Origin of the sequence: Stenotrophomonas maltophilia group sp. RY12688, assembly GCF_052149045.1 — a bacterium.
Classification (GTDB): Bacteria; Pseudomonadota; Gammaproteobacteria; order Xanthomonadales; family Xanthomonadaceae; genus Stenotrophomonas; species Stenotrophomonas sepilia.
Genome location: NZ_CP197389.1, coordinates 1,840,878 through 1,895,501 on the forward strand (window position 1 = coordinate 1,840,878; position 54,624 = coordinate 1,895,501).

Annotated in this window: 53 protein-coding genes, 1 tRNA gene and 2 pseudogenes (2 of these 56 running past the window's edge); 38 read left to right on the top strand and 18 right to left on the bottom strand. The window is 66.9% G+C overall.

Annotation, left to right across the window (positions count from 1 at the left end; genetic code table 11):
• A protein-coding gene (locus ACS0OT_RS08720; protein WP_315973889.1) for an amino acid ABC transporter permease/ATP-binding protein crosses the window boundary here: on the top strand, nt 1-1,157 show its 3' portion. The gene continues 589 nt to the left of window position 1, outside the view; 1,157 of the gene's 1,746 nt are visible here — the last part of the coding sequence; its start codon lies beyond the left edge, outside the window; the stop codon is at nt 1,155-1,157.
• 16 nt (nt 1,158-1,173) lie between these two features.
• Entirely contained in the window at nt 1,174-2,151 is a 978-nt protein-coding gene (locus tag ACS0OT_RS08725; RefSeq protein ID WP_442256258.1) for an ABC transporter substrate-binding protein, read from the top strand.
• Between the two features lie 174 nt (nt 2,152-2,325).
• Here the strand turns inward: ACS0OT_RS08725 and ACS0OT_RS08730 are convergent, their stop codons facing one another.
• Nucleotides 2,326-5,445 (bottom strand): discoidin domain-containing protein, encoded by a 3,120-nt coding sequence (locus tag ACS0OT_RS08730; protein WP_065177495.1) that lies wholly within the window; start codon nt 5,443-5,445, stop codon nt 2,326-2,328.
• 512 nt (nt 5,446-5,957) lie between these two features.
• Here ACS0OT_RS08730 and ACS0OT_RS08735 point away from each other — a divergent pair.
• Nucleotides 5,958-6,455, top strand: a complete 498-nt coding sequence (locus tag ACS0OT_RS08735) for a helix-turn-helix transcriptional regulator (RefSeq protein ID WP_005416285.1) — start codon at nt 5,958-5,960, stop codon at nt 6,453-6,455.
• A gap of 27 nt (nt 6,456-6,482) precedes the next feature.
• On the opposite strand, the pseudogene ACS0OT_RS08740 reads toward ACS0OT_RS08735, so the two are convergent.
• A pseudogene (locus tag ACS0OT_RS08740) lies at nt 6,483-7,558 on the bottom strand (MBL fold metallo-hydrolase).
• A 105-nt stretch (nt 7,559-7,663) separates the two neighbouring features.
• Here ACS0OT_RS08740 and ACS0OT_RS08745 point away from each other — a divergent pair.
• On the top strand, nt 7,664-8,275 hold the full coding sequence (locus tag ACS0OT_RS08745) for a TetR/AcrR family transcriptional regulator (RefSeq protein WP_005416287.1): 612 nt from the start codon (nt 7,664-7,666) through the stop codon (nt 8,273-8,275).
• Here ACS0OT_RS08745 and ACS0OT_RS08750 read toward each other — a convergent pair.
• Nucleotides 8,272-10,218, bottom strand: coding sequence for an EAL domain-containing protein (locus tag ACS0OT_RS08750; protein WP_442256261.1), 1,947 nt, complete (start codon nt 10,216-10,218; stop codon nt 8,272-8,274). The two genes, ACS0OT_RS08745 and ACS0OT_RS08750, sit on opposite strands and share 4 nt — an antisense overlap.
• A 96-nt stretch (nt 10,219-10,314) precedes the next feature.
• Complete coding sequence (locus ACS0OT_RS08755) at nt 10,315-11,031, bottom strand: SDR family NAD(P)-dependent oxidoreductase (protein ID WP_065185125.1); 717 nt, start codon at nt 11,029-11,031, stop codon at nt 10,315-10,317.
• A 276-nt stretch (nt 11,032-11,307) separates the two neighbouring features.
• Here ACS0OT_RS08755 and ACS0OT_RS08760 point away from each other — a divergent pair, with 276 nt between their 5' ends.
• The gene (locus tag ACS0OT_RS08760) at nt 11,308-12,111 is read left to right on the top strand and encodes an APH(3')-II family aminoglycoside O-phosphotransferase (protein WP_329844085.1); all 804 of its coding nucleotides are present in this window, start codon (nt 11,308-11,310) and stop codon (nt 12,109-12,111) included.
• Here the strand turns inward: ACS0OT_RS08760 and ACS0OT_RS08765 are convergent.
• Complete coding sequence (locus ACS0OT_RS08765; protein WP_005416291.1) at nt 12,084-12,509, bottom strand: DoxX family protein; 426 nt, start codon at nt 12,507-12,509, stop codon at nt 12,084-12,086. The genes ACS0OT_RS08760 and ACS0OT_RS08765 overlap by 28 nt on opposite strands.
• A 145-nt stretch (nt 12,510-12,654) precedes the next feature.
• Between ACS0OT_RS08765 and ACS0OT_RS08770 the strand changes: the two genes are divergently transcribed.
• From ACS0OT_RS08770 to ACS0OT_RS08780, 3 genes are all read left to right on the top strand, one after another.
• The gene (locus ACS0OT_RS08770) at nt 12,655-13,245 is read left to right on the top strand and encodes a TetR/AcrR family transcriptional regulator (RefSeq protein WP_442256263.1); all 591 of its coding nucleotides are present in this window, start codon (nt 12,655-12,657) and stop codon (nt 13,243-13,245) included.
• Entirely contained in the window at nt 13,242-14,276 is a 1,035-nt protein-coding gene (locus ACS0OT_RS08775; RefSeq protein WP_053500027.1) for a heparan-alpha-glucosaminide N-acetyltransferase domain-containing protein, read from the top strand. The genes ACS0OT_RS08770 and ACS0OT_RS08775 overlap by 4 nt, the downstream gene beginning before the upstream one ends.
• Before the next feature lie 99 nt (nt 14,277-14,375).
• Nucleotides 14,376-15,380, top strand: coding sequence for an aminoglycoside phosphotransferase family protein (locus ACS0OT_RS08780; RefSeq protein WP_005416294.1), 1,005 nt, complete (start codon nt 14,376-14,378; stop codon nt 15,378-15,380).
• A 118-nt stretch (nt 15,381-15,498) separates the two neighbouring features.
• Here the strand turns inward: ACS0OT_RS08780 and ACS0OT_RS08785 are convergent, their stop codons facing one another.
• The 7 genes from ACS0OT_RS08785 to amaB form a co-directional block, all read right to left on the bottom strand.
• Nucleotides 15,499-16,386, bottom strand: coding sequence for a DMT family transporter (locus ACS0OT_RS08785; protein WP_005416295.1), 888 nt, complete (start codon nt 16,384-16,386; stop codon nt 15,499-15,501).
• Between the two features lie 32 nt (nt 16,387-16,418).
• The gene (murB, locus tag ACS0OT_RS08790; protein WP_164229548.1) at nt 16,419-17,480 is read right to left on the bottom strand and encodes a UDP-N-acetylmuramate dehydrogenase; all 1,062 of its coding nucleotides are present in this window, start codon (nt 17,478-17,480) and stop codon (nt 16,419-16,421) included.
• 8 nt (nt 17,481-17,488) lie between these two features.
• Nucleotides 17,489-18,544 carry a quinone-dependent dihydroorotate dehydrogenase gene (locus ACS0OT_RS08795; RefSeq protein WP_053500023.1) on the bottom strand — a complete coding sequence of 352 codons (1,056 nt, stop codon included), beginning with the start codon at nt 18,542-18,544 and terminating at the stop codon, nt 17,489-17,491.
• An 8-nt stretch (nt 18,545-18,552) separates the two neighbouring features.
• A complete protein-coding gene (locus ACS0OT_RS08800) occupies nt 18,553-19,323 on the bottom strand; it encodes a class I SAM-dependent methyltransferase (RefSeq protein WP_164229550.1) in 771 nt (256 codons plus the stop codon).
• A gap of 4 nt (nt 19,324-19,327) precedes the next feature.
• On the bottom strand, nt 19,328-19,612 hold the full coding sequence (locus tag ACS0OT_RS08805) for a DUF4190 domain-containing protein (RefSeq protein ID WP_005416299.1): 285 nt from the start codon (nt 19,610-19,612) through the stop codon (nt 19,328-19,330).
• A 160-nt stretch (nt 19,613-19,772) separates the two neighbouring features.
• Nucleotides 19,773-20,612 carry an SDR family NAD(P)-dependent oxidoreductase gene (locus ACS0OT_RS08810; RefSeq protein WP_442256267.1) on the bottom strand — a complete coding sequence of 280 codons (840 nt, stop codon included), beginning with the start codon at nt 20,610-20,612 and terminating at the stop codon, nt 19,773-19,775.
• Complete coding sequence (gene amaB / locus ACS0OT_RS08815; RefSeq protein ID WP_005416301.1) at nt 20,612-22,144, bottom strand: L-piperidine-6-carboxylate dehydrogenase; 1,533 nt, start codon at nt 22,142-22,144, stop codon at nt 20,612-20,614. The genes ACS0OT_RS08810 and amaB overlap by 1 nt, the downstream gene beginning before the upstream one ends.
• Before the next feature lie 183 nt (nt 22,145-22,327).
• Here amaB and ACS0OT_RS08820 point away from each other — a divergent pair.
• The 3 genes from ACS0OT_RS08820 to ACS0OT_RS08830 all read left to right on the top strand — a co-directional run bounded on the left by ACS0OT_RS08820 (nt 22,328) and on the right by ACS0OT_RS08830 (nt 24,243).
• Nucleotides 22,328-22,404, top strand: a tRNA-Arg gene (locus tag ACS0OT_RS08820).
• A gap of 133 nt (nt 22,405-22,537) precedes the next feature.
• The gene (locus ACS0OT_RS08825; RefSeq protein ID WP_262219611.1) at nt 22,538-23,473 is read left to right on the top strand and encodes a hypothetical protein; all 936 of its coding nucleotides are present in this window, start codon (nt 22,538-22,540) and stop codon (nt 23,471-23,473) included.
• Nucleotides 23,470-24,243 (top strand): HIRAN domain-containing protein, encoded by a 774-nt coding sequence (locus tag ACS0OT_RS08830; protein WP_262219610.1) that lies wholly within the window; start codon nt 23,470-23,472, stop codon nt 24,241-24,243. The genes ACS0OT_RS08825 and ACS0OT_RS08830 overlap by 4 nt, the downstream gene beginning before the upstream one ends.
• Nucleotides 24,244-24,245: 2 nt before the next feature.
• On the opposite strand, the gene ACS0OT_RS08835 is transcribed toward ACS0OT_RS08830, so the two are convergent.
• Nucleotides 24,246-24,380: a hypothetical protein gene (locus ACS0OT_RS08835; RefSeq protein ID WP_329889060.1), complete on the bottom strand. Its 135-nt coding sequence runs from the start codon at nt 24,378-24,380 to the stop codon at nt 24,246-24,248.
• Between the two features lie 1,155 nt (nt 24,381-25,535).
• Here ACS0OT_RS08835 and ACS0OT_RS08840 point away from each other — a divergent pair.
• The 4 genes from ACS0OT_RS08840 to ACS0OT_RS08855 all read left to right on the top strand — a co-directional run bounded on the left by ACS0OT_RS08840 (nt 25,536) and on the right by ACS0OT_RS08855 (nt 27,538).
• On the top strand, nt 25,536-25,826 hold the full coding sequence (locus ACS0OT_RS08840; RefSeq protein ID WP_069139924.1) for a hypothetical protein: 291 nt from the start codon (nt 25,536-25,538) through the stop codon (nt 25,824-25,826).
• 72 nt (nt 25,827-25,898) lie between these two features.
• A complete protein-coding gene (locus tag ACS0OT_RS08845) occupies nt 25,899-26,249 on the top strand; it encodes a hypothetical protein (protein ID WP_262219608.1) in 351 nt (116 codons plus the stop codon).
• 70 nt (nt 26,250-26,319) lie between these two features.
• Entirely contained in the window at nt 26,320-26,763 is a 444-nt protein-coding gene (locus tag ACS0OT_RS08850) for a RidA family protein (RefSeq protein ID WP_262219607.1), read from the top strand.
• A 310-nt stretch (nt 26,764-27,073) separates the two neighbouring features.
• Complete coding sequence (locus ACS0OT_RS08855) at nt 27,074-27,538, top strand: GNAT family N-acetyltransferase (RefSeq protein WP_139727024.1); 465 nt, start codon at nt 27,074-27,076, stop codon at nt 27,536-27,538.
• Nucleotides 27,539-27,564: 26 nt separating this feature from the next.
• On the opposite strand, the gene ACS0OT_RS08860 is transcribed toward ACS0OT_RS08855, so the two are convergent.
• Together ACS0OT_RS08860 and ACS0OT_RS08865 are read right to left on the bottom strand one after the other, a co-directional pair.
• Nucleotides 27,565-27,924: a response regulator gene (locus tag ACS0OT_RS08860; RefSeq protein ID WP_049413819.1), complete on the bottom strand. Its 360-nt coding sequence runs from the start codon at nt 27,922-27,924 to the stop codon at nt 27,565-27,567.
• The gene (locus ACS0OT_RS08865; RefSeq protein ID WP_414604548.1) at nt 27,914-29,077 is read right to left on the bottom strand and encodes a two-component system sensor histidine kinase NtrB; all 1,164 of its coding nucleotides are present in this window, start codon (nt 29,075-29,077) and stop codon (nt 27,914-27,916) included. The genes ACS0OT_RS08860 and ACS0OT_RS08865 overlap by 11 nt, the downstream gene beginning before the upstream one ends.
• A gap of 151 nt (nt 29,078-29,228) precedes the next feature.
• Here ACS0OT_RS08865 and ACS0OT_RS08870 point away from each other — a divergent pair, with 151 nt between their 5' ends.
• The 5 genes from ACS0OT_RS08870 to ACS0OT_RS08890 all read left to right on the top strand — a co-directional run bounded on the left by ACS0OT_RS08870 (nt 29,229) and on the right by ACS0OT_RS08890 (nt 35,374).
• The gene (locus tag ACS0OT_RS08870) at nt 29,229-32,336 is read left to right on the top strand and encodes a response regulator (protein ID WP_065185011.1); all 3,108 of its coding nucleotides are present in this window, start codon (nt 29,229-29,231) and stop codon (nt 32,334-32,336) included.
• On the top strand, nt 32,333-33,157 hold the full coding sequence (locus tag ACS0OT_RS08875; protein ID WP_005416310.1) for a CheR family methyltransferase: 825 nt from the start codon (nt 32,333-32,335) through the stop codon (nt 33,155-33,157). Before ACS0OT_RS08870 ends, ACS0OT_RS08875 begins: the two co-directional genes overlap by 4 nt.
• Nucleotides 33,157-33,732, top strand: coding sequence for a chemotaxis protein CheB (locus ACS0OT_RS08880; RefSeq protein ID WP_049413816.1), 576 nt, complete (start codon nt 33,157-33,159; stop codon nt 33,730-33,732). The genes ACS0OT_RS08875 and ACS0OT_RS08880 overlap by 1 nt, the downstream gene beginning before the upstream one ends.
• Nucleotides 33,729-34,862 (top strand): hybrid sensor histidine kinase/response regulator, encoded by a 1,134-nt coding sequence (locus ACS0OT_RS08885; protein WP_005416312.1) that lies wholly within the window; start codon nt 33,729-33,731, stop codon nt 34,860-34,862. Before ACS0OT_RS08880 ends, ACS0OT_RS08885 begins: the two co-directional genes overlap by 4 nt.
• An 83-nt stretch (nt 34,863-34,945) precedes the next feature.
• Complete coding sequence (locus ACS0OT_RS08890) at nt 34,946-35,374, top strand: BLUF domain-containing protein (protein ID WP_005416313.1); 429 nt, start codon at nt 34,946-34,948, stop codon at nt 35,372-35,374.
• 15 nt (nt 35,375-35,389) lie between these two features.
• Here the strand turns inward: ACS0OT_RS08890 and ACS0OT_RS08895 are convergent, their stop codons facing one another.
• Nucleotides 35,390-35,710, bottom strand: coding sequence for an ArsR/SmtB family transcription factor (locus ACS0OT_RS08895; protein ID WP_005416314.1), 321 nt, complete (start codon nt 35,708-35,710; stop codon nt 35,390-35,392).
• Between the two features lie 83 nt (nt 35,711-35,793).
• Here ACS0OT_RS08895 and ACS0OT_RS08900 point away from each other — a divergent pair.
• From ACS0OT_RS08900 to ACS0OT_RS08910, 3 genes and pseudogenes are all read left to right on the top strand, one after another.
• A pseudogene (locus ACS0OT_RS08900) lies at nt 35,794-36,234 on the top strand (YeeE/YedE family protein); the annotation flags it as partial.
• The gene (locus tag ACS0OT_RS08905) at nt 36,231-36,668 is read left to right on the top strand and encodes a DUF6691 family protein (protein WP_005416316.1); all 438 of its coding nucleotides are present in this window, start codon (nt 36,231-36,233) and stop codon (nt 36,666-36,668) included. The pseudogene ACS0OT_RS08900 and the gene ACS0OT_RS08905, both read left to right, overlap by 4 nt.
• Before the next feature lie 43 nt (nt 36,669-36,711).
• Entirely contained in the window at nt 36,712-37,764 is a 1,053-nt protein-coding gene (locus tag ACS0OT_RS08910; RefSeq protein WP_053499905.1) for a linear amide C-N hydrolase, read from the top strand.
• On the opposite strand, the gene ACS0OT_RS08915 is transcribed toward ACS0OT_RS08910, so the two are convergent.
• Nucleotides 37,761-38,540, bottom strand: coding sequence for a DUF6491 family protein (locus ACS0OT_RS08915; protein WP_005416318.1), 780 nt, complete (start codon nt 38,538-38,540; stop codon nt 37,761-37,763). The two genes, ACS0OT_RS08910 and ACS0OT_RS08915, sit on opposite strands and share 4 nt — an antisense overlap.
• Nucleotides 38,541-38,621: 81 nt before the next feature.
• Here ACS0OT_RS08915 and ACS0OT_RS08920 point away from each other — a divergent pair, with 81 nt between their 5' ends.
• The 6 genes from ACS0OT_RS08920 to thrC all read left to right on the top strand — a co-directional run bounded on the left by ACS0OT_RS08920 (nt 38,622) and on the right by thrC (nt 45,527).
• A complete protein-coding gene (locus ACS0OT_RS08920; RefSeq protein WP_262219606.1) occupies nt 38,622-39,317 on the top strand; it encodes a helix-turn-helix transcriptional regulator in 696 nt (231 codons plus the stop codon).
• Nucleotides 39,318-39,484: 167 nt separating this feature from the next.
• A complete protein-coding gene (locus tag ACS0OT_RS08925; protein WP_005416320.1) occupies nt 39,485-40,435 on the top strand; it encodes a DMT family transporter in 951 nt (316 codons plus the stop codon).
• A 138-nt stretch (nt 40,436-40,573) separates the two neighbouring features.
• Entirely contained in the window at nt 40,574-40,711 is a 138-nt protein-coding gene (locus ACS0OT_RS08930) for a hypothetical protein (protein WP_162911581.1), read from the top strand.
• 84 nt (nt 40,712-40,795) lie between these two features.
• Nucleotides 40,796-43,300, top strand: a complete 2,505-nt coding sequence (gene thrA / locus ACS0OT_RS08935; protein WP_262089651.1) for a bifunctional aspartate kinase/homoserine dehydrogenase I — start codon at nt 40,796-40,798, stop codon at nt 43,298-43,300.
• Nucleotides 43,297-44,211, top strand: coding sequence for a homoserine kinase (locus tag ACS0OT_RS08940; protein WP_065184999.1), 915 nt, complete (start codon nt 43,297-43,299; stop codon nt 44,209-44,211). The genes thrA and ACS0OT_RS08940 overlap by 4 nt, the downstream gene beginning before the upstream one ends.
• 29 nt (nt 44,212-44,240) lie before the next feature.
• On the top strand, nt 44,241-45,527 hold the full coding sequence (gene thrC / locus ACS0OT_RS08945) for a threonine synthase (RefSeq protein ID WP_171956011.1): 1,287 nt from the start codon (nt 44,241-44,243) through the stop codon (nt 45,525-45,527).
• Between the two features lie 57 nt (nt 45,528-45,584).
• On the opposite strand, the gene ACS0OT_RS08950 is transcribed toward thrC, so the two are convergent.
• On the bottom strand, nt 45,585-46,337 hold the full coding sequence (locus ACS0OT_RS08950; RefSeq protein WP_005416324.1) for a Crp/Fnr family transcriptional regulator: 753 nt from the start codon (nt 46,335-46,337) through the stop codon (nt 45,585-45,587).
• A 127-nt stretch (nt 46,338-46,464) separates the two neighbouring features.
• Between ACS0OT_RS08950 and hisS the strand changes: the two genes are divergently transcribed.
• The 9 genes from hisS to hisF form a co-directional block, all read left to right on the top strand.
• Nucleotides 46,465-47,859 carry a histidine--tRNA ligase gene (hisS, locus tag ACS0OT_RS08955; protein WP_065177574.1) on the top strand — a complete coding sequence of 465 codons (1,395 nt, stop codon included), beginning with the start codon at nt 46,465-46,467 and terminating at the stop codon, nt 47,857-47,859.
• A gap of 407 nt (nt 47,860-48,266) precedes the next feature.
• Entirely contained in the window at nt 48,267-48,575 is a 309-nt protein-coding gene (locus ACS0OT_RS08960; RefSeq protein WP_111173367.1) for a YerC/YecD family TrpR-related protein, read from the top strand.
• A 34-nt stretch (nt 48,576-48,609) separates the two neighbouring features.
• A complete protein-coding gene (hisG, locus tag ACS0OT_RS08965) occupies nt 48,610-49,521 on the top strand; it encodes an ATP phosphoribosyltransferase (RefSeq protein ID WP_053499888.1) in 912 nt (303 codons plus the stop codon).
• On the top strand, nt 49,518-50,813 hold the full coding sequence (gene hisD, locus ACS0OT_RS08970) for a histidinol dehydrogenase (RefSeq protein WP_235649546.1): 1,296 nt from the start codon (nt 49,518-49,520) through the stop codon (nt 50,811-50,813). Before hisG ends, hisD begins: the two co-directional genes overlap by 4 nt.
• Nucleotides 50,810-51,904, top strand: a complete 1,095-nt coding sequence (gene hisC / locus ACS0OT_RS08975) for a histidinol-phosphate transaminase (RefSeq protein ID WP_442256278.1) — start codon at nt 50,810-50,812, stop codon at nt 51,902-51,904. Before hisD ends, hisC begins: the two co-directional genes overlap by 4 nt.
• Nucleotides 51,901-52,974 carry a bifunctional histidinol-phosphatase/imidazoleglycerol-phosphate dehydratase HisB gene (gene hisB, locus ACS0OT_RS08980; RefSeq protein ID WP_442256280.1) on the top strand — a complete coding sequence of 358 codons (1,074 nt, stop codon included), beginning with the start codon at nt 51,901-51,903 and terminating at the stop codon, nt 52,972-52,974. The genes hisC and hisB overlap by 4 nt, the downstream gene beginning before the upstream one ends.
• Entirely contained in the window at nt 52,971-53,573 is a 603-nt protein-coding gene (gene hisH, locus ACS0OT_RS08985; RefSeq protein WP_139727031.1) for an imidazole glycerol phosphate synthase subunit HisH, read from the top strand. The genes hisB and hisH overlap by 4 nt, the downstream gene beginning before the upstream one ends.
• Nucleotides 53,570-54,304 (top strand): 1-(5-phosphoribosyl)-5-[(5-phosphoribosylamino)methylideneamino]imidazole-4-carboxamide isomerase, encoded by a 735-nt coding sequence (hisA, locus tag ACS0OT_RS08990; protein WP_065177580.1) that lies wholly within the window; start codon nt 53,570-53,572, stop codon nt 54,302-54,304. Before hisH ends, hisA begins: the two co-directional genes overlap by 4 nt.
• Nucleotides 54,298-54,624: the 5' end (the start) of an imidazole glycerol phosphate synthase subunit HisF gene (gene hisF, locus ACS0OT_RS08995; RefSeq protein ID WP_065184991.1), read on the top strand. Its footprint extends 450 nt past the window's final position; 327 of the gene's 777 nt are visible here — the first part of the coding sequence; the start codon lies at nt 54,298-54,300; its stop codon lies beyond the right edge, outside the window. The genes hisA and hisF overlap by 7 nt, the downstream gene beginning before the upstream one ends.

Here is a 54,624-nt window from a genome sequence, read left to right on the forward strand (position 1 = left end):
CGCTCGGCCTGCCGCGTGGCCGCCAGGTGCGCCGCATCATCCTGCCGCAGGCGATGCGTTCGATCCTGCCGGCGGCGTTCAACGATGTGATCGGCCTGGCCAAGAGCACCTCGGTGGTCTACGTGCTGGCGCTGCCGGAGCTGTTCTACACCGTGCAGGTGATCTATCGGCGCAACCTGGAAGTGGTGCCGCTGCTGATGGTGGCCACGGTCTGGTACCTGGTGATCCTGACCGTGTTGTCGCTGCTGCAGCGGCGCGTGGAACAACGCTTCGCGCGCGGCCAGCTGCAGCGCGAGCGCTCGGTGTCGCAGGTGTCGTCACCGGTGCGGACACCCAGTGATGCTGCGCCGCGCGTGGCCAACCGCCCGCGCATCGCCGCGCAGGTGGATGCCGGCGAGGGCGCGGCGGTGTCGCTGCACGGCGTAGGCAAGGTGTTTGGCGACCAGCCGGTGCTGGAGGATGTGAACCTGGACCTGCGCGCCGGCAGCGTGACGGTGCTGATCGGCCCATCGGGCGCCGGCAAGTCCACGCTGCTGCGGCTGATCAACCACCTGGAGCGTGCCGACAGCGGCTACGTGACCGTCGGCGGCCAGTTGATCGGCTACCGCCGTGACGGTGACACCCTGTACGAACTGCCCGAGCGTGAGATCCGCCGTCGGCGTGCCGAGGTGGCCATGGTGTTCCAGGGCTTCAATCTGTTCCCGCACCTGACCGCGCTGGAGAACATCATCGAGGCACCGATCGCGGTACGTGGCGTGCCACGTGCGAAGGCCGAACAACAGGCGCGCACGCTGCTGGAGCGGGTCGGCCTGGCCGACAGGGCCGATGCCTTCCCGCGCCAGCTGTCCGGTGGCCAGCAGCAGCGCATCGCGATTGCCCGCGCGCTGGCGCTGCAGCCGAAGGTGCTGCTGTTCGACGAACCCACGTCGGCGCTGGATCCGGAACTGGTGGCCGAGGTGCTGAGCGTGATCGAAGAACTGGCCCGTTCCGGTACCACGCTGGTGATCGTCACCCATGAGCTGAGCTTCGCCCGCCGCGTGGCCGACCACGTGGTGATGATGGACCAGGGCCGGGTGATCGAGCAGGGCACGCCCGACGCAGTGTTCGAGCAGCCGCGCCAGCAACGCACGGCCGATTTCCTGGCCAAGACCCTGTAACCCCGGAAGGAGCACCATGAGTCGTGCAGCATCGCGTCGTCCCTCGCGCAGCACCCTGTTGATCGTGGCGGTGCTGGTCATCGGCATTGCCGGTATCGTCTACTCGCGCGTGCGCCAGGCCCCGGAGGCTGCCACTGTGGCCGCGACCAGCCTGGCCGGTACCAACACCGCCGTGCTGAAGGGCACGCTCGACCCGAAGGCGCAGGCCCTGATTCCTGCGGGCTACCGCTTCGTCACGCCGGGCGCATTCACCGTGGCGACCCATCCGGGGCAGCTACCGCTGGCCGACTACGGCGCGGACAGCAAGGACGTGGTCGGCATCGAGCCCGACATCGCGCGGCTGATTGCCGATGCGTTGGGCCTGAAGCTGGTGATCGTGCCGGTCGCGTGGGCGGACTGGCCGCTGGGGCTGGAATCGGGCAAGTACGATGCGGTGCTGTCGAACGTGACGGTGACCGAAGAGCGCAAGAAGAAGTTCGACTTCTCCAGCTACCGCTACGATCTTCTGGGCATCTACACGCGCAGCGATGGGCCCATCCAGAAGATCGAGAAACCCGCTGATGTGGCCGGGCTGAAGGTCGTGGTGGGCGCCAGCACCAACCAGGACCAGATCCTGCGGCAGTGGGACCGGCAGAACATTGCGGCCGGCCTGAAACCGGTGGAGTACCAGTACTTCGATGACGCCGTGGTCGGCCGCTTGGCGGTGATCACTGGCCGCGCCGATGTCTCGTTCGAGCCCAATGCCACCGGCGCCTACTCGGCACGCGATGGCAAGGTGCGGCGCGTGGGCCTGTTCCCCGGTGGCTGGCCGAACGCTGCGGCGATCTCGGTGGCCACGCGCAAGGGCAGCGGCCTGGCCGATGCGGTGACGCAGGCGTTGAACACCCAGATCGGCAGCGGCACCTATGCGCAGGCATTGAAGCGCTGGAACGTGGCCGAGGAGGCGGTGCCGCAATCGCAGACCAATCCGCCGGGGTTGCCGACGCTGCAATGACACCGGGCGTGGCCCGGCGCTACCGCTGCTTCTGTAAAGCCGAGCCATGCTCGGCTGCAGTTCGCGCGGTGCGCGATGAGTCGAGCATGGCTCGACTCTGCAGGAGCATCCACCCATCGCGTGGATCTACTGGTGGAGTCTGCTTTCCGTAGAGCCGAGCCATGCTCGGCTGCTCTACCAACGCGCCTCCAGCGTTCTGAATGGTCTTGCCAGGCGCACGCCCTCCGCATCGAACGCGGTAACGTCGCGCCCATCCACACGCACGGTCTTCGGCATCGTCCGCGCCGGCCACCAGACCTTCACCGCCGTCCCACTGCGCAGGCCCTTGCCCAGCGTGATCGATAGCGTGCCGTCGCGTTGCCGTGCCTGCATCTGCAACGTGCCATACGCGGTGGGCAGGCGTTCCACCGCCAATCCATCGCCCGCCACCCACGAGGGGGGCGTGCCCGGCAGCAGTGAGAGCGCATCATCGTCTTCGCGCATCAGCATGCCGAACAGCGTGCGGCCGTATTCGGCACCGATCCAGGTGTGCGGCATGTCGCCCAGGTAGCGAGGAAAGCGCAGGCGTGAGTGCACGACCTCGGCCAGCACCTGCCACTGAAGCGGGCGCCGGTCATGCAGCAGCCCCTGCAGCAGCTCATCGGCGACCTGCGGCTGGCCCAGGTGTACGTAACTCAGCACGTTGCGGATCTCGTACGGTGTGTACGCGTACAGCGCACCGGGCTGGCTGCGCTTGCGCACGTCCTCCAGATAGCGCGCAAAGGTTGTCCGCAGCGCGTCGGCGGGCAACACGCTCTGTGCGCCGGTCGGGTCCAGTGCGATCGAAACGCCGGTGGGATCGCCATCGCCCAGGTCGGCCGAGGAGGGAATGAAGTCGATGCCCTTCCACGCCATCGTCGCCCGGATCGAGGCATGCAGTGCGTCGTAGAGCAGCTTGTATTGTTCGCGCGCCCAGGCTGCGGTCTCGTGGTCGCCCAGCGATTCGGCCAGCCAGGCACCGTCGTGCCAGCCCTTCAGGCCCCAATAGTCGTCCCAATAGCTGTGGGTGGGCGACGGGTAGCCCTCATGGCTGATCGACGGCGCAAGAATGCCTGCGAACCGTTCCGGCGAAGGCTGGTCAGCCTTGTAACCGGGCACCAGCGTGCGCTCGCGCAGCTCCTGCAGGAAGCGCAGCGCCGCTTTCACCTTCGGCAGATAGCCACGCACAGACTCGGGGCCGCCGTCCAAGCGCGCGACATCTGCCACCAGCGCGACGTACTGGCCCTGACTGTCGTACTCGATGTCTGATCCAAAGCCGGTGTTGACGCTACCATCGTCGTTGAGGATCGGTGAGACTAGGCCGTTGGGATGCACGCCGTGCTCGCTGTACCAGGCCAGGTAGTCGCGCGCCACGCGGGCTTCCCCCATGCGCAGCAGCACCGCCGAGGTGGCCATGCCGTCGCGGATGAAGGAACGGTTGTAGTTGCGCGGGCCGGGCTGCATGGCTGGACCGGTCTGGTTGATCAGCATGTAGGCGGCCTGCGCGCGCAGCATGTCCACCAGCGACGGATCGGGCAGGCGCAGGCCGACCTGGCCCAGCCGTGCCTGCCAGTCCGCAGACGCCTGCGTGGCCAGTGAATCAAACGCCGCACTGGCATCGTGGGGCAGCGTGGCCAGATCCAGCGCAGGCGCTTCGGGCAGCACGCCATTGGCATCGGCGGCGGCGGTGCCCAACGGGAACGCGACCACGACGGCATCACTGGTTCCCGGCGCCAACGAGACGCGGTAGTTCAATGCAGCCGAGGCAAGCCCCTGATCATCACGCACCTGTTGCGTGGAAGGCAGCTGGCCGGCAGCGAGGGTCGCGGTGATCTCCGTTGCGCCATCCTTGCCGAATGGCGCCGCACCCGACGCAGCCACCGGCGTGAGCGACTGCAGCAGCGTGCGGCCATTGATACGCAGGGCTTGCCCGTCGATGGTGACCTCGCGGATCGGGGACAGCCCGCCGTTCTGCCACGGTGGATTCATCTGCATCGGGCGCACCACCAGGCTGAGCGTGCCTTCGATCTTGGTGCTTCCCGTGTTCTGCAGCCGATGCCGCAGGAAGGTCACCGGCTGGCCATCGCGCTCGATGGCAAATACTTCACTGCGCAGCTGCAGGCCGGGTTGCGGTGACCAGGTGGCAGAGGGCATCGGCTTCCAGCCGTCGCGCAGGGCATGCTGCATTGCCTGCCCGGCGGCACCTGCGGCGCGCCCGTCAGCGCTACGCCAGATCGGCTGCACCAGTGGCGCGCCCTTGAAGGCTTCCAGGTTGCCGTACTCGTCGAAGATCGATTTCTGTCGTCCTGCATGCACACCCACGGCCGTCCAGTAGGTCTGCTGCATCTGCAGCGAGGCCGGGAACAACGCGCGCTGGGCGCCGCTGGCAACGATCTGATACTGCTTCATCGGCGTCATCACGGCTTTAGGACCGAGCAGGCGCAGGCGTGCGATCCGTGGCGCAGCGCCGTCCACGCTCAGGCGGAAAGCACGCAATGGCTGTGCTGCAGTGGCGGCCAGCCAGCTTTGCCGGTGACTGGCCGCCTGTGCATCGTGTGCGAGGTCCTGCCAACGGCCCTGTGCATCCTGCGCCTGTAGTCGGGCGGCGCCTCGTGCGCCATCGGCCCAGTCGACCACCAGGCCAGCCGTTGATTGGGCCTGCGGCAGCGTGATCTCGAACGTATGGGATCCATTTGCCCCGGCCGGCATCGCGACGGTGCCGCCGCCTTGCCAGAGCGCCGCTGCCTGCGTTGCATCGATACCGCTGATGCGTGCGCTGAGCGTGCTGTCCAGCGGCTCCATCTCGAAGATCGACACGCCCCAATCGGAAGTGCGCTGCGGGCTGGCCAGCCGCAGGTAGCGCGCCTGGCGCGGCGCGAAGTACAGCGTTTCCACATCGCCCAGCGAATCGGCCATCGTGTACGCGGTCTGCCACTGCCTGCCATCCATTGAGGTCTGCAGTGAATAGCCTTCCGGGTTCGATACGTCCCAGGTGAGGCGTGCGCCGGCCAGCAGGGTGGGCGCGCCCAGGTCGATCTGGAACCAGTGGCCCGGACTGAACGCGCCGCCGGTAACGGTCTTCGGGTTGCCGTCGATCAGGTGGCTGATCGCCATCGCCGGCACTTGCTGCGAGGAACTGCTGGCCTGCCATTGGCTGCGCGGGGGAAGGGTCTGTGCCTGTGCGCTGGAGGCCAGGGCGGCCAACAGCAGGGCAGCGGCAGGGCGCAATGGGAAGAACGGTGTGGAAACCTTGTAGCGTTCGGCGCGCAATGTCATTACGGACAGCCTCGCAGGTTCGACCGGAATCGGGCGAGCGCTACGCTAGCAAGGGATGTAAACGGTTACATGACGCACTGCAGCGCCGCTGGACGCTGGCGCTGCCATCACGGGAGGGCTGACGGATGTGGCTCTGGACGTGTAGCGCGGATTGGCTAGGGCACGTCGAAAGTCCGTCCGCGTGGTTGTCATTTGACAACCAATGTGAGCCGTGTGCAGACTATGGAGAACAAGGAATGTCTCGAGCGCGTCATCCAGACAAGGACATCGAAGCGGCGTTGCAGTTCGCGGAGGATCGTGGGTGGAGGCTCCGTATGGCGGGCGGCCATGCGTGGGGCCGGATGTATTGCCCTTACAACGACACCGATTGCCGATGCGGGGAGTTCTGCATCGTCAGCATCTGGAGCACACCGCGTAGCGGCAGCCATCATGCAAGGGCCTTGCGGCGTGTGGTCGAGAACTGCAGTCGTGAGCAATGAGATCTCGCTTCGTCAGAAGCGAAGGGGTCAATCATGGAATTCAACTTCACCCTGAAGTACCGCTTGCCGGACACAGGTATTGAAATCGGTGTCCTCGAGCAGCGCCTGGCCGAAGGCGGCTGTGACGACGCGCTTGTGGGCCTTGGGCTGCCGGGACGGCTGGCCTTGGCGTTCTGCCGCGAAGCAGATAGCGCAGGGGCTGCCCTGCGTTCGGCGCTGGACGATGTGCAGCGGGCCGTGCCCGGTGCCGAACTGGTTGAAGTGAGCCCCGATCTGGTTGGGCTCACTGACGTCGCAGACCTGCTCGGAATGTCGCGCCAGAACATGCGGAAGCTCATGCTGGCCAACCCGCAGTCGTTTCCATCCCCCGTGCATGACGGCTCGACCTCGATCTGGCATCTCGTCGACATTCTCGGTTGGCTGCGAGCGCGCGGCAGCGGGAAAGTCACGACGGAAATGACCGAGCTCGCCGCCGCTGCGCTACAGATCAATCTGGCCCGGGAAGGGCGCAGGCTTCACCCGAAGACGTAGCGGCGGCCAGAATTGTAGCCCACCGCATTACAGCTCCACCGTCTCCCACCAGCGCGTACCTGCCTGCGGCGCCTGCATGTCCAGTGCTTCGCCCATCATCGGCGTAGCCACTGCAACATTGTTTGCAGCGGCCAGCGCGGTGATGCGTTCGAATGGCTGCTGCCATGCGTGCAGGGCCAGGTCGAAGGTGCCGTTGTGGATCGGCAGCAGCCACTTGCCGCGCAGGTCCAGGTGCGCCTGCAGGGTCTGTTCCGGCTGCATGTGCACGAATGCCCAGCGTCGATCATAGGCGCCGGTCTCGATCATGGTCAGGTCGAACGGACCGTATTTCTCGCCGATGGCCTTGAAGCCGTCGAAGTAGCCGGTGTCGCCGCTGAAGAAAATGCGGAAGTCACCGTCCTGGATCACCCATGAAGCCCACAGGCTGCGGTCGCTGTCACCCAGCCCGCGGCCGGAGAAGTGCTGGCCCGGGGTCGCGGTCAGGCGCAGGCCGTTGGCTTCGGTGGATTGCCACCAGTCCAGCTGCTCGACCTTGCGCGCATCCACCCCCACGCGATCAGCTGGTCGCCAACGCCAAGCGGTGCGATGAAGCGCGCGGTCTTGCCGGCCAGCTGCATGACCGCGGCATGGTCCAGGTGGTCATAGTGGTTGTGCGAGAGGATCACACCGGCGATCGGCGGCAGCGCGTCGATGCTGATCGGCGGTGCATGGAAGCGTGCCGGCCCCATCCACTGCACCGGCGAGGCGCGCTCGGAGAACACCGGATCGGTCAGCCAGTACTGGCCACGCAGCTTCAGCAGGATCGTGGAGTGCCCCAGCCGGAACAGGCTGCGATCCGGTGCGGCGTCCAGCGTGGCGCGGTCCAGCGGCTTCACCGGAATCGGGTGCGCGGGCACGGTGCCCTTGGGCTTGTTGAACAGGAACGTCCACCAGATCTCCGCGCCGTCGCGCAGGCCCATCGCCGGACGGGGCAGGGCATTGCGGAACTTGCCATCACGGTACTGCGGCGAATCGGGGAAGTCGGGAAGGGACCAGGACTTGCAGAAGGTGTAGGTGGTCACGGCGAGGATTCCGAGCAGGAGGACAAGGAGCAGGCGCTTCATGGGTGACGTCCGCTGGGTACACTGCACAGTGTAGTTTCGTGTTTTTTAAAAAGTACACTGTCGAGTGTAAAATGGAGGCATCCGTTCAGTTATCCGGTTCCCGCCATGTCCCGTCCCCCGCAACGCCTGACCGACCGCAAACGTGACGCCATCGTGCGCGCGGCGGTGGAGGAGTTCCGTGCATCGGGCTACGAGGCGACCAGCATGGACCGCATCGCCGAGGCGGCGGGGGTCTCCAAGCGCACCGTCTACAACCATTTCCCGAGCAAGGAAGCACTGTTCTCGATGATCCTGGAGGAGCTGTGGGAGCGCAGCGTGGCCAGCGACGCACTGCCGTACCGCGCCGACCAGCCGCTGCAGACGCAGCTGCTGCAGTTGCTGGGCCAGAAGCTGGACCTGCTCAGCGATGGGAATTTCATCGATCTGGCGCGGGTCGCGATGGCCGAGATCATCCATTCACCGGAGCGCGCGCAGGCCATCGTCTGCCGCATGGGCGAGAAGGAAAGTGGCGAGAGTGCCTGGATCCGCGCAGCAATTGCCGATGGCCGCCTGCGCGAGGTGGATCCGGACTTTGCCGGCCACCAGTTGCATGGGCTGGTGAAGAGCTTCGCGTTCTGGCCGCAGGTCACGATGGGGCAGCCACCGTTGACCGCGCAGGAACGTGCGCGCGTGGCCGAATCGGCGGTGGCGATGTTCCTGGGGTTCTACGCGGTCTAGCTGGCTGCGAAGCGACGGAACTCGTCGGCCGGCAGCGCCGCCGAGTACAGGTAGCCCTGGCCGACATCCACCCCGAGTGCGCGCAGCTTCTGTTCCTGGGCCAGGGTCTCGGTACCCTCGGCCACCACGATCGCGCCGCAGCGGTGCGCGACCTCGACGATGAAGCGCACGATCGACTGCGACTTGGCGTCGGACAGCGTGGCGATCAGCGCCTGCTCGATCTTGACCTCGGCGATGGCCAGCTGCGAAAGCAGGATCAGGGTTGAATAGCCGGCGCCGAAATCATCCAGCGACAGGGTGACCCCGGCTGCCAGCAGCTGTGCGATGTTGGCATCGACCACGTCGCGCTCGACGATTTCGGTCCATTCGACGATCTCCAGGCGCAGCATCGCACCGGGGATGTCATGCAGCTGAAGCAGCTCCTGCAGGCGCAGGCCGAAGTCGGGCAGGCGCAGCGATTCGGCTGAAACATTGACTGCAATTGTCAGCGCCGCGCCGTCCCGCCGGCAGTGCTGCAGGAAGTGCACCGCCGACCGCAGCGTGGCCCATTCCAGGTCTGCCAGCCGCCCCTGCCGGCGCAGCAGCGAGATCACCCGCATCGGGGCAATCGGCCGGCCTTCGCCGTCGCGCATGCGCAGCAGTGCTTCGGCGCCGACCAGTTGGCGGTCCTGCAGACGATGCTTGGGCTGGTAGCACAGCGGCGCATTGCCCTGCTGCAGCCAGTGCTCGAGCGCAGCCTCGATCAGGGCGTCGATCTCGCTGTCGCGCTGGATCGGGTCATCGAAGAACACCACGCCCGACTCGATCGCGCTCAGTGCCACGGTTATGGCGCGGAACGGAAGATGTCCTTCGTCGGCATCAGCGGGGGGCTTCAATTCAACCACTGCACAGCGGAACAGTGGCCGGAAGCCCGGCCAATCGCGGCCGACCCGATCGGCCAGATTGCTGGCCAGCTCGGTGATCTGCGGTTGCGTCCGCAGTGTGGACAAGGTCAGGCCGCGCACCAGGATCGCCAGCGCGGCATCACCGAACTGGTAGATCTCCAGCTGCGCAGCCGACAGCGAGGGCAGCAACCGATGCACCTCCTCGGTGCTGTCGCGCTGCCACAGGCCGTTGTCCTGCAACGGCCCGTAGCGCAGGCGCAGATCGCGCAGGTTGCCCATCTCGGCCACGATCAGGCAGGCCTTGCCCGTGCCGTCGTTATCCCGCCAGTACTGTTGTAGGCGTTCACCGAGCGCACGCATGTTGGGCAGCCCGCTGATCGGATCGATGCGGAGCCAGGCCTGTTCGCGCTGGCGTTGCGCATCGATCTGGGCATCGTTGTAGACCAGCGCGAACACAGCGCCGAGCACGAGCAGCGAGACCGGCAGTGCCAGCACGCGCTGGATCGCCAGCTCGGCCACCGGCAGTTGATCGGCGCCAATGATCGCCACACCCAGCGCCAAACCCAGAGCGGTTACCCCGATACGCACGCCCCAGGCCTGCAGGATCATGCGCGGCGAGAGCTCGTTGAGCATGCGCGGGTACAGGTGCCTGCGCAGCCAGACGCCGGCCACCATCTGCAACACGGCCTCAAGGCTGGCAGGCAGGAAGAACGGGATACCGACGAACTGGTAGCGGGCCAGCAGGGCGGCGGTCAGGCAGGCCAAGCCCCCGCGCCAGCCGCCCAGCAGGCCACTGACCAGCAGGATGTCGAAGCCGAGGTGCAGCTTGACCACACCCTGGGGATAACGGGCCACGAACCAGGAATTGAACAGGTAGATCAGGCCCAGCGCTACGCCGACATACAGGCGGCGGCCTTCAATGGCATGCCCGGCGCGACGGGTGGCGATCAGCAGCACGCCGATCATGCCGATCACTGCCGTGGCCTGCAGCAGATACAGCGGCAGGCTGGGCAGGGCGCTGTCCAGGACCTGGGTCGAGACCCGTGAAAGCGCATCCATAGCAGGTTCCCGCCTGTGACCGACGGCCAGTGACGAGCAGGGTAAACCACGACCGCGCGCGCGGCCACTGAGCGTGCTCTGCGGCGGCCGGCAAGGTCAGTAGCGCGGGTCGGCGATGGCGGGCAGCACCAGTTCGCGCACGAAGCCGGAGGATGACAGCTGCAACAGGGCGCTTACCATGGCCACGACATCGTGGACCGGCACCTGCTCACCGTCGCCGCGCGCTGCGGCCTCGGCCACCGGCACCGACAAGGCGTCGTCGGTGTTGAGGTAGCCCAACTGCAGGCTGGTCACCGCCAGCCGGCGATCGCGGAAGCCTTCGCGCAGCGCATCGGCGATGCCGTTGAGGGCGAACTTCGAGGCGCCGAACGCCACTTCCGGGCGGCCACTGCGAGGCAGGGCCGAGGTCGAACCGGTCAGCACCAGCTGCGGGCGCGCTGCGCCCAGTACGCGGGGCAGCAGGCGTTGCAGCAGTAAAAGGGTCGCGGTGATGTTGACGTCGACCAGCTTCGTGAGTGCAGCATCGCTTTCATCGAGGAAGGCGTACTCGTCGCTGAAGGCCTTGTCTTCCCAGATGCCCAGGTTGTGGATCAGCACATCGATATCGGTCGGTGCCTGCGCTGCGATGTGGTCGGCAGCCACGGTCGGCCGGGACAGGTCTGCTTCGATCCATTGCAGGGTGACGCCGTCAGCGCAGGCGATGCCGCACGGGCGGTTGCGCGAGACACCAATCACAGTGTCACCCATGGCACAGAGGCCTTCCACGAACGCGCGCCCCAGGCCCTTGCTGGCGCCGATGACCATCAATCTCATGTTGCTTCCTCGTTGTACTGCGGCAGCCACGATCGGCTGCCAGAACGGTGCTCCACTTGGCGAACGCGCGCAGGCCGCCGCGTTCGGCGGTAAGGGTCGAGGCCGTGTCGTCGAACTGGCACCGGTACCGTGGCAGCAGCCGTCGCTGCTGCAGGCGCTGGGACGCAGTGGCCGCCGACCGCCCGGTCAGCTCGCACATCGCCTCCCGCACCGGGGGCGATGTGCGCCAGGATGAGCGAGAATGCGTAGGGTCACCGGCAACAGGAATCTCCTGGCATGGACGAGCACAACGCCACCACTGATGGCATGCCGCTGCCGTTGGCGTGGCAGAAAGCGTTGGCCGACGCGCGCATCGAGCGGCAGTCGATGGGTGTTTCGCGGGCCGACGTTGCCCGCGTGCTGCGGCCAGGTAGACCCGACGCCTTCCTCAAGTCGGAACTGATCGATGCCTTCAGTGAGCTGGGCGATGAGATCGCGCGCCTGCGCTGGCTCCAGGCACAGGGACAACCGGCGCCAACGGTGATTGCCACGGCCGAAGAAGCGGGCCGGCACTGGTTGCTGATGAGCGCGCTGCCTGGCCGCGATCTGGCTTCGTCGCCGGAACTCGCGCCGCAGCAACGGGTGGAGATACTGGCCGACGCGCTGCGCGGGCTGCATGCGTTGCCGGTAGCAGCCTGTCCGTTCGATCAGCGGCTGGCCTCGCGCCTGCCGGCCGCGCAGGCACGGGTCGAGGCGGGGCGCGTGGACGCCGATGACTTCGATGACGAACGCCTGGGACAGAGTCCACAGCAGGTCTTCGCCCAACTGTGCAGCAATCGTCCCGATCATGAAGATCTGGTGGTCAGTCATGGCGATGCCTGCCTTCCGAATCTGATGGTGGCCGAGGGGCGTTTCAGCGGTTTCATCGACTGTGGGCGGCTGGGCGTGGCCGACCGTTACCAGGACCTGGCGCTGGCCGCGCGCAGCCTGGTCCACAACTTCGGTGATACGCGTTGGGTCACGCCGTTGTTCCAACGCTACGGCGCTGTAGCGGACGAGCGCCGGTTGGCGTTCTACCGGCTGCTCGACGAGTTCTTCTGAGCCCGCGCGCGGCTGGCGATGGCCGCGCAGATCAGCCCACCGATCACGCTCAGGTGTTCCAGTGCGAAGAACAGGGCCAGCTGCTGTTCCGCGCCGTGCTTGGTCCAGAAGGCATGCACGATGGCGATGGTCAGCAGCATGAACACCGCCAGCGCGCCGCTGCCCAGCCAGAGCAGGCGATCAAGTAGCAGGCACAGTGAGCCACCCAGCAGCACCACGGCGCTGGCGAGGTTGAACAGCACAGGCGGTTGCAGCCCGGCCGCCTGCATTTCGGCCACGCTGTTGTCCCACGCCAGCAGCTTGGCCAGACCCGATGACAGGAACACCACGGCCAGCAGCAGTCGGGCCAGGAACCACAGCACGCGGCTGTCGAGCAGGGCGGTGATCATCCGCGGCATGAAGTCTCTCCGGGTTGGGCTTGGAACGGGCCGCGCAGCATCGGGCCTCAACCGCAGTTGAGGTCAAGGGCCGGCTGAACGGAACTCGCTGGTTGGCCGGGTTGCCATCTTCCATGTGGACGAACGTTCGTTCATTATTGGCGCCATGAACCGAGCCGACCGCAACGCGCAACGCAACGCGCAGATCCTGCAGGCCGCCCTGCAGTGCTTCCTCGCCAAGGGATTCCACCAGACCAGCATGCGTGACATCGCGCAGGCGGCCGACGTCAGCCTGGGCAATCTCTACAACCACTTCCCTGGCAAGGAAGCGATCATCCTTGCAGTGGCCGTGGCCGAGAGCGAGGAATTGGCGCCGTTGCTGCAGCGGCTGTCCGTGGCCGACGGTGATCGCACGCAGGTGCTGGCGTTCCTGCAGGACTTCCACACGCTGTGCAGCCATCCGGAATGGGCGACGCTCGCCGTCGAAGTGCTGGCCGAGAGCGCACGCAATCGGGCCGTGGCCGAGGCATTTGCGGCCAATCGCAGGCAGTTGCAGGCTGTGCTGGCCGAAGCGCTGCAGCAGGTGGCACAGCGTGAACGTCGGCGTCCCGTGCTGGCCCCGGCACTGCAGGCGCAGGTGCTGCTGGATGCCATCGAAAGCGATGCGCTGCGTCGCGGGCTGGGCGAAGCCGGTGGCACCGATGAGGCTCCGCTGGACCCTGGCCTGCTCGCGCTGCTGCTCGGTGCACGCGCATGAGCGCGGTTGAGCGGCGATTGCACGGCCTCGATCTGGCACGGTATCTGGCGCTGGCAGGCATGGTGCTGGTCAATTTCCGCCTGGCGATGGCCGTGCCGGCAGAGGGTCAGGGTTGGCTGGCCGGCTTCTTCCATCTGCTGGAAGGCAAGGCCTCTGCGACCTTCGTCACCCTGGCCGGACTTGGCCTGGTACTGGCCACACAGCGCCTTGGCTGGATGCCGGCCGGCGCGCAGACCTGGCGGCGCGCGCTGTTCCTGCTGGTACTGGGCCTGCTCAACCTGACCCTGTTCCCGGCCGACATCCTGCACTACTACGCGGTGTATTTCGCGCTGGCGGTGCTGTGGCTGCGTGCGTCGTCACGGGTGCTGCTGGCCAGCATCGCCGGCCTGGCGGCCGGGTCGTTCTGGGCACTGCTGCACTGGAATTACAGCCAGGGCTGGAACTGGCAGACGCTGGAGTATGCCGGTCTCTGGCAGTGGCCGGGTGCCGCGCGCAACCTGCTGTTCAACGGCTTCCATCCCTTGCTGCCCTGGATGTGCTTCTTCCTGCTGGGCATGCTGCTGGCGCGCCTGCCGTTGTCACAACCGCGGGTGCAGCGTGCGTTGCTGCTGGTGGGCCTGCTGCTGATCGGCGCAGGCCAGGCCGTGCAGCACCTTGCGCAGGGAACGCCCTGGCAGCCGTGGCTGGGAACGCAGCCGATGCCGCCGGGACCGGCCTACGTGTTGACCGGTGCGGGCGCAGCCTGCAGTGCGATTGCCGCGTGCCTCTGGATCAGCCGCCGTTATCCGGGGGATTGGCTGGAACCGCTGACTGCAGCAGGGCGAATGACCCTGACCCTCTACGTCGGCCACATCCTGCTGGGCATGGGTACGCTGGAATGGTTGGGGCTGCTCGATGGCAGCGCGTCGCTACCGACCGTGCTGCTGTGGGCGCTGTTGTTCCTGATGCTGGCCACGGGCGCAGCGTGGCTGTGGTCATGGCGGTTCACGCGGGGGCCATTGGAAGCGGTGATGCGTCGCGTCGCCGGCTAGCACGTTGGTCGCGCAGGCACGATGTTGTGACGGACATGTCTGTGTCGTGGCGGGCACATCTGCGATAGTTGTCGCAGATAACACTTTCCGCTTGCATCCATGTCATCCGCTTCGGCGCAGCATCTCGGCGAAGTCCTCCAGCAATCCTATGGCATCACCGCGACCGCCGTGGTGCCACGCCCGGTTGGCGCCGATGCCAACGCCAGCGTGTATCGCATCGATGCACGGCGCGGGCAGTGGTGGTTGAAATGCCGCAGTTATCAGGTGGCCCCTGCCGTCTGGGACACCCTGCATTGGCTGCGCGGCACGCTGGGTATCGAGGAGATCGTTGCGCCCTGGCCGGCGTTGACCGGCGGGGCATCGGTGCAGCGCTGGGGCCTGCAGTTCACCCTGTTCCCGTATGTGGAAGGCCAGTCCGGTTTCGAGGCGGCATTGAGCCGCACGCAATGGCAACGGTTGGGCGAGGTGCTGCGGCGCCTGCACGAGGCGTGCCCGCCACCGGCGCTGCAGGAAGCGCTGCCAAGCATCCGGATGGAAACCGCGGCGCTTGATACCGTCGGGCAGTGGCTGGCCGGCGAAGGCCTGGCGGCTGCCAAGGATGGGCTGGGCCGTGCCTTCGTTTCCGTCTGGGACCAGCAGCACGCGCGCATCGCGGCGCTGCACGCGCAGGCACTGCAGCTGCACGCGGCGTTGCAGGATGTGCCGGTGCGGCTGCACCTGTGCCACACCGACCTTCATGCCGGCAATCTGCTGATGGGCAATGACGGCGGCCTGCACCTGATCGACTGGGATGGCCTGTCGCTGGCACCGCGCGAGCGCGACCTGATGTTCATCGGTGGCGCTGTCGGCGGGCGCTGGGGCCGCGAGAACCCGTTGGGATTCGAGGAAGGCTATGGCAGTGACCGCGGCGACCCTCGCTGGATCGCCTGGTACCGTCACTGGCGCATCCTGCAGGACCTGATCGAGTTCCAGCAGGTCCTGCTGGGCAGCGATGGAGAGGACCGGTCGCCGCAGCTGCGCCGGCAGTCGCTGCATTTCCTCAGCGAACAGTTCGCACCGGGCAATGTGTTCGACGCGGCCGAGCGGGTGTATCGCGCGCTGTAGATCCACGCCATGCGTGGATGAACCCTGCGCGCTCAGTCAACGGTGGAGGCGCGAAGAGCAGCCGAGCGTAGGCTCGGCTCTACAGAGGAGTGCAGCGTCATCCACGCGTGGCGCGGATTTACTCGGCGGGCTTCGCCGCTGATGAGGCGGCTGCGCTGGCGGCGCGGCGCGACAGCACGGCCTCGCGGTGGGCAATGTAGGCGTTGGCGGCGAGGATGATGCCGGCGCCGATGATCGTCCAGCGGTCCACGCTTTCGTTGAACAGCAGCCAGCCGAACAGCGTCACCAGCGGCAGCTGCAGGAAGCTGATCGGGGTCAGCGCCGAGACTTCACCCAGGCGCAGCGCCCGCGTCCACAACAGCTGGCCGATGGTGCCGAGCACGCCGGTGGCCAGCAGCCACAGCCAGGCCATGCCGCTCGGCCAGACCCAGACGAACAGCGCCGGAACCAGCGACAGCGGCACCCAGAACACGTAGGTGTAGAGCACCACGGTATCGGCGCTGTCGACGCGGGTGAGCTGCTTGATCTGGATCGCCACCAGCGAACTGAGCACTGCGGCGGCCACGGCGACCAGGCTGCCCGCGGTGAAGCCGGCGGTACCGGGTCGCACGATCACCAGCACACCGATGAAGCCGACCACGACCGCGGCCCAGCGGCGCACGCGCACGGTTTCACCCAGCCACAGCACGGCGGCGATGGTGACGAACAGCGGCGTGGAGTATGAGAGCGACACCGCCTGCGCCAACGGCAGGTGGCCCAGTGCCCAGAACGCGCACAGCATCGAGCCCAGGCCAATCGCACTGCGCACGAAATAGCGCGGCAGCTGTTGCGTCTTCAGCGGAGCACGGCCCGGCCGCAGCAGCATCGGCAGCAACGCCAGCAAGCCGAAGGCATTGCGGAAGAACGCGACTTCCTGGGTTGGCACGTACCGGGTGGCGTAGCGGATCGCGACCGCCATCAGGCCGAACGCCATCGTACTGCCGAGCATCAACAGCGCCGCCCGCATCGGGGCGGCGCTGGGGGAGAGGGCGGGAGTGTTCACCACTGTGCGCCGAGCAGGCGGGGCTCCGGTTCGATCGGCACGCCGAACTTCTCCAGCACCGAGGCCGAAATGCGGCGCGCCAGCGCCAGCAGCTCAGCACCGCTGGCATTGCCGTGGTTGACCAGTACCAGCGCGTGGCTGGGGGCCACGCCGGCATCGCCTTCGCGGAAGCCCTTCCAGCCGCAGGACTCGATCATCCATGCCGCCGAGACCTTGCGCTTGCCGTCCTGCTCGGCCGGGAACACCGGCAGGTCGGGGAAGTGCTGCAGCAGCACGTCGACCTGTTCCAGCGGCAGCACCGGGTTCTTGAAGAAGCTGCCGGCGTTGCCCAGTACATCCGGGTCGGGCAGCTTGCGGCGGCGGATCGCGATCACGGCATTGGCAACGTCCACTGCGCTCGGCAGCTCCACGCCCTGTGCCTGCAGTTCCTCGCGGATGCCGGCGTAGTCCATGCGCAGATCGTGCAGCAGTGGCAGCTTCAGTTCGATGGCGGTGATCAGGTAGCGATCCGGTTGCTGCTTGAACACGCTGTCGCGGTAGGCGAAGCCACACTGTTCGTTGTCCAGCCGTACCCAGGCCTGTTGCTGGCAGTCCCAGGCCTCGACGGCCTGGATGAACTCGCCGACCTGCGCGCCATAGGCGCCGATGTTCTGGATCGGCGCGGCACCGGCGGTGCCGGGAATCAGCGCCAGGTTCTCCAGCCCGGACAGGCCTTCCTGCAGCGACCACATCACCAGGCCATGCCACGGCACGCCGGCGCCGGCACGGATCACGGCATGGTCGGCGCGGTGTTCAAGGAAACTGATGTCACGGTTGCCGAACACCAGCACGGTGCCGGGCAGGTCCTCGGCGATCAGAACGTTGCTGCCGCTGCCCAGCACCAGCAGCGGGCCGCTGGCCACCTCGGGCAATGCCAGCACCTCCGGCAGCAGCGCGGCATCGTGCAGTTCCAGCAGCTGCGCGGCGCTGGCCTGCACATGGAAGGTATTCAGCGCCTGCAGCGGCGCATTGCGGGTGAGCGTCCAGCGCAGCGGGGCGTTGCCGTCGATGGTATCCATGGGCGCGCTCACAGCGGGGCCACCGCGCCGCGGCTTGGCGCTTCACGGCGGCGACGGATCGCCTCCACGCATTCGGAAACCAGCGCCGGTCCACGGAAGATCAGGCCGCTGTAACACTGCACCAGTGCCGCGCCTGCGGCCATCTTGGCCACGGCATCGGCGCCGGACAGGATGCCGCCGACGCCGATCAGCGGCACCGATTCGGGCAGGCGCGAACGCAGGCGGCGCAGCACCAGCGTGGACTGCTCCAGCACCGGTGCACCGGACAGGCCGCCAGCCTCATTGGCCAGCGGATCGCCGGCCACCCTGCTGTGGTCGATGGTGGTGTTGGTGGCGATCACGCCGTCCACCTGCAGTTCGCCCAGCACGCGGGCGGCGGCGTCGATATCGCGTTCGCTGAGGTCCGGCGCCACCTTCACCAGCATCGGCACGCGTCGGCCGTGGCGGGCAGCAAGGTCTTCCTGGCGGTCGCGCAGCTGGCTGACCAGCTGGCGCAGCGCGGTCTCTTCCTGCAGCTCACGCAGGCCTGCGGTGTTGGGCGAGGAGATGTTGACGGTGATGTAATCGGCCAGCGGGTACACCTTGTCCAGGCAGGCAATGTAATCGTCCACGGCCTGTTCGTTGGGGGTGTCCTTGTTCTTGCCGATGTTGATGCCGAGCAGGCCGCGGCGGTTGCGCGCGCGCTCGACGTTGCGCACCAGCGCGTCCACGCCCGCATTGTTGAAGCCCATGCGGTTGATGATCGCGTTGTGTTCCGGCAGGCGGAACAGGCGCGGTTGCGGATTGCCGGCCTGCGGGCGCGGGGTGATGGTGCCGATTTCGACGAAGCCGAAGCCGAGCGCGAACAGTGCATCGATGTGCTCGCCGTTCTTGTCCAGGCCGGCGGCCAGGCCGACCGGATTGGGGAAGGTCAGCCCGAACACCGTGCTGGGCATCGGCGCGATGCGTGCGGCCAGCAGCGGCGTGGTGCCGGTGCGATAGGCCAGGTCCAGTGCGGACAGGCCGAGGCCGTGGGCGCGTTCGGCGTCGAGCGAGAACAGGAAGGGGCGGGCAAGCGAATACATGCGTCGGTTCAGTCCAGCGTGCCGAGGAAGGCTCGGGTTCGATATTCAAAAGCGACCTGGCCGTCCACCGCATGGGCGGCGAACAGGTCCTGCAAAGCGTCGATCATCGGCGCGTGGCGGGGATGACCGGATTGGGGTGCGTAGGAGGAGGACAGCAGGCGCCCGCGCAGGGCGTCGAAGTCCAGATGCTGCACGTTCGGCAGCTCTACCCTGCCGCGCAGGCCGGGGCCGAACCAGGCCTGCATGGTGGCATCGTCCTGGTAGCGCTCGGCCACAGCGGTGTAGTCGGTGCCGTAGTCCAGCAGCAACTGTTCGTAGCCGATCAGGAACGGGCTGGCATCGAGCAGGCGCGAATTCCAGTAGATCAGTGCCTGGCCACCGGGGCGCAGGATGCGCTGCCACTCGGCGCGCACCGCCACGGTGTCGAACCAGTGAAAGGCCTGCGCGACGCTGACCAGATCGATGCTGGCATCGTCCAGTGTGGTGGCCTCGGCGCGGCCGTCCACCGCACGGAACTGCGGGTACTGCGGTGCCAGCCACTGTTCGGCGGCGGCGCGCATCGCAGCGTTGGGCTCGACCGCCACCAGCGGATGACCGCTGGCGAGAAACGGACGGCTGGAGATGCCGGTGCCGGCGCCGATGTCGGCGACACGGGCCTGGTGGCTGACGCCCATCGGGCCGTGCAGCCAGTCCAGCAGTGCGGGCGGGTAGTCGGGCCGGTAGCGGACGTAGTCGGCGACGCGGCTGCTGAAGCGTTCAGTGCTGTCGGAGGCGGTCATGGCGTCAGTTCGACACCGCCGCCAGCCATGCCAGGCCGCCGAAGAACAGGATGAAGACCAGGACGGCGGCAAGCACGGCGCCGACCATGACCCAGCCCAGCACCAGGCCGGTAACGGCCAGGCCGTCGCCTTCCAGTTCATGCGGGCGGCGGCGGATCTCGGCGCGGGCCATGTGGCCGGTGATGATGGCGACGATGCTGGCCACGAAGGGCAGGACGGTCCAGCTGGCGATGCCCATGACCAGGCTGACCACGGCCAGGGCGCTTGTCTGTCGGGGTGCCACGCTCATCGGGTCCTCCTTGGCAGTGTGCACATGATAGTGCCTCTGCCCGGGCAATCCCATGGGCAGTGCCCTGTAGAGCCGAGCCCATGCTCGGCTGCCCCCTTGGGCTGATGCGGGATCGACCGCGTCTTGCGTGCAAGCCGAGCATGGGCTCGGCTTTACAAATTCAGCCCATCAACACCTGGCCGCCATCCACGTTGAGCACGCTGCCGGTAACCCAGCGCGCCAGTGGCGAGCACAGGAACAGGGCGGCGTCGGCAATCTCGCGCGGATGGCCGAAGCGGCCGAACGGGATCTTCGCCAGGGTGCCGTGGTACAGCGCTGGATCCTCGATCCGGCGACGGTCCCAGAGCCCGTCATCGAACTCGATCGAGCCCGGTGCGATGGCGTTGACCCGGATCCGGTCCTTGGCCAGCGCCAGCGCCTGCGAGGTGGTGTAGTGCGAAAGCGCGGCCTTGGCAGCGGCGTAGGGCGCGCCGCCGGGACGCGGCTGCTGCGCGGCAATCGACGACAGATTAAGGATGCAGGCATCGCCGGACGCGCGCAGCCAGGGCAGGGCCAGGCGCGAGGCACGCACGGCCGCCATCAGGTCGATCTGCAGGCTGGCGGCCCAGCCCTCCTCATTGTCGGCCATGCCGTAGCCGGTGGCATTGTTGACGAGCACATCGATGCCGCCGAGGGCATCGGCGGCGGCCTGCAGCCAGGCCTGGATCTGGCCGGGATCGGCCAGATCGGTGGAAAACGCATGCAATGGCGTGCCCTGCGCCTGTGCATCGGTGCGCAGGGCCTCCAGGCCGGCCTGGCCGCGCGCGCAGACCGAGACCTGCGCACCGGCACCAGCAAAGGCCAGTGCCATTTCACGACCAATGCCCTTGCTGCCGCCGGCAATGAGCACGCGGCGGCCGCTGAAATCGAGGATCGGAGCCCCTGCGGGGATCCGACCCTGGGCATGGCTCAGATCCCCGGAGGGGCTCTGACCCACAGACGTGTCTGCGTCGCTTGCCATCACAGGTCGAACTTGATGCCCTGCGCCAGCGGCAGCGAATCCGAATAGTTGATGGTGTTGGTCTGGCGGCGCATGTAGACCTTCCAGGCATCCGAACCGGACTCGCGGCCACCGCCGGTGTCCTTCTCGCCACCGAAGGCGCCGCCGATCTCCGCACCGGACGTGCCGATGTTGATGTTGGCGATGCCGCAGTCGCTGCCGGCGGCCGACAGAAACTTCTCGGCGGTCTTCAGGTTCTGGGTGAAGATCGAGGACGACAGGCCCTGCGGCACGCCGTTCTGCATGTCGATGGCTTCGTCGAGGGTGTCGTACGGCATCACGTACAGGATCGGTGCGAAGGTCTCGTGCTGGACCACGGCGTCGCTGTTCTTCAGGCCCGTGACGATTGCAGGCAGCACGAAGTTGCCGGCGCGGTCGATGCGGGTGCCGCCGGTCTCGATGGTGCCGCCGGCCGCCTTGGCCTGGGCAATGGCATCGAGGAACTGCTGCACGGCGCCTTCGCTGTTCAGCGGGCCCATCAGGTTGGCGGCATCGGTCGGATCGCCGATCTTGCCTTCCACCTGCTTGTAGGCCTTGACCAGGGTGGCCAGCACGTCGGCGTAGATCGAGCGGTGCACGATCAGGCGGCGGGTGGTGGTGCAACGCTGGCCGGCAGTGCCGACCGCACCGAACACGATGCCCGGCACGGCCAGCTTCAGGTCGGCGGTTTCGTCCAGGATGATCGCGTTGTTGCCGCCCAGTTCCAGCAGGCAGCGGCCGAGGCGGCGTGCGACCTTCTCGTTGACGGTGCGGCCGACCTGGGTCGAGCCGGTGAAGCTGATCAGCGGCACGCGGCGGTCATCGACCATCTTTTCCGACAGCGCGGTGCCGGCATCGTTGATCAGGAAGAAGATGTCCGGGAAGCCCGCTTCGCGCAGGGCATCGTTGCAGATCTTCAGCGAGGCGATGGCGGTCAGCGGCGTCTTGTTGGACGGCTTCCAGATGCACACGTCGCCACAGATCGCCGCCAGGAACGAGTTCCAGCTCCACACCGCGACCGGGAAGTTGAAGGCCGAGATGATGCCGACCAGGCCCAGCGGGTGGTACTGCTCGTACATGCGGTGGCCGGGGCGCTCGGAATGCATGGTGTAGCCGTACAGCATGCGGCTCTGGCCCACGGCGAAATCGGCGATGTCGATCATCTCCTGCACCTCGCCATCGCCTTCCGGCTTGCTCTTGCCCATTTCCAGGGCAACCAGCGAACCCAGGGCGTCCTTGTGCCTGCGCAGCGCTTCGCCGCACAGGCGCACGGCTTCACCGCGGCGCGGCGCCGGCGTGGTACGCCAGACCTTGAAGGCTTCCTGGGCGCGGGCGACGACGGTCTCGTACTCGGCCTCAGTGGTGGCGCGGACCTGCGCGATCGGCTCGCCGGTGGTCGGGTTGACCGGGGTGATCAGCTCACCGCTGGTCGCGCTCGACCACTCCCCGTTGCCCAGGTACGTGCCAGCGTTGATCGCGTCCAGGCCAAGGGACTTGAGCAGCTCGGAAGACATGCAGACTCCTGTGTTTCGTTACGTTGTTTGGCGCCATCGCGGGCAGGTGGGGGACGCGATGAACTGAATCGCCGATGGTAGCAGAGCGCCCCGTCCGGCCATGATGCAACGCGCCAGGGGAACCGGGTGGAACATGAATGCTTGGAGGGCAGGGCACGTTGGCTGTAAACTTCCCGGCTGCATGGCCCCGTAGCTCAGCTGGATAGAGCGTCCCCCTCCTAAGGGGAAGGTCGCCCGTTCGAATCGGGCCGGGGTCACCATAAATCAACAACTTATGGGAGCTCGCTTGCGTCCGGCTCGCCACAAACTGCCGTCGAATGATCGGGGTTTGGCACAGCTGGCACATCGATCCGGTGCCAGTAGTCGCAGCTGATGCGACCAAAGGAGTGCATTGTGCTGGACGTGGTATCGGTTGATGCGCGTGATCTTGAGACGTTTGAGCAGCTGGGCAGCAAAGACAAGTTCTGGTACGACGACAGGAAGTACCTGTTCAAGGCGCGTCGGCCTGAAACCGGCGAGGACTGGGCTGAAGTTGTGGCTGCACAGATCGCTGACCGGATCGGACTGCCGCACGCTCGCTACGATCTGGCTGAGGCGATAAATCTTCCTGCTGCCGGCCCAGAGGAGGGAGCCCGAGAGTCGCGCGGGGTCAGGAGTTTGAACTTCACCCCCTGGGATGGTCGGCTCGTGGTAGGCAATGAGCTTATCGGGCCTTCCCCTAGCGAGTCAGCCGCGCGAGCCGTCAAGGCAGCGCAGAGACGCTCATTTCACACGCCATCACGCATCTATGGTCTATTGGTGCGCATGAGCTTTTTGGAGCTGCCAATCGACTGGCAGTCACCCGACGAGCTTATGACTCCGATTGGCGTGATGGCGGGCTATTTGATGTTTGATGTTTTGATCGCGAACCAAGATCGGCATGAGGAGAACTGGGGTTTTGTCACCTGTAACAATCATGTTTATCTAGCTCCAACCTTCGATCATGCATCGAGTCTTGGTCGTGAATTAAGGGATGAAAAGCGTGCCGGAAAGTTGCGAAGTGTGGCTGAAGAGCACGGTGTTGCGGGCTATGCTTCAAAGGCGCGGAGTCAGATGCACGATAAGAAGACTGGTGAGCGACTTTCGACCGTTGCGGCCTTTCTGGAGTTTGGGGCGTTCTGCCAGGAGGCATCCCGATATTGGTTGAGTCAGCTGGGTGGATTGGATGAAGAATATTTTCGCCGGTTATTTTCCGAAATTCCCGATACACATATAACTGATGTGGGTCGAGAATTTGCAATTAGACTTTTAATGGAAAATAAGAAAAGGTTGCTGGCACTAAAGCTATGAAGACTCTCTATTTGGCTTTGCAGGATTTGTCTTCACGTGCATGGTTCCCGGTCGCGCGTGTGGATCAGCTCAGTAGTGATGAGGCGGGTGACGATATCTTCCTCTTGCGCTACACGCATGGCGTCAATCGCTTCAGCAATTTTAATGGCTTTGGTCGGATGCTCAATACCAAAGCTCACTATTTCTCTCACGGTCTATTTCCTCTGTTGAAGAACCGGGTGATTTCGAGAAATCGGGCGGATTTTTCGGCGTTCGCTCGCTGGGTAGGGAAGGCAGAGTCGGAGCTCTCTTACTTCGATGAGATTGCGTTAACGGGGGGGCTGCGGGGAACAGATTCTATGGAAATCATCCCGGTTCCTGAACGTTCCGCCGACGGCAAATATCGCGTTTCGTTTTTCGTGCACGGGGTTCGCTATTTGTCCGAACGAGAGCAAGCGGAGTTCGCTCATCTGCAAGCGGGAGATCAGTTGGTTTTAGTTCCGGAATTTAACAACGAAGTTGACCGACATGCCTTGCTGCTGAAGCGACACGGATCAGCGCACCATGTGGGATACGTGCCAAGGTATTTTTCCAAGGATTTTAGTGAACTTCTTAATGCTGGTGGCTCTGAAGTGCAGGTAAGCGTCCAGAAGGTTAACGCAGATGCACCAATTGCCTTTCGAGTTCTCTGCAGTTTTCAGGCGCCATGGCCTGATGATTTCGACGCGTGTAGGGGAGGCGACTTTGAGCCGCTGGTCGATACTCCTGACCATCTGCACGTGGTGGCTTAAATTTAGAATCTAAGCCGCGCAACTGCGCCGTCGCCACCGTCGGGAGTGAGGTGAGCGTAGTATTTTTCGGTAGTAGCGTAATCCGCGTGGCCTGCCAGGACTTGAACGCGTCGAAGGGGAACGCCGGCCATGACCATATGGGCGCAGGGTGTGGCGAAGCCTATGAAGGTGCCCGCCTATACCGGCTAGGTCCGAATCCTTCTTGAACCAGTCGGACACGGTGTCCTTGTGCACCGTGACGAGCGGATCAGGCAAGTGGCGTAACGCCCACTTGGCGTAGCGGTTGAGGGGAACTTCCCGCCATTTTCCTGACTTCGTCCTGCCTTCACCGCTTTCATCCGGGTCGCTCTCCACCAGGAGGCGGCCCGCGACAACCGAGCTTTTCTCCAGGCCGATGATCTCGCCCCGCCTTAGCCCGGTGTGAGCCATCAAAAGCCACAGCGGCGCCCGCTCAGGGTTCGCCCGATACAGACGGCGCATGGCCGCCTTGTCATAGAACTTGACGGCCACGCTCCGCACGCCGCGCGGTGCCCTCACGGAAGCCAGCGGGTTCACGTCCAGCTCTTTCCATTCGACGCGGCGATTGAACGCCGCCTTCAGCCGTCGAATCTCCTTCCCCACTGTTTCCTTTGCCGCCTTGTCGTCCAGCAGCCTGGCGCGCTTGTACTGCTCCACCTCGACCGCCCGGATACTGTCGATCGGCCGGTGGCCGAAGCGCTCGATGAAGCGCTTCACCTCGCTCCTGGCCTTCGAAATCGTGGTCGGGTGTTCGGCCTCGTACCAGTCCAGATACCACTCCAGGTAGTCGCGGACCTTCGGCAGTCGCGCGAGAATGCGTACTCCGTGCGTCAGCTCGGCTTCTTTCGCGGCACGAATTCTCTCCGCCTCACGGGCGTCAGGTTGTTCGACGACAAGCGGCATCGGTTCTATGAGCACCGGCTGGCGGCGTGACGGCTCATGCGGCTTGTGGGGATGGGCCGCCGGTTCCTATGGTGTGCTCACACGCTATGAGCCGGGCGTTGCTGACGGCTTGGCGCTCGCCGCATTCTGCGCATGACAGCAGGGTGCCGCCCCGCATGCTCTCCAGCGTGGGGATGGAACTCAAACGGTTGGCCCGTGCCGACTGGACGCGCTTCAACCAGCGCGGTGACTCCGAAGACCCCAACCCGACGGCCATAGGCCTCTTGGCCGCGTTGGTCGAACCGTACGCCGTTGCCACCCAGGTGTGCCAAGTGGGCTCTATGGCGCTAGCATAGCCCTGAAGCCCCTGACCTGTATGGCCGGACTGGATCATGGAAGAATTGCCGAAGCGGAATAAGAAGCCCCGCCGCAAAGACGGCTTCCCTTGGAAGAGCACCATTGCCGTCGTGATTATCGTCGGCGTTGTCCTCGCCGTAGCGGAAATGGGACGGGTTGATCGCGAGTACCGTGCGCAAGCCAACCGCCAAGCCTTCGGCGCAATGCAAAATGCGCTCCATGGGGATGAATTCGTGGCCCGCCCAGCTGCGGACACTATCCCGGCCAGCGATGCAGATCAGAACGATCAGCAGGCCGGAACAGCCCCCCCCACCAAAGCGAAGTGAAGCGCCGGGGCGTGGGGCAAGCACCTGATCAGCCCCGCACCGGCCCCAGTCCGATGGATGGAAGGCCAGAAGATGTGGCAGATGAAGGAAGTGCGCGCGGCCAACGTCCGACAGGCGAAGCGCTACGCCGAGCGCTGGTGCGCGGCACGGCTGAATCCCGAGCTGCCTCTGCGTGAGGCCGTTGCCCGGCTGACCGACAGCACGCCGATCCAGTTGCCTCCGCCACTGCCTGGTCTGCCGCCGCCCCGCGAGCAGCAGCAACAGGCTCGACGCCTGGCCGAGGCCGGGACTGCGGAGCTGGCGCGAATCAAGGAAGCGCTGGAACCCCGCCGACCGCCGAAGGAGATCAAGCCAAGGGCGAGAGATCCGATGAAGGCTTGGGTGAGGGCAGGTAGAGAGCAGCTGTCCCGACCTCGAATCTGATCCCCCGTTCCGGGGAGGCGGTCGACGTTACTTGCTCGTCGGACTTGCCCTTTCACCAGAGAGAGCAACGATGAGCGCCAGCAATCGCAAGACCGCCAGCTTCGGAGTCCCGTGGGAGTCCGCTTACGGGTACGTTCAAGCGGTCCGCGTCAACAACACGATTTTCGTGTCCGGACAGCTGTCCCATACACCGGAGCGGCAGTTGGTCGCACCCGCAGAGCTGGGGGCGAATGGCAAGCCCGCCAACTTCGACACCATGGAAGCCCAGATGAGGCGCACCTACGAGAACGCGCAGGTGCTGCTGGCAGAGTTGGGTGGGTCGCTGGCTGACGTGGTCGAGGAAACGCTGTTCGTTATCGACGTTCCGGCCGCGTTCGCGGCCAGCGGCAAGGTCCGGCCGGCCATGTACGGTCAGCCGGTGCCGCAGGTTGCCAGCAACCTGATTGGGGTCTCGGCGCTGGCGTTCCCGGAGCAGCTCATTGAGATTGCCTTCCGGGCCGAAGTGCAGAGCTGAACACACGGGCGGGGTCGAGTCCGCCCGCTGGTGTCGCAACGCCCAAGTCGAAGCGACTGATGACGCGCCGGGAATGTGGGCCCCGCGCGGCCCTTCCAAGGGCGTAAGCGCCTGCCGCAGGCCCTGTTTTGGCACACGATTGGCACGGATGCCACCGGACCCCTTGATACTCTTGGCCCCGTCGCCCCCTCCTAAGGCAAGGTCGCCCGTCCGAATCGGGCCGGGGTCCCCCTGTTTGCGGCGCCACGTCCGCACGCTGCCCGCGAGGCCACTCGGATATGCTGGCGCCTCGCCACGCGATCCGCCCGCCATGGACCACCGCCTGCAGCCCGTGCAACCCCAGGACTACGCGCTCATCGCCGGGTGGCTGGATTCGGCCGCAGCCACGCGGCGCTGGGCCGGACCGGGCGTGTCCTATCCACTGCGACCCGAGCAGTTCGAGCAGGTATTGCAGCTGCGCGAACGCCCGGGATGGCTGCTGCTGGCAGAAAACGGCATGCGCGTGGGTTTCGGCCAGGCCTGGTGCACCGAGCCGGGTACGATGCATCTGGGCCGTCTGGTGGTTGCCCCGCAGGCACGGGGCTGCGGTCTCGGGCGGAGGTTGGTACACGCGCTGATCGAGCAGGCGTTCCAGTCTGATGCCGTTGAACGGCTGACCTTGCGGGTCTATCGGGACAATGCCGCCGCAGTTGCGTTGTACCGGTCCCTCGGCTTCGAGCCGGTGGACACTGCATCCACGCCGGCGCTGCTGTTCATGCAGCGGGCCCGGCGCTGAGCATGGCCACGCAGGCCGGTACGCCTTCAGTCCTGCTTGAGCAGTTCAACCAGCTGGCGCAAGCGATAGGGCTTGGGCAGGAACTCCACCTGCTCAGGAAGCGGCGGCAGCTGCGAACGCGCATAGCCGGAGGACAGGATCATGCGTGCATGCGGCTGCTCACGCGCGACGTGCTCGCTGAGCTCGATGCCGGACATGCCATTGGGCATGCTGACATCGCTGAACACCACGTCGAAGCGTGCGTCGCCCTTCAGCAACGCAGCGGCTTCATGCCCGTCGGCGGTGGTGGACACCTCGATGCCGAAATCGCGCAGGGCCATGCCGATCATCTCGCGCAGATCGTTCTGGTCCTCCACCATCAGTACGCGGATCGGGTCATCGGTCATGGGTTGCATCCTCGGTTGCGGGGAGCAGCAGGCTGACCGTGGTGCCGACACCGGGCGTGGTGGACACATCGACGAAGCCGCCGCTCTGGGTAGTGAATCCGAACACCTGGCTCAGGCCCAGGCCGCTGCCCTTGCCGATGTCCTTGGTGGTGAAGAAGGGCTCGCTGGCCCGCTCGGCGATGTCGGCGGCCATGCCGTGGCCTTCGTCGCAGACGCTGAGGGTGACATAGCCGCGTTGCAGCGTGGTGTCCGCATCCGGGTCGAGGCGATGTTCCAACGCGGTGCCGATCAGGATGCGGCCGCCATCGGCGGTGGCCTCCACGGCATTGGCCACCAGGTTCGCCAGGGCGGTCTGGAGCTGCATCGCATCGGTGCTCACCAGCGGCAGGCCCGGGGTGAGATGGGCTTCCAGTACCACCGTGGGCGGGCAGGCGCGTTGCAGGTCCGGCAGCCACTGTCGTACCAGCGCATTGATGTCCACCGATTCCCGGATCAGGGTCTGGCCGGTGCTGAAGGCCAGCAGCTGGCGGGTCAGCAGCGCGCCGCGGTCGGTGGCTGCCTGCGCGGCATCCAGCAGCTCGGCTGCGCGTGCATCGTCACTGCTGACACGCAGCGACAGCAGGTCAAGGGCGTTGCCGATGGTGGTCAGCAGGTTGTTGAACTCATGTGAGAGGCCGCGAGTGAGCCGGCCGACCGTCTCGAACTGCTGCGTATTGCGCAGCGCACGCTGGGCATCGCGCAGCAGCCGCTGCGCCTGCCACTGCTCGGTGATGTCACGGGTGATCTTGACGAAGCCGAGCAGTTCGCCGGCTTCCACGACCGGTTCGATGACCACGCTGGCGCGGAACGACGAGCCATCGCGGCGAACGCGCCAGCCCTCACTGGCGGCATGACCCTGCTGCGCTGCCACGCGAAGCAGGCGCTTCGGTTCACCGGCCTCGCGGTCGGCGGCCAGGTAGAAGCGGCTGAAGTGCGTTCCCACCACTTCATCGGCTGAATAGCCTTTGATACGTTCGGCGCCCGGGTTCCAGCTGCACACGATGCCTTCAGGATCAAGCAGGTACAGCGCATGGTCGCGCACGCTGTCGATCAGCAGTCGCAGTTGTCGGGAAGGGTCCGTCAGCACGGACGTAGTAGAGGCGGCTGCGTCCAAGTGTAAATAAGTGTTACCCCTGTGAGGGACGTGAAGCTAGGCACTCAAGTGTGAAGGATGCGTGCACACCTGACACGTGCCATTTGTCCTGTGCGGCTGAATGCGACACGGAGTACCATCTTCCACCCTTTGCCTTCTGGAACCGACCTGCATGCGTCCTGGTGCGACTACGCGTGACCGCTGGATCTGGATGACGTCCGCCGTGCTGCTGGCCGCGACCATCGCGTTGGAACTGGTCGTCCCGCTCGGCTACGCGGTATGGCTGGCCTACTTCCTCGCGGTCGGCGTGACGGTGTTCCAGCGCAGTGCACGCGCGCCGTTCGTGGTCGCGGTGATCGCCTGTGTCCTGCTGGTGATCGGCTTCAACGTTGCGCCAGCCAGCAACAATTCGTCCTTCTCGCTTGTCAACCGTACCGTCGGTGGCTGCGCCTTCCTGATGATCGCACTGATCGTGTCGCGCGCGATCCAGGCCCGGCGCCAGGCGATGCGCGCGCTCTGGCTGCAGGAGGCCGAGAACGCGGTGGCGATGAGCCTGCGCGGTGACCTCGGGCCGGAGCAGATCGCCGAGGCGGCAGCAGTAAGCCTGGCCGGGCAGCTGGATGCAGAGGTCGGTGCGGTCTATCGCCTGGACGGCGGCCGGCTGCAGCTGACCGGTGGCGTGGCGCTGCCCTCTGGGACGCCGGCCTCGCTGGCCCTGCACGAAGGACTGGCCGGGCAGGTTGCCCGGGACGAACGCATCCGCCACCTGCACGGCGAAGATGCTGCCGTGCTCGAACTGCAGACCAGCCTGGGCCGGCTGCCGGTGCGCGAGCGCATCCTGGCGCCGATCAGCAGCGATGGTGCGGTGGTCGGTGTCATCGAGCTGGGCCGCGCGCGGGCGGGTGAACAGCGTGACCTGGATCGCGAGCTGCTGGAGCGCTGCGCCGACACCATCGGCATGGCACTGCGCGCATCGCTGCTGCGTGCGCAGCTGGTGGTTCTGCTGGAAGAGTCGCAGCGCCAGGGCGAGGAGCTGCAGGCCCAGCAGGAAGAGCTGCGCGTGGCCAACGAGGAACTGGAAGAGCAGAGCCGCAGCCTGTTGCAGTCGCAGAGCCACCTGGAAGAACAGCAGGCTGAGCTGGAACAGAGCAACGTGCAGCTGGAAGAGCGCACCCACGAGCTGGAGGCGCAGAAGCAGGCACTGCTGGTTGCGCAGAGCCAGCTGGTGCGCAACAGCAACGAGCTGGCGGCGACCTCGCGCTACAAGTCCGAGTTCCTGGCCAACATGTCGCATGAGCTGCGCACGCCGCTGAACAGCTCGCTGATCCTGGCCAAGCTGCTGGCCGACAACAAGGACGGCACGCTGACCGAGGAACAGGTGAAGTACGCGCGAGCGATCCTGTCGTCCAACAACGACCTGCTCGCGCTGATCAACGACATCCTCGACCTGTCGCGCATCGAGGCCGGCCATGTCGAACTGTCCGATGAAGTGGTGGTGGTCGAGAGCGCGCTGCAGCGCCTGCGCGAGACCTTCGAGCCGATGGCGCGGCAGAAGGGCCTGGCCCTGCAGATCGAAGCCGACGCCCTGGCACCGACCCAGATGGTGGTTGACAGCCAGCGGCTGCAGCAGATCCTGAAGAACCTGCTGGCCAACGCGGTGAAGTTCACCGAGCATGGCAAGGTCAGCCTGCACGTGCGTGCCGGCGGCAACGGCCGCATCCGGTTCGAGGTCTGTGACACCGGCATCGGCATTGCCCGCGAGCAGCTGGATGTCATCTTCGAAGCGTTCCGCCAGGCCGATGGCAGCACCCGCCGTCGCTACGGCGGTACCGGCCTGGGCCTGTCGATCTCGCGCGATCTGGCCGAGCGCATGGGCGGCGGCATCCAGGTCGACAGTGAGCCCGGGCGCGGCAGCTGCTTCATCCTGGAGCTGCCGCTGCAGGGAGCGCCCGCGGCGAGCGCAGCCGTCGCTGCCGATGTCCCCGTGGCAGCGCCGCCGACGGCGCCGGCCGTGCTGCCGGCCGCGCCCGTACGCGCTGCGACCGCAGCAGCGCCGGTTACTGCGATGGCCGGCGTAGCCGACGACCGCGGTCGCCGCCAGCGCGCCGGGCGCCTGATCCTGGCGGTCGAGGACGATGCCACGTTCGCCGAAGCACTGGTGGCGCTGGCCCATGAACTGGACTTCGACTGCGTGGTAGCGGGCACGGCGGAAGAGGCGCTGGCCCTGGCCAGTGAACTGCGCCCGAACGGCATCCTGCTCGATATCGGCCTGCCGGACGTGTCGGGCCTGAGCGTGCTGGAACGCCTGAAGCGCAACCCGGACACCCGCCACATCCCGGTGCATGTGGTCTCGGCCACGGACCGCAGCCAGGTGGCGCGCGAGCTGGGCGCGATCGGTTTCGCGATCAAGCCGACCACGCGCGAGCGGCTGGTGACGGCGATCGAACAGCTGGAACAGACCAGCCAGCGCGACATGCGGCGGCTGCTGATCGTGGAGGACGACAACGAGCTGCGCCACAACCTGGAACTGTTGCTGGGCCGCGACCAGCTGCAGATCGTCGCTGTAGGCACCCTGGCCAGCGCACTGGAACAGCTCAGTACGGTCACGTTCGACTGCATGGTGATGGACCTGTCGCTGCCCGACGGGAGCGGCTACGACCTGCTCGAGCACATGGCCGGCAACGACGATGTCGGTTTCCCGCCGGTGATCGTCTATACCGGCCGCGCACTCAGTCGCGAGGAAGAGCAGCGACTGCGCCGCTATTCCAAGAGCATCATCATCAAGGGCGCGCGTTCGCCCGAGCGCCTGCTGGACGAGGTGACCCTGTTCCTGCACAGCGTGGAGGCCAGCCTGCCCAGCGACCAGCAGCGCCTGCTGCGCGAGGCCCGCCGTCGCGACACCGTGCTCGACGGTCGGACGGTGCTGCTGGCCGAGGACGACGTTCGCAACATCTTCGCACTGTCCAGCGTGCTCGAACCCCTCGGCGTCACGCTGGAGATCGCGCGCAATGGCCAGGAAGCGGTGGATCGCCTGGCCGAGCGCGAGGTCGACCTGGTGCTGATGGACATCATGATGCCGGAGAAGGATGGCCTTGCTGCGATGCGCGAAATCCGCGCGCAGCGCCACCTGCAGGACCTGCCGATCATCGCGCTGACCGCCAAGGCCATGCCGGACGACCGTGAGCGCTGCCTGCAGGCCGGCGCCAACGACTACATCGCCAAACCCATCGACGTCGACAAGCTGGTCTCGCTGTGCCGGGTCTGGTGCTCGCGGCAATGAACGAGCAGGCCCTGTTCGACCTGGAGCTGAAGGTGCTGCTGGAAGCGCTTTACCAGCGCTACCACTACGATTTCCGCAGTTATGCGGTGTCGTCGCTGCGCCGGCGGATCCGCCAGGCCATGCAGCGCTATGAGTGCGAGCGGCTGGCCGACCTGCAGCACCGCCTGCTGCACGAGCCGGACCTGTTCGCGCAGGCGATGCAGTTCTTCACCGTGCAGGTCTCGGAGATGTTCCGTGACCCGGCCTATTTCCGCGAGCTGCGCGAGCAGGTGGTGCCGGTGCTGCGCACCTACCCGTCGGTGAAGCTGTGGGTGGCCGGTTGCAGTACCGGCGAGGAAGTGTGGTCGCTGGCGATCCTGTTGCACGAGGAAGGCCTGCTGGAGCGCAGCATCGTCTACGCCACCGACATCAATCCGGCAGCCCTGGCCACCGCCGAGGCCGGCGCCTATGGCATCGACCGAATGGCCCAGTTCAGCCGGAACTACCTGGCGGCCGGTGGCACCGCCTCGCTGTCCGACTACTACGCCACGGCCTACGATGGCGCGGTGTTCGATCGCCAGCTGCGCCGCAACGTGGTGTTCGCCGACCACAGCCTGGCCACCGACACCGTGTTCTCCGAGGTGCATCTGGTGTCGTGCCGCAATGTGCTGATCTATTTCAACCGCGATCTGCAGGACCGCGCGGTGGGCCTGTTCCGTGAAGCGCTGGTGCATCGCGGCTTCCTTGGCCTGGGCAGCAAGGAGTCGCTGCAGTTCGGGCGCCACCACGGCGCATTCGAGACCTGCTCGCGGGAGCATCGCCTGTACCGGAAGGTTGCCTGATGGCACTGCCGACACGACCGGCCGTGCTGGTGATCGGGGCCTCGGCGGGTGGGGTTGCGGCGCTGCAGGCGGTGCTCGGCGCGCTGCCTGCGGCTCTGCCGGCGCCGGTGCTGGCCGTGCTGCACCTTCCGCGCGATCGCAGCAGCCGCATCGCCGAAGTGCTGGCGCCGTACTGTGCGCTGCCGGTGCGCGAGGCCGAAGACAAGCAGCCGCTGCAGCCTGGCACGGTGACCTTTGCGCCACCGGACTATCACCTGCTGGTGGAAGACGCCGGTTCGCTGGCGTTGTCGGTGGACGCGCCGGTGCTGTTTTCGCGCCCGGCCATCGATCCATTGTTCGAGTCGGCTGCGGCCGTGTTCGGCGCGCAGGTGCTGGCCCTGCTGCTGACCGGTGCCAGCAGCGATGGTAGTGAAGGGGTGGCCGCGGTGCGCGCCGCCGGCGGCCGCGCCTGGCTGCAATGTCCCGAGGAGGCTGAGGCATCGATGATGCCGGCCTCCGCCCTGCAGCACGCCGGCGCCGATGCCGTGCTGCCCCTCGAACTGATGTGCCGTCGCCTGAAGGAGCTGTTTGCATGAACCTGTTGCCGCCGGACCCTGCGCAGTCGCAGACCCCGGTCAACCTGCTGATCGTCGATGACGTGCCGCAGAACCTGGTGGCCATGCAGGCGCTGCTGCAGCGCGAAGGCGTGAACCTGCTGCTGGCGGGCTCGGGCGCGCAGGCGCTGGAACTGCTGCTCGAGCATGAGGTGGCGCTGGCGCTGCTGGACGTGCACATGCCGGAGATCGATGGCTTCACCCTGGCCGAGCTGATGCGCGGATCACACCGCAGCCGGGATGTGCCGATCATCTTCCTGACCGCCTCGCCGGACGACCCGCTGCGCGCGTTCAAGGGCTACGAAACCGGCGCGGTCGACTTCCTGCACAAGCCGGTGGCGCCGCAGGTGATCCTGAGCAAGGTCAATGTCTTCATCGAGCTGTACCAGCAGCGGCAGCTGCTGAAGGCGCGCAACGAGGCGCTGGAGCGCTCGCTCAAGCTCAACGAGACGATGGCGGCGGTGCTCACCCATGATCTGCGCACGCCGCTGTCGGCGATCCTGCTGTGTGCCGACAAGCTGGCGCTGGAGCTTCCTGCGGGCAATGACGGCGCGCAGCAGACCCTGAAGCACCTGGAAGCCAGCACGCTGCGCATGGCGCGCATGGTCGAGCAGCTGCTGGACTTTTCGCGGATCCGCAGCGGCGGGCTGCGCCTGCAGGCCAGCGCCTGTGATCTTGCCGAGGTCACGCGTGCGGTGGTGGCCGAAGCGGGCAGCGCCCACGGCCACGCACGGGTGCATCTGGATATGCTGGGCGATACCCGCCTGCAGGGTGATCTGGATCGGCTGGGACAGGTTGCCGCCAACCTGATCGGCAATGCGCTCACCCATGGCGGTGAGGCGAGGGTGGAGGTGGACGGCCGTGATCCGCGCAGCGTGCTGCTGCGGGTGAGCAACGCGGGACGGATCGACGACGCGCTGCTGCCGCGCCTGTTCGAGCCGTTCAAGGCCAGCTTCCATCCCAGCAATGGCCTGGGGTTGGGCCTGTATATCGTCGATCAGTTCGTGCGCGCGCACGGCGGGCACATCGCAGCGCGCAATGAAGCCGGTCAGGTGGTGTTCGAAGCCCGGTTGCCGAGGCGCACAGAGGGGCTGCCGGCGGCCGCTACCTGAATTCTTCAGGGAACACCTGCGGGCACCGAGACGGACTCGTCCGCAGCTGCTACCGTGGGTGTACATCTTGTCAAGGAAGCGCCATGCCACTGCGTGCCATCGCCTACGTCAGCCAGGCGCTGCCGGATCTTTCCGCTGAACGGCTGCGGGCGCTGGTCGATGATGCAGCCCGTTTCAACAAGATGGCGGGCGTGACCGGTGTGCTGCTGCATGACGGCGGGCGATTCCTGCAGTACATCGAAGGGCCGCCGGATGGTATCGATTCGGTGTACGAACGGATCCTGCAGGCCGGTAGCCATATCGACATCATCGAACTGGCGCGTGGCCGCCTTGGCCAGCGCCAGTTTCCGTACTGGTCGATGCGCGCGTTGCCGGTGGAGGAGGCGCTGCTGCGGCAACTGTCTTCCAGCGACTGGTCAGGTTTCACCCGCGCGTTGCATGGTGACCTGTCGGCGCCGACCCCGGTGGATCTGCTCGATCAGGTCGTGCAACCGGTGCTGCACGCAGGTTGAACCTGCGTGGAAGGTTCAGCGCGCTGCACTTCCGCAGTACGCCGCGTGCAACGCCTGCAATACGCCCAGCGCCGGCCCTTCCACTACCCGGTAGTGGATCGACTGCGCTTCGCGCCGGGTCGAGACGATGCCAAGTCCGCGCAGCACCGCCAGATGCTGGGACAGCGCTGATGCGCTGAGCCCGGTCAGTGCCTGCAGTTCCGGTACTGGCGCCTCGCCTTCGACCAGCCGGCACAGCACGCGCAGCCGTGCAGGATGGGCCAGGCTTTTGAGCAGCGCCGCGGCCTGGGCGGCATGCTCGGCCATCGCGGCACTGTCGAGCTCGATTCGGGCCATGGTTGACCTTTTGCTTTAGAAGACGCTAATTTAGAAAAAGCTAATTCAAAAGGCAAGCGAATGAACGCGACAACTGGAGGCAGGTCATGACCGTGCCGTGGGCCGCCGTCGCGGGGGGCGCGTTGATCGGTGCGGCGGCGGTGGTCTTGCTGGCAACCACGGGCCGGGTAGCCGGCATCAGCGGCATCGCCGCTGGCAGCGTGCGCGCAACGCCCGGCGATCGAGGCTGGCGCTGGGCATTCCTGCTCGGCCTGCTTGCCGCTGCAGGGGGTGTGCTGTGCTGGCAGGCCGTGCCAGATCAAGCGCCCCGCGACCTGTTGCGTGACGCCTTGCCGGCGTGGCAGCTGGTTGGCGCCGGCCTGCTGGTCGGATTCGGTACGCGGTTGGGCAACGGCTGCACCAGTGGTCATGGAGTGTGCGGCATGGCCCGCGGCTCAATGCGGTCGCTGCTGGCGGTGCTGGTATTCATGGCCTGCGCAATGCTGACTACATTCCTGATCCGTCATGGCGGGGGCTTCGCATGAGCCGCATGATGGTGGCCGCCGGCGCGGCAGGGGCGCTGTTCGGCGCGGGCCTGGCGCTGGCCGGCATGACCGATCCGCGCCGCATCCTCGGTTTCCTCGACATCGCCGGCGATTTCGATCCCACCTTGGCCTGGGTGCTGGCCTCGGCACTGCTGGTCAGCGCGGTCGGCCAGCGCTGGGTGCTGCGGCGCCCGCGGCCGTCATGCGCAACGCGCTTCCAACTGCCCGCTGCGCGCGGTGTCGATGTACGCCTGGTGCTGGGCGCGGCATTGTTCGGAATGGGTTGGGGTTGGGCAGGCTATTGCCCGGGCCCTGCCATCGCCGGGCTGGCGGTGGGATCGCGCGAAGCGCTTTGGTTCGTGCCGGCCATGCTTGCAGGTTTCTGGCTGCACGATCGCCTGGTTCGCCGGGGCTTCACCGCTGTGTCACCCTGAATCGGGTCATATCCACGGATCACGGGGAAAGGAGCGCAACGACATGGCACGGATGAAGTGGAAGGAAAGGGCACTGCTGGCGGTCGCGCTGGCCGCCGCAGTGGCACCCGCGCTGGCCTGCACGCGCGCGGTCTACCTGGGCGACAACGGTGATGTGATCACCGCGCGCTCGATGGACTGGAAGGTCGATGTGGCGACCAACCTCTACGTGCTGCCGCGCGGCATCGCGCGCACTGGCCAGGCCGGGCCGAAGTCGCTGGCCTGGACGGCGCGCTACGGCTCGGTGGTGGCCACCGGCTATGACGTATCGACCACCGATGGCATGAACGAGAAGGGCCTAGTGGCCAACCTGCTGTGGCTGGTCGAATCGGAGTATCCGAAGCAGCGCGGCAACAAGCCGGGCCTGGCCATCTCACTATGGGCGCAGTATGTGCTGGACAACTTCGCCACCGTCGACGAGGCGGTCGCGGCGCTGCAGCGCGAGCCGTACTCGATCGTCACCGACAAGGTGCCGGGCGAAGACCGCCAGGCCACGCTGCACCTGTCGCTGTCAGATGCCAGTGGCGACAGTGCCATCGTCGAATACATCGGCGGTCGCCAGGTGATCCACCATGACCGGCGCTACCAGGTGATGACCAATTCACCGATCTTCGAGCAGCAGCTGGCACTCAACAGCTACTGGCAGCAGATCGGCGGCACGGTGATGCTGCCGGGTACCAACCGCTCAGCCGACCGTTTCGCGCGCGCCTCGTTCTACATCAACGCCATTCCCAAGTCCGAAGACCCGGTGGTGGCGCTGGCCAGCGTGTTCAGCGTGATCCGCAATACGTCGGTGCCCTACGGCATTACCACGCCGGGCGAGCCGAACATCTCCTCCACGCGCTGGCGTACCGTCGCCGACCACAAGCGGCGCTTGTACTTCTTCGAATCGGCATTGACCCCGAACACGTTCTGGGTCGACCTCAACAAGGTGGATTTCGGCGGCAAGGTGCTCAAGCTCGATCTCGGTCCGGACCAGCGCAATACCTTTTCCGGCGACGCGCTGGGCCACTTCGTGCCCAGCGCACCGTTCGCGTTCCTCGGCGTCGACGGTTAGTTCGACGCCTGGCTGGAAGCCGGATAGACCGCCTGGATCGTGCAGCCGCCGCGGGTGTACTGCGGCAGCGGCGCCAGCGCGTCGTTGCGCAGGTCACCATTCTCGAATCCGGCGGTGAGGATGCGATCGCCCGGATTGCCACAGATCAGGCCGTTCTGCATGCCGGAGTGGAAGCTCAGCTGTGGCGCACGGTCGAGCTGGCGGCAGTGGCTGCCAAGCTCCACGCGATAGTAGCGGTGCCCCCCATTGCGATGCGGATTGGTCTCCACCAGCATGCCCTGCGGGTCGGACGACCACGCGCGCACGTTGCGCGTGGCAAAGCAGTACGACGGCGAACCACCGAAACTGCGGCGGATGTCCCTGCGCTCGCGGATGGTCAGAGCGGGCAGGGTGGCCATGCGCAGGCGGTCGCTGTCGCGGGCCACGCTGGCGTAGTCGCGATCCTGCACGGGGGTCACCGCGCTGATCGCGCAGCTGCGGCCATCGACCACCACACGCTCGCTGGGGCGACCGCAGGCCCAGCCGGCGGGTGCTTCAAGTTTCAGCGTGGTGGCACCGCGGACGCCGGGGCACTCTTCGCTGAAGTCGATCCGATAGGCCTGGCCCGAGGCGGCTCGCAGAGCGATTGAACGCGATGAAGCCTGCTCCACTTCCTGGACGCCGACCGCGTCCATGCAGTGCGGGGCCGGTGGCGTACGTTCCTGCGCGGAGGCCGAGGCGGTGAGCGCCAGGCCGAGGCTGGTGGCAAGCACCAGGGACAGCTGCTGATGGGTCATGACCTGCACTCCCTGCGTTGGATGACGGATCGACTATAGCAGCGGTTTGCACGGCCGTTGTTACACGCGCACACTGCCCGGATGGGCGCCATCTTCCATCTGCGGCACTACGGGCAGGCCACCGGCCTGGACCGCCATGACTACGCGCAGTGGGTGCTGCCGCTGCAGGGGGAACTGCAGTTCGAGATGGAAGGGCGCGGCGGCCGGCTGGACCTGCTGCAGGGGGCATTTGTCGCCGCCGGCGAAGCACATGACCAGATGGCGGACGGCCCCAATGGTTTCGTGATCGTTGATTGTCCTCCAGGCGTGCTGGATGACGGCACGCAGGAGCATCTGTGCCGCCAGCGCTGGCTGCATCTGCCGCTGGCGTTGCGGCAGCGCCTGGCCGCCGTGCAGGCAGGGCAGCCGATGCCGGCGTTGCTGCCGCAGTTGCTGCAGGTATTTGCACCGGCGGGCAGTGGCGCGCGCATGCAGGGCCTGTGCGCGGCGGTGCAGGCCGATCCCGGCCGGGCCTGGCCGGTTGCCCGGATGGCCGGAGTTGTCGGTGTCAGCGAGAGCCGGTTGCACACATTGTTCCAGCGCGAGTTCGGGCTGAGCCCGCAGGCCTGGCTCAGCGCGTGCCGCTTGCGTTGGGCCAAGCATCAGCTGCGCACTACCGCCGCGCCGATCAGCGATATCGCACTGGCCGCAGGCTATTCCGAACAGAGTGCACTGACCCGTGCGCTGCGCCGCGAATGTGGCCAGACCCCCGCTGCGTGGCGCAGGGGTGTCGGCTGATCTGTAGAGCCGAGCCCACGCTCGGCTGCCCTTGTCTGCACAACGGTGAATCGCAGCCGAGCATTGGCTCGGCTCTACAGAGGTGACAAGGCAGCAGCCTGGGTCAAGAGCGCCCAGCGGCCAGCGCTTACACTGCGCGGCCCGTTCCATCCGCCCGGACAACCCGAATGCGCAACAACCCGATGGCCGTGGGCATCGCCAATGGCGTGGCCGCTGGCGCACTGTGGGGCGTGGTCTTTCTCGCGCCTGCCGTGCTTCAGTCGTTCAATGCGTTGCAACTGTCCGCCGGCCGCTACCTGGTCTATGGCCTGATGGCAGTCGCCCTGCTGCTGCCGCGATGGAAGCGGCTGGCACCGCGGCTGGGCCGTGCCGAATGGATCGGCCTGCTGTGGCTGAGCCTGGCAGGCAACCTGGTGTATTTCCTGCTGCTGGCGACCGCCGTGCAGTGGGCCGGTGGCGCTGCAGCATCGCTGATCGTCGGCCTGATTCCGGTGGTGGTCACCCTCGTTGGCGTGCGCGAGCAGGGCGCTGTACCACTGAAACAGCTGCTGCCGGCACTGGGGCTGTGCGTGCTGGGGGTCGCCCTGGTGGGTTGGGAAGCGCTGATGTCCGAGCACCTGGCCACCCCGTGGCGGCAGCGCCTGATCGGGCTGCTGTGCGCGTTCGGTGCGCTGTTCTCGTGGGCGCTGTACTCGATCGGCAACAGCCGCTGGCTGGCGCGCAGGCCGGACCTGTCCAGCCATGACTGGTCGCTGCTGACCGGCGTCACCACCGGCGGCCTGGCCCTGCTGCTGGTGCCGATGGCCTTCATCGGGCACACCGGCAGCCATACGGCGGCGCAATGGAGCGGGTTCTGGGCGATCAGCGCCGGCGTGGCAGTGGTGGCCTCGATCCTCGGCAACGCATTCTGGAACCGTGCCAGCCGCCTGCTGCCACTGACCCTGACTGGCCAGATGATCGTGTTCGAGACCCTGTTCGCGCTGCTGTACGCCTTTGCATGGCAGCAGCGCTGGCCCTCGCTGCTGGAAGCGCTGGCAATCGTGTTCCTGGTGGCTGGCGTGATGCTGTGCGCGCATGCGCATCGCACACCACGGGCGATTGCCGAACATGCCGGCTGAATGCAGTCGTCAAGCGTGCTGATGCCGGCTTTGTCTCAGTTGCAACCAAATGTCGGCACGTTGGCCGATGATCGCTGCATCGGTTTTTTGCATCGCAGCACTTGACAGCGGCAGGGCGCACGGTGTTTTCTGTGCGCCATGGTCCTTGATGCCGCCCACGCCAGCCTGATCGCCCCCGCCATTGCGGGCCGTTCGACTGCGCCGGTCGCGACCATCACCACCATTACCACCACCACCGTCACCACTGCCCTGGTGCGGCCCGTCGTCTTCGTGTAACTCCCGAAAACCACGGCCCCGCACCCTACAGGTGGCGGGGAAACTCGACACCTGCATGCGACGGGGCCTCCTACCGAGGTCTGCATGTCTTCCCACGCTCCCGCTCATTCCGTTGCCCCGGCCGACCTGGCTGCCCCGTTCACCGTCGTGCACAAGTTCGGCGGCACCTCGGTGGCCGATGCCGAACGCTATCGCCATGTGGGCGGCCTGCTGCTGGCCCGTCCTGAATCGCTGCAGGTCACTGTCGTCTCGGCGATGAAGGGCGTCACCGACGCGCTGATCGAACTGGCCCAGCTGGCGGCCAAGGGCGATCAAGGCTGGCGTGAGGCCTGGCATGCCCTGCGCGCACGCCATCGCGGCGCTGCCGTGGCGCTGCTGGGCGAGCAGGTGGGCGAGACGGTCGAATGGATCGACGCCCGCTTCGATCAGTTGGCCGAAGTGCTGGCCGCGCTGGCGGTGATCGGCGAGCTGCCGCGCGAGGTGCTGGACCGTGTGCAGGGCTTGGGCGAAGTGTTTTCCGCACAGCTGCTCGGCACGCATCTGCGGGCGCTGGGCGAAGACTGCGCGGTACTCGACGCGCGCGATGTGCTGGTGGTCGGGCATGGCGAACTCGGCGTGGATGTCGACTGGGAAGCCAGTGCCGACCGCCTGGCCAAGTGGCGCCTGCAGCATCCGCAGTCGCGCCTGGTTGCCACCGGATTCGTCGCACGCGATCGCGATGACCGCATTACCACCCTCGGCCGCAACGGCAGCGACTATTCCGGTGCGATCTTTGCCGCGCTGTTCAACGCTGACGAGCTGCACATCTGGACCGATGTCGATGGCGTGCTGTCGGCGGACCCACGGCTGGTGCCCGAGGCGGTGCAGCTGGAAGCGCTGAGCTACGACGAGGCCTGCGAACTGGCGTACTTCGGCGCCAAGGTGGTGCACCCGCAGACGATGTCGCCGGCGATCCGCCTCGGCCTGCCGATCTTCATCCGCAATACGTTCCAGCCGGCGCATCCGGGGACGCGGATCAGCGCCGAGCGCTCGCCGCGCGGGCCGGTGAAGGGCCTGACCCTGAGTCCCGGGCTGGCCCTGCTGAACCTGGAAGGCACCGGCCTGATCGGCGTGCCGGGTACCGCCGAGCGCGTGTTTGCCGCGCTGCGCCAGGCGCAGGTGTCGGTGGTGATGATCTCGCAGGGTTCCTCGGAACATTCAATCTGCTGCGTGGTGCGTGCTGCCGAAGCCGGCCGTGGCCGTGATGCACTGCTGCACGCATTTGCGCACGAGTTGTCAGCGGGACAGGTGCAGCGCGTACAGGTCAGTGAGGGCGTCAGCGTACTGGCCGCGGTCGGTGACGGCATGGCCGGGCAGCCAGGTGTGGCGGCGCGCCTGTTCGAGGCACTGGGGCGTGCGCAGGTGAACATCCTGGCGATTGCGCAGGGCTCGTCCGAGCGCAACATCTCGGTCGCCGTGGATAGCGCCGATGCCACCCGTGCGCTGCGCGCGGCGCATGCAGGCTTCTGGCTGTCGCCGCAGACCTTCGCGGTCGGTGTGATCGGGCCCGGCAACGTTGGCGCCGCACTGCTGGACCAGTTGCTGGCCGCGCGCCCGCAGCTGCTGGCCAAGGCCAATGTGGATCTTCGCCTGCGTGCGCTGGCCTCGCGTTCGCGCATGCGCCTGGAAGTGGACGGCCTGCACGCGGACTGGCGCGAGGCCCTGCGGGACGCGGGTGAATCCAGCGATCTTGATCGTTTCACCGAGCACCTGCTGGCTGCGCACCTGCCGCATGCGGTGGTGATCGACTGCAGTGGCAGTGCCGAGGTGGCCGAACGCTACGAGGGCTGGCTGGCGGCAGGCATCCATGTGGTCACCCCGAACAAACAGGCGGGCGCCGGGCCGCTGCCGCGCTACCAGCGCATCCGCGCCGCCGCAGCGGCCAGTGGTGCGCGCTTCCGCTACGAGGCCACGGTGGGCGCGGGCCTGCCGGTGATCACCACGCTGCGCGATCTGGTCGATACCGGTGACGAGGTGCTGACCATCGAGGGCATCTTCTCCGGCACGCTGGCCTGGCTGTTCAACCGCTTCGATGGCAGCCAGCCGTTCTCGCAGCTGGTCGCGCAGGCGCGGTCAATGGGCTATACCGAGCCGGACCCGCGCGATGATCTGTCCGGTGTGGACGTGGCACGCAAGCTGGTGATCCTTGCACGCGAGGCCGGTCACGCGCTCAGCCTGGAACAGGTACAGGTGGAAAGCCTGGTGCCGGCACTGCTGCGCGACGGCAGCGTGGATGACTTCATGGCGCGGCTGGGCGAGTCCGACGCCAGCTTGCTGCTGCGCCTGCAGGATGCGCGGGCGCGTGGCGCGGTGCTGCGCTACGTGGCACGGCTGGGCACCGACGGCGCCTCGGTGGGCCTGCAGGAACTGCCGGCCGACCATGCCTTCGCCAACCTGCGGCTGACCGACAACGTGGTGCAGTTCCGTACCCGCCGCTACTGCGACAACCCGCTGGTGGTGCAGGGACCGGGCGCTGGACCGGAAGTGACGGCGGCGGGCGTGTTCGCCGACCTGCTGCGGGTAGCCGCTGGCGAGGGAGCACGCCTGTGATCGCACGTGCATTTGCGCCCGCCTCGGTGGCCAATGTGGCGGTGGGCTTCGACATTCTGGGGCATGCCATTGCAGGCGTTGGCGATACGGTGAGCGTGCGGCGTATCGATGAGCCGGTGGTGCGCATCGAGGCGATCCGTGGCAGTGCGGTCGAACTTCCGCTGGAGGCGGCCGGAAACACGGCAGGTGCGGCGTTGATGTCGCTGCGCGCAGGGCTGGACCTGGACTTCGGCTTCGCGGTGGAGATCGACAAGGGCATTCCATTCGGCTCCGGCATGGGCGGCTCGGCAGCGTCGTGCGTCGCTGCGCTGGTTGCTGCCAACGCATTGCTGGATGCGCCACTCGCGCGCGAGGCGCTGTACCCGTTTGCGCTGGACGGCGAGGCCGTGGCCAGTGGGGGCCGCCATGGTGACAACGTGGGGCCGCTGCTGCTCGGCGGGCTGGCGTTGTGCACGGCCGACCGCCTGCTGCCGATCCCTGTGCCAGCCAGTTGGCACAGCCTGCTGGTGCACCCGCACGCGGTGCTGGAAACCCGTCTGGCACGCCAGGCGCTGCAAGGCAGCTATGCGCTGGGTGAATTCGTAGCGCAGAGTGCGAATCTTGCGCTGGTGCTCAGCGGCTGCCATCGCAGCGACGCGGCGCTGGTCCGCGCTGGCCTGCGCGATGTGCTGGTGGAGCCGCGACGGGCGGGACTGATCGGCGGCTTCGAGGCGGCTCGTGATGCGGCGTTGTCAGCCCGTGCAATGGGCGCAGGCATCTCCGGTGCCGGCCCCAGCGTGTTCGCCTGGTTCGAAGATGCCGACCAGGCCCACGCTGCCGCGGCGCCGGTGCAGGCGGCATTCGCTGCTGCCGGCTTCGACAGCGATGCCTGGGTGTCGCCGCTGGATGCGCCCGGAGCCCGGCTGTGCTGAATCCTTCTCCCTCTTTGGATACTGAACCCATGCAATTCGTTTCGACCCGCGGCCGGTCCCCGGCCGTTGGCCTCAGTGCGGCCATCGCTGCAGGCTTGGCGCCCGATGGTGGCCTGTACGTGCCCCAGGTACTGCCGGCGCCACGTGAGCTGGAAGCCGGTGCGACCCTGGCCGATACCGCTGCAGACCTGCTGGCACCGTTCTTCGCCGGAGATGCGCTGGAGGCCGGATTACCGTCGATCTGCCGCGAGGCGTTCGACTTCCCGGTGCCGCTGCGTGCGCTCGGCGACGGTGACCACGTGCTGGAACTGTTCCATGGGCCGACGGCGGCGTTCAAGGACATTGGTGCGCGTTTCCTGGCCGGTACGCTGTCGCGGCTGCAGGCCGGCAAGGACCGTGACCTGACCATCGTCGTCGCCACCTCTGGCGATACCGGCGCCGCCGTTGCCGCGGCCTTCCATCGCCAGCCAGGCGTACGCGTGGTGGTGCTGTATCCGGATGGCCGCGTGTCACCGCGCCAGGCGCACCAGCTCGGCTGCTTCGGTGACAACATCCAGGCGCTGCGCGTGGCCGGTGCCTTCGACGACTGCCAGGCCATGGTCAAGCAGGCGCTGGCCGACCGCGAACTGCAGGCACAGGTGCCGCTGAGCTCGGCCAACAGCATCAGCCTCGGTCGCCTGCTGCCGCAGATGAGCTACTACGCACATACGGCACTGAGCCACTACGCGTTGCATCGTCGCCGGCTCAACCTGGTGGTACCGACCGGCAACCTGGGCAACGCAATGGCCGCAGTGCTGGCGCGCGCGCTGGGCGTGCCGATCGGACAGATCGTGCTGGCCACCAATGCCAACGCCGTATTGCCGGCGTACTTCAACGGTGGCGAGTACCACCCGCAGGCCAGCGTGGCGACCGTGGCCAATGCAATGGACGTGGGTGCGCCAAGCAACTTCGAACGCCTGCGCTGGCTTTACCGGGGAGATGATGCGGAGCTGCGCGCTGCACTGCGTGCGTTCGCGGTGGATGATGTGACCATCCGCGCGACGATTGCGGCGGCCCATGCCAGCAGTGGCGAGCTGTTCTGCCCGCATACGGCTACGGCGGTGAAGGTGCTGCAGGACCTGCGCGCACGTGGTGCCAAGGGCGACTGGGCGGTGGTGGCCACCGCGCATCCGGCCAAGTTCGAGGCCGTGGTCGAGCCGTTGATCGGCGAACCTGTGGCCGTGCCACCGGCATTGGATGCGTTGTTGCAACGGGCGGCGCACGCCGAACCGTTGGCCGCCGATTACGCGGCGTTGCGCGAGGTGTTGTTGCGTTGATCGGAGATGGATGGGATTGCCGGCCGCTGGCCGGCAATCCCAGCAACCGCAGTGCGGTCAGATCAACCCTTCACCGGCCAGCGTGCGCAGCCCGTCCTCGTCGAGGATCTCCACTACGTTCAGGTGGGGCAGGGCAATCAGCCCTTGCTGGCGCAGCTTGGTGAAGGTGCGGCTGACCGTTTCCATGGTCAGACCCAGATGGTCGGCGATGTCGCCTCGGCCCATCGGCAGCGACACGCGCAGGCCGTCGCCGCCCAGCCTGGCTTCACGCGCGGCCAGGCGCAGCAGGAAATCAGCCAGCTTCTCGGCCGGCTGCAGGCGTGCCAGCGCCAGTGCAGCGTCCTGCGCGGCATCCAGTTCCTGGCAGGCACGCTGCAGCAGCTTGCGCTCCAGGTGCGGGAAGCGGCTGCGGAGCGCCTTCATCTGTGGCAGCGCGACGCGGCAGACACGGCTGTCGGCGATGGCTTCGATGTCGTAGCGGTGATGGTCGCTGCCGCTCAGGCCCAGGTAGTCGCCGGGCAGCACGAAGCCGTTGATCTGGCGGCGGCCGTCGGCCAGGGTGCGTACCAGGCGCAGTGCGCCGGCAGTCAATGTATAGACATGGTCGCGTTCTTCACCCGTGCGGGCCAGCGTGCTGCCCATGCTGACCTGCTGCGAAACGGTGACCTGTTCCAGCGCCTGCACTTCATCGGGCGACAGCGCCGAGCACACCGCAAGGTGGCGAACCGAGCAGTGCAGGCAGTCCAGCGTGGTGCAGGACGGCGAGGCGGGATCGTTGGTGGCGGGCGGAGCGCCGGAAGGCCGTGACATGTTGCGGGGGCGTATCGCGGGCGGGGGAGGGCCTTATGATACTTCAAGCGGCCGTTCGACCCTGCCCGAGGCGGGGGCGCTAGAATGTCGCCCCCTCCCACGTCCCGTTCCAGCAGGAGTTCCGCCCGTGATCAAGCCCCGTACCCCGCCCGGCACCCTTGAACTGCTGCCGCGCGAGCAGATTGCGTTCCAGCGCATGCTGGACGTGATCCGCCGCAACTACGAGCGCTTCGGGTTCCTGCCGGTGGAGACGCCGGTGTTCGAGCTGTCCGACGTGCTGCTGACCAAGTCCGGCGGCGAGACCGAGCGCCAGGTGTACTTCGTGCAATCCACCGGTGCGCTGGCCAATGCGGCCGAATCGGGCGACCGTTCGCTGCCGGAAATGGCGCTGCGCTTCGACCTGACCGTGCCGCTGGCACGCTACGTGGCCGAGCACGAACACGAACTCACCTTCCCGTTCCGTCGCTACCAGATGCAGCGCGTGTACCGCGGCGAGCGTGCCCAGCGCGGCCGTTTCCGCGAGTTCTACCAGTGCGACATCGACGTGATCGGCAAGGACAGCCTGAGCGTTCGCTATGATGCCGAAGTTCTGGCGGTCATCCACGCCGTGTTCTCGGAACTGCGCATCGGTGACTTCAGCATCCAGCTGAACAACCGCAAGCTCATGCGCGGCTTCTTCGAGAGCCTGGGCGTGGCCGAAGGCGAGCGCCAGCTGGCGGTGCTGCGTGAAGTGGATAAGCTGGACAAGCGCGGCGCCGATTACGTGCGCGAGACGCTGGTGGGCGAGGGCTTCAACATCCCGGGCGAGCAGGTCGAGAAGATCCTGGCCTTTGTGGCCGTGCGTTCGCAGGGCCATGCCGATGCGCTGGCGCAGCTGGCAACGCTTGAAGCCGACGCCGGTTCTTCGGAGATCCTGCGTACCGGCGTGGCCGAACTGCGCGAAGTGCTGCAGCTGGTGCAGGCGCTGGGCGTGCCGGAAACCGCGTACTGCCTGAACTTCTCCATTGCGCGCGGCCTGGACTACTACACCGGCACCGTCTACGAGACAACGTTGACCGACCACCCGCAGATCGGCTCGATCTGCTCGGGCGGCCGCTACGAAGACCTGGCCAGCCACTACAGCAAGTCCAAGTTGCCGGGCGTGGGCATTTCCATCGGCCTGTCGCGCCTGTTCTGGCAGCTGCGCGAGGCCGGCCTGATCGATGGCATCGAGGCCAGCAGCGTGCAGGCGCTGGTGGCGCTGATGGACGAGCAGGGCATGCCGCAGTCGCTGGACATCGCGCGCCGCCTGCGCGCCGGTGGCATCAACACCGAAGTGCAGATGGAGCCGAAGAAGATCGGCAAGCAGTTCCAGTACGCGGCCAAGGCGGGCATCCGCTTCGTGGTGCTGGCCGGTGAGGACGAGCTGGCGCGGGGCGTGGTGGCGGTGAAGGACCTGCTGCGCGAGCAGCAGTTCGAAGTGTCGCGCGATGAGCTGGCGAGCACCCTGCAGGTGGAGCTGGAGCAGTCGAAGGTGATGTAACGGCCGGTTGGCCGCATGCCAACACGCCACGAAAACGCCCACCACCCGGTGGGCGTTTTCGTTTCCGGGCCGCGTTCCGGGGTCAGAGCCGTTTTCCTTCAGAAAACGGATCCGACCCCTTGCTGTTCCAACAGCTCGCAGGAAACTGTCGACGGCGGGGTGGGTCCGGAGGCAGGGGTGTCCGCGGCATGGATGCCGCGGCCAAGCCCCCATGGACGGATTTACGGCGTCCCCTGCCACCGGACCCACCCCGCCAACCCTCAGCCATCCAGCATTTGACGTCGCTTCGGCATCTAGCGGGTGCAGGGCAGCAGCCTTGCCGCCCCCTCAACCCCCGATTTGACGCACTGCGCAAGAATGCGCTAATGTACTAACGCGCTATTACATTGATGCATGGAAACGACCCCGTGAAAGCCCGCCCCGAGATTGCCGCCAAAGACCCGAAGGCCGACCTGGAAGCCTTGGCCCTGGCCTTTGCCGCCCTGCGCGAGCCGGAGGAGGTGGAAGCCTTCCTGCGCGACCTGTGCACTCCGGCCGAACTGGAAGCCATGGCCGACCGCTGGAAGGTGGTGCCGTTGCTGCAGCAGGGCGTGCCGTACCGCGAGATCCACGAGCGCACCGGGGTCAGCGTGACCACCACCGGACGGGTGGCGCGCACGCTCGAGCACGGCCATCGAGGCTATGCCGCTGCCATCGACCGCCTTGCTTCGCGCTGATCCGCGCCCCGTTCCGAACTTCGAGACCTCCCCCATGAGTGCAACCCAGGCAGCGCCGGCACGAGACCGGCTGCGTATCGCCATCCAGAAGAGTGGCCGGCTGGCCGAGCCCGCCCGTAACCTGCTCAGCGCCTGTGGCCTGAGCTGGCGCGAAAGCCGCGACAAGCTGTTCTGCTACGGCGAATCGCTGCCGGTGGACCTGCTGCTGGTGCGCGACGACGACATCCCCGGCCTGATCGCCGACGGCGTCTGCGACCTCGGCATCGTCGGCCGCAACGAGCTGGACGAACAGGCCGCGGCACGCCGCCAGGTCGGCCTGCCGGACGCCTATCAGGCGCTGCGCGGGCTGGGCTTCGGCCAGTGCCGGCTGATGCTGGCGGTGCCGGAGGAATGGCAGTGGCAGGGTCCGGCGCAGCTGGCCGGCACCCGCATCGCCACCAGCTACCCGGCCATCCTCACGCAGTGGCTGGCCGAGCAGGGAGTGGACGCACAGGTGGTCGAGCTGTCCGGTTCGGTGGAAATCGCCCCGCGCCTGGGCACCGCCGACCTGATCTGCGATCTGGTGTCCAGCGGCGCCACCCTGCGCGCCAATCAGCTGACCCCGGTGCACAACCTGCTCGACAGCGAGGCGGTGCTGGCCGGTGCAGTACGGGTGCCCGATGATGCACGTGCATCGCTGCGCGCGATGCTGCTGCGCCGCCTCGATGGCGTGGTGCAGCGCCAGGACCGCAAGCTGCTGATGTTCCGCGCCAGCGAGGATCGCGTCGACGCGCTGGCGCAGTTGCTGGCCGATGCCGAGCCGCTGGTGCGGTTGCCGGCCGATGGCGGTGCGCTGCGCCTGCAGACCATGTGCCCCGGCCCGCTGAGCTGGCAGCGCATGGAAGAACTCGAGCGCGCGGGTGCGCAGGGCCTCATGGTACTGAGCGTGGAGCGGTCGCTGGCATGAACCGTCTGATCTGGTCCCAACTTGATGAGGCCGCGCGCAGCGCGGCATTGACCCGCCCGGTGCAGACCGTGGCGCAGCAGACCCGCGATGCCGTGACGGCCCTGATCGCGCAGGTGCGTGCACAGGGCGACGGTGCGCTGCGTGCGATCACCGCGCGCTTCGATGGTGTCGAGCTGGCCTCGTTTGAAGTCTCCGAAGCCGAATTCGCCGCTGCTGAAGCGGCCGTGCCCGCCGAACTGCGCCAGGCGATGGTGGACGCCGCCGAGCGCATCGCGCGCTTCCACGCCGCCGGCATGGGTAAAGGCTATGCAGTTGAAACCGCGCCGGGCGTGGTCTGCGAACGCATGCTGCGCCCGATCGGCCGGGTGGGCCTGTACGTACCTGCTGGCAGCGCGCCATTGCCGTCCACCGCGTTGATGCTGGGCGTTCCGGCGCAGTTGGCCGGTTGCCCGCAGGTGGTGCTGTGCACGCCGCCGCGCGCCGACGGCAGCGCCGATCCGGCAGTGCTGGTAGCCGCGCGCCTGACCGGCGTGCAGCGCGCGTTCAAGTTGGGCGGCGCGCAGGCGATCGCCGCGATGGCCTATGGCACCGCCAGCGTTCCGGCCTGCGACAAGCTGTTCGGGCCCGGCAACAGCTTCGTCACCGAAGCCAAGCAGCAGGTCGCGCAGGATGGCGTCGCCGCCATCGATATGCCGGCCGGTCCCTCCGAAGTGCTGGTGATTGCCGATGCTGGCGCCAATCCGGCGTTCGTCGCCGCCGACCTGCTGTCGCAGGCCGAGCACGGCCCGGATTCACAGGTGCTGCTGTTGACCGACGATGCCGCGATGCTGGCCGCGGTCGAGGTTGAGGTCGAGCGCCAGGTGGCCCTGCTGCCGCGCCAGCAGATTGCGCGGCAGGCGCTGTCAGCGTCGCGCCTGATCCAGGTTGATTCGTTGGACGAGGCCTTCGCGATCAGCAACCGCTATGCGCCCGAACACCTGATCCTGGCGCTGCGTGAACCGCGCGATTGGCTGGACAAGGTGCAGGCGGCCGGCTCGGTGTTCCTCGGCGACTACACCCCCGAAGCACTGGGTGACTACTGCAGCGGCACCAACCACGTGCTGCCCACCGCCGGCGCCGCGCGTGCTTACAGCGGCGTGAGCGTTGCCAGCTTCCAGAACCTGATCAGCGTGCAGAGCGCCAGTGCCGCCGGCCTGGCCGCGATCGGCGGCTGCGCGCGCATCATCGCCAGCGCCGAAGGCCTGGATGCCCACGAGCGTGCGGTGGCATTGCGCATGGAGGTGGCGGCATGAGCGCGGCTGTCGAGGAGGTGCTGGCGCTGGTGCGTCCGGATCTGCAGGCGTTCGCCGGCTACAGCTCGGCACGCAGCGCAGCGGTGCAGGGCGAGGTCTGGTTGAACGCCAACGAGTCCGCCTGGGCCAATACGGCCGACGCGGCTGGCAGCAGCCGGCGCTATCCGGAGCCGCAACCGTTGGCGTTGCGCGAAGGCTTGGCGGCGCTGTACGGCGTGACGCCACAGCAGCTGCTGGTCGGCCGCGGCAGCGACGAGGCCATTGATCTGCTGGTGCGCGCGCTGTGCGTGCCGGGCCGCGACGGCGTGGTGGTCACGCCGCCGGTGTTCGGCATGTACGCCGTCTGCGCACGCCTGCAGGGCGCCGCATTGATTGAAGTGCCGCTGGTGGACAGCGAAGATGGCCTGCGTGCCGATCTGGATGCGGTGGTCGACGCGGTCAAGGCGCAAGGTGCCAAGCTGGTGTTCCTGTGCGCCCCGTCGAACCCGGCCGGCAGTGACATCGCCCTGGACGAAGTCGAGCGGGTGGTGGTTGCGCTGCGCGGGCAAGCACTGGTGGTGGTGGACGAGGCCTATGTCGAGTACGCGCAGCGTCCGTCGGCGACCACGCTGCTGGCCGCGAACCCGAATCTGGCGGTGCTGCGCACGCTGTCGAAGGCGCACGCTCTTGCCGCCGCCCGCGTTGGCACCCTGATCGCCGCCCCGGAGCTGATTGCCGTGCTGCGCCGCTGCCAGGCGCCGTACCCGGTGCCGACGCCATGCACGGAACTGGCGGTGCAGGCGCTGCAACCCGCCGCGCTGACCATCACCGCCGAGCGCGTAGCCACGGTGATTGCCGAGCGCGAACGCCTGCGCGAGGCGCTGCCGGGCCTGCCCGGCGTGCGTCGCGTCTACCGCTCATCCGGCAACTACCTGCTGGTTCGCTTCGCCGATGCCCAGGCCGCGTTCGATACGCTGCTGGCTGTGGGCGTGGTGGTGCGCGACCAGCGCGCCGCGCCGCAGTTGGGTGATGCACTGCGCATCAGTATCGGCAGTCCCGAAGAGAACGACCGCGTGCTTGCGGCCCTGTCGGCGCGGAGGGCCGCAGCATGACCCCGATCCTGTTCATCGACCGCGACGGTACCCTCATCGAGGAGCCGTCCGACTTCCAGATCGACGCCTACGAGAAGCTGCGCTTCGTGCCGCAGGTGATCCCGGCGCTGCTGAAGCTGCGTGATGCCGGCTACCAGTTCGTGATCGTCACCAACCAGGATGGCCTGGGCAGCGACAGCTACCCACGCGCCAGCTTCGATGGCCCCAACGACCTGATGCTGCAGATCTTCGAGAGCCAGGGCATCACCTTCCGTGACGTGCTGATCGACTGCAGTTGGCCGCAGGACAACGCGCCCACGCGCAAGCCGGGCATCGGCCTGATGACCGCCTACCTGCAGGACCGCAGCATCGACTGGGTGCGTTCGGGCATGGTGGGGGACCGTATCACCGACCTGCAGTTCGCCGACAACCTCAACATCCGTGGCTTCCAGCTGCGCACCGAACAGTTCGGTGGCGAGTGGAACTGGCCGGGCATCGCCCATGCGCTGGCCGACGCGCCGCGTACTGCCGTGGTCCAGCGCAACACCAAGGAGACGAAGATCCGCGTTGAACTCGATCTGGACCGTGCCGGTGATGCGCGCATCGCCACCGGACTGCCCTTCTTCGACCACATGCTGGAACAGATCGGCAAGCACGGCGGGTTCGCGCTGGACATCCAGGCCGAGGGCGACCTGCACATCGACGAGCACCACACCATCGAGGACACCGGGCTGGCGCTGGGTCAGGCCCTGCGCGAGGCGCTGGGCGACAAGCGCGGCATCGGCCGCTACGGCTTCACCCTGCCGATGGACGAGACCCTGGCCAGCGCTGCGCTGGACTTCAGCGGCCGCCCGTACTTCGTGTTCGAGGGCGAGTTCAAGCGCGAGCGGGTGGGCGACATGCCGACCGAGCTGGTGCCGCACTTCTTCCGTTCGCTGTGCGATGCCAGTGGCCTGAACCTCAACCTGCAGGTACGCGGCGACAACGATCACCACAAGGTGGAGGCCTGCTTCAAGGCGCTGGCGCGCGCACTGCGCCCGGCGCTGGCCCGGCAGGGCACGGCACTGCCGAGCACCAAGGGGGCATTGTGAGCGACGTCGCGCTGATCGATGCCGGTGGTGCCAACCTGGGCTCGGTGCGCTACGCACTGGAGCGCCTCGGCGCGACGGTGCGGCTGGTGCGCGATGCGGACGAACTGGTGGGTGCGCAGCGGGTGATCCTGCCCGGTGTCGGCGCCGCCGGTCCCGGCATGCAGCGCCTGCACGCGCAGGGCCTGGTGGAGCCGTTGCAGCGGCTGGAGGTGCCGCTGATGGGCATCTGCCTTGGCATGCAGCTGCTGTTCGAACGCTCCGAGGAAGCGGGTGTGGAGACACTGGGACTGATTCCGGGCGTGGTGCGCAAGCTGGTGCCGGCCTGTGGCATCCGCGTGCCGCACATGGGCTGGAACCGCCTGCTGCCGCTACGTGAGTCGGTGCTGTTGCAGGGTGTGCCGGAGCGCGCCAGCGCCTACTTCGTGCACAGCTATGCGGCGCCGCTGAATGCCCACACCGTCGCGGCGTGCGACCACGGTGGGCTGTTCACTGCCGTGGTGGAGCAGGGGCGCTACTACGGCGCGCAGTTCCATCCCGAGCGCTCCGGCGAGACCGGCTCGCTGATGCTGCGCAACTTCCTTGAGGGCACTGCTGCATGAGTTTCATCGTCTACCCCGCGCTGGATATCCGCGATGACCGCGTGGTGCGGCTGCGCCAGGGCGACTACGCGCAGGAAACCTCCTACGGCGACGATCCGCTGCCGCGCGCGCAGGCCTTCGCCGCACAGGGCGCGCAGTGGATGCATCTGGTCGACCTGGATGCTGCACGCGCAGGTGGCTATACGCTGGCACCGCTGCTGGCGGCGATCCGCGCGCAGACGCCGCTGCAGGTGCAGACCGGTGGTGGCGTGCGTGGCCGCGACGATGTGGCGCGCATGCTTGATGCTGGCGCCGGCCGCGTGGTGGTCGGCTCGCTGGCGGTGCGCCGCCCCGATGAAGTGGTCGGCTGGCTGGAGGAATTTGGCGCCGAGCGCATCACGATTGCGCTGGACGCGCGCCAGGACGCACAGGGGCAGTGGCAGCTGCCGGTGCACGGCTGGACCGAGAACGCCGGGGTGACCCTGGATGACCTGGCCCAGCGCTACGCGCGCGCCGGCATGCGCCACCTCTTGTGCACCGACATCGCCCGCGACGGCATGCTGGCCGGGCCCAATATCGGCCTCTACCAGCACCTGTCGGCATTGCTGCCGGGGGTGGCGGTGCAGGCGTCCGGCGGCATCCGTGACGTGGCCGATGTGGCCGAGGCGCGTGCCGCTGGCTGCGGTGGTGCGATTCTCGGCAAGGCACTGCTGGAGCAGCGCATGGACCTGGCGGAGGCGCTGGCATGTTGAGCCGCCGCATCATTCCCTGCCTTGACGTGCGCGATGGCCGCGTGGTGAAGGGCGTGCGCTTCCGCGACCACGTCGACATGGGCGACATCGCCGAGCTGGCGCAGCGCTACCGCGACCAGGGTGCCGACGAGCTGGTGTTCTATGACATCGGCGCCAGCCCTGAGGCGCGTTCGGTGGACGTGGCGTGGATCGAGCGCATCGCGCGCCTGATCGACATTCCGTTCTGCGTGGCCGGTGGCATCGACAGCGTGGAAGCCGCGCGTCGCGTGTTGTTCGCCGGTGCCGACAAGGTGTCGATCAACTCCCCCGCGCTGGGCCGC

Bases quoted from the DNA above. Each gene is read 5' to 3' on its own strand.
- ACS0OT_RS08725 (WP_442256258.1), top strand. From the start codon at position 1,174: ATGAGTCGTGCAGCATCGCGTCGTCCCTCGCGCAGCACCCTGTTGATC.
- ACS0OT_RS08730 (WP_065177495.1), bottom strand. From the start codon at position 5,445: ATGACATTGCGCGCCGAACGCTACAAGGTTTCCACACCGTTCTTCCCA.
- ACS0OT_RS08735 (WP_005416285.1), top strand. From the start codon at position 5,958: ATGGAATTCAACTTCACCCTGAAGTACCGCTTGCCGGACACAGGTATT.
- ACS0OT_RS08745 (WP_005416287.1), top strand. From the start codon at position 7,664: ATGTCCCGTCCCCCGCAACGCCTGACCGACCGCAAACGTGACGCCATC.
- ACS0OT_RS08750 (WP_442256261.1), bottom strand. From the start codon at position 10,218: ATGGATGCGCTTTCACGGGTCTCGACCCAGGTCCTGGACAGCGCCCTG.
- ACS0OT_RS08755 (WP_065185125.1), bottom strand. From the start codon at position 11,031: ATGAGATTGATGGTCATCGGCGCCAGCAAGGGCCTGGGGCGCGCGTTC.
- ACS0OT_RS08760 (WP_329844085.1), top strand. From the start codon at position 11,308: ATGGACGAGCACAACGCCACCACTGATGGCATGCCGCTGCCGTTGGCG.
- ACS0OT_RS08765 (WP_005416291.1), bottom strand. From the start codon at position 12,509: ATGCCGCGGATGATCACCGCCCTGCTCGACAGCCGCGTGCTGTGGTTC.
- ACS0OT_RS08770 (WP_442256263.1), top strand. From the start codon at position 12,655: ATGAACCGAGCCGACCGCAACGCGCAACGCAACGCGCAGATCCTGCAG.
- ACS0OT_RS08775 (WP_053500027.1), top strand. From the start codon at position 13,242: ATGAGCGCGGTTGAGCGGCGATTGCACGGCCTCGATCTGGCACGGTAT.
- ACS0OT_RS08780 (WP_005416294.1), top strand. From the start codon at position 14,376: ATGTCATCCGCTTCGGCGCAGCATCTCGGCGAAGTCCTCCAGCAATCC.
- ACS0OT_RS08785 (WP_005416295.1), bottom strand. From the start codon at position 16,386: ATGCGGGCGGCGCTGTTGATGCTCGGCAGTACGATGGCGTTCGGCCTG.
- murB (WP_164229548.1), bottom strand. From the start codon at position 17,480: ATGGATACCATCGACGGCAACGCCCCGCTGCGCTGGACGCTCACCCGC.
- ACS0OT_RS08795 (WP_053500023.1), bottom strand. From the start codon at position 18,544: ATGTATTCGCTTGCCCGCCCCTTCCTGTTCTCGCTCGACGCCGAACGC.
- ACS0OT_RS08800 (WP_164229550.1), bottom strand. From the start codon at position 19,323: ATGACCGCCTCCGACAGCACTGAACGCTTCAGCAGCCGCGTCGCCGAC.
- ACS0OT_RS08805 (WP_005416299.1), bottom strand. From the start codon at position 19,612: ATGAGCGTGGCACCCCGACAGACAAGCGCCCTGGCCGTGGTCAGCCTG.
- ACS0OT_RS08810 (WP_442256267.1), bottom strand. From the start codon at position 20,612: ATGGCAAGCGACGCAGACACGTCTGTGGGTCAGAGCCCCTCCGGGGAT.
- amaB (WP_005416301.1), bottom strand. From the start codon at position 22,144: ATGTCTTCCGAGCTGCTCAAGTCCCTTGGCCTGGACGCGATCAACGCT.
- ACS0OT_RS08830 (WP_262219610.1), top strand. From the start codon at position 23,470: ATGAAGACTCTCTATTTGGCTTTGCAGGATTTGTCTTCACGTGCATGG.
- ACS0OT_RS08835 (WP_329889060.1), bottom strand. From the start codon at position 24,380: ATGGTCATGGCCGGCGTTCCCCTTCGACGCGTTCAAGTCCTGGCAGGC.
- ACS0OT_RS08840 (WP_069139924.1), top strand. From the start codon at position 25,536: ATGGAAGAATTGCCGAAGCGGAATAAGAAGCCCCGCCGCAAAGACGGC.
- ACS0OT_RS08845 (WP_262219608.1), top strand. From the start codon at position 25,899: ATGTGGCAGATGAAGGAAGTGCGCGCGGCCAACGTCCGACAGGCGAAG.
- ACS0OT_RS08850 (WP_262219607.1), top strand. From the start codon at position 26,320: ATGAGCGCCAGCAATCGCAAGACCGCCAGCTTCGGAGTCCCGTGGGAG.
- ACS0OT_RS08855 (WP_139727024.1), top strand. From the start codon at position 27,074: ATGGACCACCGCCTGCAGCCCGTGCAACCCCAGGACTACGCGCTCATC.
- ACS0OT_RS08860 (WP_049413819.1), bottom strand. From the start codon at position 27,924: ATGACCGATGACCCGATCCGCGTACTGATGGTGGAGGACCAGAACGAT.
- ACS0OT_RS08870 (WP_065185011.1), top strand. From the start codon at position 29,229: ATGCGTCCTGGTGCGACTACGCGTGACCGCTGGATCTGGATGACGTCC.
- ACS0OT_RS08875 (WP_005416310.1), top strand. From the start codon at position 32,333: ATGAACGAGCAGGCCCTGTTCGACCTGGAGCTGAAGGTGCTGCTGGAA.
- ACS0OT_RS08880 (WP_049413816.1), top strand. From the start codon at position 33,157: ATGGCACTGCCGACACGACCGGCCGTGCTGGTGATCGGGGCCTCGGCG.
- ACS0OT_RS08885 (WP_005416312.1), top strand. From the start codon at position 33,729: ATGAACCTGTTGCCGCCGGACCCTGCGCAGTCGCAGACCCCGGTCAAC.
- ACS0OT_RS08890 (WP_005416313.1), top strand. From the start codon at position 34,946: ATGCCACTGCGTGCCATCGCCTACGTCAGCCAGGCGCTGCCGGATCTT.
- ACS0OT_RS08895 (WP_005416314.1), bottom strand. From the start codon at position 35,710: ATGGCCCGAATCGAGCTCGACAGTGCCGCGATGGCCGAGCATGCCGCC.
- ACS0OT_RS08905 (WP_005416316.1), top strand. From the start codon at position 36,231: ATGAGCCGCATGATGGTGGCCGCCGGCGCGGCAGGGGCGCTGTTCGGC.
- ACS0OT_RS08910 (WP_053499905.1), top strand. From the start codon at position 36,712: ATGGCACGGATGAAGTGGAAGGAAAGGGCACTGCTGGCGGTCGCGCTG.
- ACS0OT_RS08915 (WP_005416318.1), bottom strand. From the start codon at position 38,540: ATGACCCATCAGCAGCTGTCCCTGGTGCTTGCCACCAGCCTCGGCCTG.
- ACS0OT_RS08920 (WP_262219606.1), top strand. From the start codon at position 38,622: ATGGGCGCCATCTTCCATCTGCGGCACTACGGGCAGGCCACCGGCCTG.
- ACS0OT_RS08925 (WP_005416320.1), top strand. From the start codon at position 39,485: ATGCGCAACAACCCGATGGCCGTGGGCATCGCCAATGGCGTGGCCGCT.
- ACS0OT_RS08930 (WP_162911581.1), top strand. From the start codon at position 40,574: ATGGTCCTTGATGCCGCCCACGCCAGCCTGATCGCCCCCGCCATTGCG.
- thrA (WP_262089651.1), top strand. From the start codon at position 40,796: ATGTCTTCCCACGCTCCCGCTCATTCCGTTGCCCCGGCCGACCTGGCT.
- thrC (WP_171956011.1), top strand. From the start codon at position 44,241: ATGCAATTCGTTTCGACCCGCGGCCGGTCCCCGGCCGTTGGCCTCAGT.
- ACS0OT_RS08950 (WP_005416324.1), bottom strand. From the start codon at position 46,337: ATGTCACGGCCTTCCGGCGCTCCGCCCGCCACCAACGATCCCGCCTCG.
- hisG (WP_053499888.1), top strand. From the start codon at position 48,610: ATGAGTGCAACCCAGGCAGCGCCGGCACGAGACCGGCTGCGTATCGCC.
- hisD (WP_235649546.1), top strand. From the start codon at position 49,518: ATGAACCGTCTGATCTGGTCCCAACTTGATGAGGCCGCGCGCAGCGCG.
- hisC (WP_442256278.1), top strand. From the start codon at position 50,810: ATGAGCGCGGCTGTCGAGGAGGTGCTGGCGCTGGTGCGTCCGGATCTG.
- hisB (WP_442256280.1), top strand. From the start codon at position 51,901: ATGACCCCGATCCTGTTCATCGACCGCGACGGTACCCTCATCGAGGAG.
- hisA (WP_065177580.1), top strand. From the start codon at position 53,570: ATGAGTTTCATCGTCTACCCCGCGCTGGATATCCGCGATGACCGCGTG.